The sequence below is a fragment of the Hoeflea sp. 108 genome (assembly GCF_000372965.1).
In the GTDB taxonomy this organism is placed as follows: domain Bacteria; phylum Pseudomonadota; class Alphaproteobacteria; order Rhizobiales; family Rhizobiaceae; genus Aminobacter.
The window spans coordinates 3,096,397-3,152,903 of record NZ_KB890024.1 but is presented as its reverse complement, the minus strand read 5'-3'; the positions used below and the strand labels follow the sequence as shown (position 1 = coordinate 3,152,903).

At 63.7% G+C, this 56,507-nt stretch carries 52 protein-coding genes (2 of these 52 only partly in view); 31 read left to right on the top strand and 21 right to left on the bottom strand.

Annotated elements, in window-relative coordinates; genetic code table 11:
• Nucleotides 1–1,314, top strand: the 3' portion of a protein-coding gene (locus tag B015_RS0115650; RefSeq protein ID WP_018428661.1) for an ABC transporter ATP-binding protein. It extends 807 nt beyond the left edge of the window; 1,314 of the gene's 2,121 nt are visible here — the last part of the coding sequence; its start codon lies off the left edge, out of view; its stop codon occupies nucleotides 1,312–1,314.
• Nucleotides 1,315–1,371: 57 nt separating this feature from the next.
• Here B015_RS0115650 and B015_RS0115645 read toward each other — a convergent pair whose 3' ends face one another.
• On the bottom strand, nucleotides 1,372–2,190 hold the full coding sequence (locus B015_RS0115645; RefSeq protein WP_018428660.1) for an arginase family protein: 819 nt from the start codon (nucleotides 2,188–2,190) through the stop codon (nucleotides 1,372–1,374).
• A gap of 495 nt (nucleotides 2,191–2,685) precedes the next feature.
• Nucleotides 2,686–3,462, bottom strand: coding sequence for a VOC family protein (locus B015_RS0115640; protein ID WP_026227331.1), 777 nt, complete (start codon nucleotides 3,460–3,462; stop codon nucleotides 2,686–2,688).
• A 268-nt stretch (nucleotides 3,463–3,730) separates the two neighbouring features.
• On the opposite strand from B015_RS0115640, the gene B015_RS0115635 reads away from it, so the two are divergent.
• The 8 genes from B015_RS0115635 (at nucleotide 3,731) to B015_RS30975 (ending at nucleotide 10,505) form a co-directional block, all read left to right on the top strand.
• Nucleotides 3,731–5,083: an NAD(P)-dependent oxidoreductase gene (locus B015_RS0115635; protein ID WP_018428658.1), complete on the top strand. Its 1,353-nt coding sequence runs from the start codon at nucleotides 3,731–3,733 to the stop codon at nucleotides 5,081–5,083.
• An 11-nt stretch (nucleotides 5,084–5,094) separates the two neighbouring features.
• Nucleotides 5,095–6,408 carry an NAD-dependent dihydropyrimidine dehydrogenase subunit PreA gene (gene preA, locus B015_RS0115630; protein ID WP_018428657.1) on the top strand — a complete coding sequence of 438 codons (1,314 nt, stop codon included), beginning with the start codon at nucleotides 5,095–5,097 and terminating at the stop codon, nucleotides 6,406–6,408.
• Between the two features lie 10 nt (nucleotides 6,409–6,418).
• The gene (locus B015_RS0115625; protein ID WP_018428656.1) at nucleotides 6,419–6,805 is read left to right on the top strand and encodes a nuclear transport factor 2 family protein; all 387 of its coding nucleotides are present in this window, start codon (nucleotides 6,419–6,421) and stop codon (nucleotides 6,803–6,805) included.
• 101 nt (nucleotides 6,806–6,906) lie between these two features.
• A complete protein-coding gene (locus B015_RS0115620) occupies nucleotides 6,907–7,305 on the top strand; it encodes an AprI/Inh family metalloprotease inhibitor (protein WP_210162988.1) in 399 nt (132 codons plus the stop codon).
• A gap of 91 nt (nucleotides 7,306–7,396) precedes the next feature.
• Nucleotides 7,397–7,921 carry an Rrf2 family transcriptional regulator gene (locus B015_RS0115615; RefSeq protein WP_018428654.1) on the top strand — a complete coding sequence of 175 codons (525 nt, stop codon included), beginning with the start codon at nucleotides 7,397–7,399 and terminating at the stop codon, nucleotides 7,919–7,921.
• A 4-nt stretch (nucleotides 7,922–7,925) separates the two neighbouring features.
• Nucleotides 7,926–8,384, top strand: coding sequence for a carboxymuconolactone decarboxylase family protein (locus B015_RS0115610; protein ID WP_018428653.1), 459 nt, complete (start codon nucleotides 7,926–7,928; stop codon nucleotides 8,382–8,384).
• A 69-nt stretch (nucleotides 8,385–8,453) separates the two neighbouring features.
• Nucleotides 8,454–8,831, top strand: coding sequence for a DoxX family protein (locus tag B015_RS0115605; RefSeq protein ID WP_040456797.1), 378 nt, complete (start codon nucleotides 8,454–8,456; stop codon nucleotides 8,829–8,831).
• A 1,077-nt stretch (nucleotides 8,832–9,908) separates the two neighbouring features.
• On the top strand, nucleotides 9,909–10,505 hold the full coding sequence (locus B015_RS30975; RefSeq protein ID WP_198292861.1) for an EF-hand domain-containing protein: 597 nt from the start codon (nucleotides 9,909–9,911) through the stop codon (nucleotides 10,503–10,505).
• Between the two features lie 35 nt (nucleotides 10,506–10,540).
• Here B015_RS30975 and B015_RS0115590 read toward each other — a convergent pair whose 3' ends face one another.
• A complete protein-coding gene (locus B015_RS0115590) occupies nucleotides 10,541–11,176 on the bottom strand; it encodes a TetR family transcriptional regulator C-terminal domain-containing protein (RefSeq protein ID WP_018428649.1) in 636 nt (211 codons plus the stop codon).
• Between the two features lie 238 nt (nucleotides 11,177–11,414).
• Here B015_RS0115590 and B015_RS0115585 point away from each other — a divergent pair, with 238 nt between their 5' ends.
• The 8 genes from B015_RS0115585 to B015_RS0115545 all read left to right on the top strand — a co-directional run bounded on the left by B015_RS0115585 (nucleotide 11,415) and on the right by B015_RS0115545 (nucleotide 20,656).
• Complete coding sequence (locus B015_RS0115585) at nucleotides 11,415–12,743, top strand: aspartate aminotransferase family protein (RefSeq protein ID WP_026227330.1); 1,329 nt, start codon at nucleotides 11,415–11,417, stop codon at nucleotides 12,741–12,743.
• A gap of 200 nt (nucleotides 12,744–12,943) precedes the next feature.
• A complete protein-coding gene (locus tag B015_RS0115580; RefSeq protein ID WP_018428647.1) occupies nucleotides 12,944–14,194 on the top strand; it encodes a Zn-dependent hydrolase in 1,251 nt (416 codons plus the stop codon).
• A gap of 149 nt (nucleotides 14,195–14,343) precedes the next feature.
• Nucleotides 14,344–15,795 carry a dihydropyrimidinase gene (gene hydA, locus B015_RS0115575; RefSeq protein WP_018428646.1) on the top strand — a complete coding sequence of 484 codons (1,452 nt, stop codon included), beginning with the start codon at nucleotides 14,344–14,346 and terminating at the stop codon, nucleotides 15,793–15,795.
• Nucleotides 15,796–16,039: 244 nt separating this feature from the next.
• Nucleotides 16,040–16,861 (top strand): ABC transporter ATP-binding protein, encoded by an 822-nt coding sequence (locus tag B015_RS0115570; protein WP_018428645.1) that lies wholly within the window; start codon nucleotides 16,040–16,042, stop codon nucleotides 16,859–16,861.
• Nucleotides 16,862–16,866: 5 nt separating this feature from the next.
• A complete protein-coding gene (locus tag B015_RS0115565) occupies nucleotides 16,867–17,745 on the top strand; it encodes an ABC transporter permease (protein WP_018428644.1) in 879 nt (292 codons plus the stop codon).
• Nucleotides 17,742–18,875, top strand: a complete 1,134-nt coding sequence (locus B015_RS0115560) for an ABC transporter permease (RefSeq protein ID WP_018428643.1) — start codon at nucleotides 17,742–17,744, stop codon at nucleotides 18,873–18,875. The genes B015_RS0115565 and B015_RS0115560 overlap by 4 nt, the downstream gene beginning before the upstream one ends.
• Before the next feature lie 50 nt (nucleotides 18,876–18,925).
• Nucleotides 18,926–19,897 carry an ABC transporter substrate-binding protein gene (locus B015_RS0115555; RefSeq protein ID WP_026227328.1) on the top strand — a complete coding sequence of 324 codons (972 nt, stop codon included), beginning with the start codon at nucleotides 18,926–18,928 and terminating at the stop codon, nucleotides 19,895–19,897.
• Nucleotides 19,898–20,341: 444 nt separating this feature from the next.
• Entirely contained in the window at nucleotides 20,342–20,656 is a 315-nt protein-coding gene (locus B015_RS0115545) for an EthD family reductase (RefSeq protein WP_018428640.1), read from the top strand.
• A gap of 134 nt (nucleotides 20,657–20,790) precedes the next feature.
• Here B015_RS0115545 and B015_RS30965 read toward each other — a convergent pair whose 3' ends face one another.
• The 7 genes from B015_RS30965 to B015_RS0115510 form a co-directional block, all read right to left on the bottom strand.
• Complete coding sequence (locus B015_RS30965) at nucleotides 20,791–21,084, bottom strand: hypothetical protein (protein WP_018428639.1); 294 nt, start codon at nucleotides 21,082–21,084, stop codon at nucleotides 20,791–20,793.
• A gap of 10 nt (nucleotides 21,085–21,094) precedes the next feature.
• Entirely contained in the window at nucleotides 21,095–22,783 is a 1,689-nt protein-coding gene (locus tag B015_RS0115535) for a glycosyltransferase family 39 protein (protein WP_018428638.1), read from the bottom strand.
• 7 nt (nucleotides 22,784–22,790) lie between these two features.
• Nucleotides 22,791–23,120 (bottom strand): lipid-A-disaccharide synthase N-terminal domain-containing protein, encoded by a 330-nt coding sequence (locus tag B015_RS0115530; protein ID WP_018428637.1) that lies wholly within the window; start codon nucleotides 23,118–23,120, stop codon nucleotides 22,791–22,793.
• A complete protein-coding gene (locus B015_RS0115525; RefSeq protein ID WP_018428636.1) occupies nucleotides 23,117–23,833 on the bottom strand; it encodes a glycosyltransferase family 2 protein in 717 nt (238 codons plus the stop codon). Before B015_RS0115525 ends, B015_RS0115530 begins: the two co-directional genes overlap by 4 nt.
• A 149-nt stretch (nucleotides 23,834–23,982) precedes the next feature.
• Nucleotides 23,983–25,632: a thiamine pyrophosphate-binding protein gene (locus tag B015_RS0115520; protein WP_018428635.1), complete on the bottom strand. Its 1,650-nt coding sequence runs from the start codon at nucleotides 25,630–25,632 to the stop codon at nucleotides 23,983–23,985.
• Entirely contained in the window at nucleotides 25,629–26,804 is a 1,176-nt protein-coding gene (locus tag B015_RS0115515) for a CaiB/BaiF CoA-transferase family protein (RefSeq protein WP_018428634.1), read from the bottom strand. Before B015_RS0115515 ends, B015_RS0115520 begins: the two co-directional genes overlap by 4 nt.
• 68 nt (nucleotides 26,805–26,872) lie before the next feature.
• On the bottom strand, nucleotides 26,873–27,826 hold the full coding sequence (locus tag B015_RS0115510; protein ID WP_018428633.1) for an alpha/beta hydrolase: 954 nt from the start codon (nucleotides 27,824–27,826) through the stop codon (nucleotides 26,873–26,875).
• Between the two features lie 195 nt (nucleotides 27,827–28,021).
• Here B015_RS0115510 and B015_RS0115505 point away from each other — a divergent pair, with 195 nt between their 5' ends.
• The gene (locus tag B015_RS0115505) at nucleotides 28,022–28,948 is read left to right on the top strand and encodes an ABC transporter ATP-binding protein (RefSeq protein ID WP_026227325.1); all 927 of its coding nucleotides are present in this window, start codon (nucleotides 28,022–28,024) and stop codon (nucleotides 28,946–28,948) included.
• Nucleotides 28,945–29,706, top strand: coding sequence for an ABC transporter permease (locus B015_RS0115500; protein WP_018428631.1), 762 nt, complete (start codon nucleotides 28,945–28,947; stop codon nucleotides 29,704–29,706). Before B015_RS0115505 ends, B015_RS0115500 begins: the two co-directional genes overlap by 4 nt.
• A gap of 24 nt (nucleotides 29,707–29,730) precedes the next feature.
• Here the strand turns inward: B015_RS0115500 and B015_RS30960 are convergent, their stop codons facing one another.
• Nucleotides 29,731–31,734 (bottom strand): EAL domain-containing protein, encoded by a 2,004-nt coding sequence (locus B015_RS30960; RefSeq protein WP_018428630.1) that lies wholly within the window; start codon nucleotides 31,732–31,734, stop codon nucleotides 29,731–29,733.
• Between the two features lie 310 nt (nucleotides 31,735–32,044).
• Between B015_RS30960 and B015_RS0115490 the strand changes: the two genes are divergently transcribed.
• On the top strand, nucleotides 32,045–33,082 hold the full coding sequence (locus B015_RS0115490; protein ID WP_085941095.1) for a methyltransferase: 1,038 nt from the start codon (nucleotides 32,045–32,047) through the stop codon (nucleotides 33,080–33,082).
• A gap of 26 nt (nucleotides 33,083–33,108) precedes the next feature.
• On the opposite strand, the gene B015_RS0115485 is transcribed toward B015_RS0115490, so the two are convergent.
• Complete coding sequence (locus B015_RS0115485; protein ID WP_018428627.1) at nucleotides 33,109–34,032, bottom strand: cation transporter; 924 nt, start codon at nucleotides 34,030–34,032, stop codon at nucleotides 33,109–33,111.
• 201 nt (nucleotides 34,033–34,233) lie between these two features.
• Here B015_RS0115485 and B015_RS32200 point away from each other — a divergent pair, with 201 nt between their 5' ends.
• The 5 genes from B015_RS32200 to B015_RS0115460 all read left to right on the top strand — a co-directional run bounded on the left by B015_RS32200 (nucleotide 34,234) and on the right by B015_RS0115460 (nucleotide 39,558).
• Nucleotides 34,234–34,929, top strand: coding sequence for a DUF2461 domain-containing protein (locus B015_RS32200; protein ID WP_018428626.1), 696 nt, complete (start codon nucleotides 34,234–34,236; stop codon nucleotides 34,927–34,929).
• A gap of 80 nt (nucleotides 34,930–35,009) precedes the next feature.
• Complete coding sequence (ettA, locus tag B015_RS0115475; protein ID WP_026227323.1) at nucleotides 35,010–36,659, top strand: energy-dependent translational throttle protein EttA; 1,650 nt, start codon at nucleotides 35,010–35,012, stop codon at nucleotides 36,657–36,659.
• A 69-nt stretch (nucleotides 36,660–36,728) separates the two neighbouring features.
• The gene (gene tam / locus B015_RS0115470; protein ID WP_018428624.1) at nucleotides 36,729–37,496 is read left to right on the top strand and encodes a trans-aconitate 2-methyltransferase; all 768 of its coding nucleotides are present in this window, start codon (nucleotides 36,729–36,731) and stop codon (nucleotides 37,494–37,496) included.
• A gap of 204 nt (nucleotides 37,497–37,700) precedes the next feature.
• A complete protein-coding gene (locus B015_RS0115465; protein ID WP_018428623.1) occupies nucleotides 37,701–38,822 on the top strand; it encodes a beta-ketoacyl-ACP synthase III in 1,122 nt (373 codons plus the stop codon).
• Between the two features lie 118 nt (nucleotides 38,823–38,940).
• On the top strand, nucleotides 38,941–39,558 hold the full coding sequence (locus B015_RS0115460; protein WP_018428622.1) for an MOSC domain-containing protein: 618 nt from the start codon (nucleotides 38,941–38,943) through the stop codon (nucleotides 39,556–39,558).
• 1 nt (nucleotide 39,559) lies between these two features.
• Here B015_RS0115460 and B015_RS30950 read toward each other — a convergent pair whose 3' ends face one another.
• From B015_RS30950 to tsaA, 4 genes are all read right to left on the bottom strand, one after another.
• Nucleotides 39,560–40,048, bottom strand: a complete 489-nt coding sequence (locus tag B015_RS30950) for a hypothetical protein (RefSeq protein ID WP_018428621.1) — start codon at nucleotides 40,046–40,048, stop codon at nucleotides 39,560–39,562.
• Nucleotides 40,049–40,075: 27 nt separating this feature from the next.
• Nucleotides 40,076–40,339: a hypothetical protein gene (locus tag B015_RS30945; RefSeq protein ID WP_018428620.1), complete on the bottom strand. Its 264-nt coding sequence runs from the start codon at nucleotides 40,337–40,339 to the stop codon at nucleotides 40,076–40,078.
• Nucleotides 40,340–40,416: 77 nt separating this feature from the next.
• On the bottom strand, nucleotides 40,417–40,731 hold the full coding sequence (locus B015_RS0115445; protein ID WP_018428619.1) for a DUF2293 domain-containing protein: 315 nt from the start codon (nucleotides 40,729–40,731) through the stop codon (nucleotides 40,417–40,419).
• Nucleotides 40,732–41,235 (bottom strand): tRNA (N6-threonylcarbamoyladenosine(37)-N6)-methyltransferase TrmO, encoded by a 504-nt coding sequence (gene tsaA / locus B015_RS0115440; RefSeq protein WP_157632881.1) that lies wholly within the window; start codon nucleotides 41,233–41,235, stop codon nucleotides 40,732–40,734.
• A 119-nt stretch (nucleotides 41,236–41,354) separates the two neighbouring features.
• On the opposite strand from tsaA, the gene B015_RS0115435 reads away from it, so the two are divergent.
• Nucleotides 41,355–42,356, top strand: coding sequence for a metalloregulator ArsR/SmtB family transcription factor (locus B015_RS0115435; protein ID WP_018428617.1), 1,002 nt, complete (start codon nucleotides 41,355–41,357; stop codon nucleotides 42,354–42,356).
• Nucleotides 42,356–43,270, top strand: coding sequence for a methylenetetrahydrofolate reductase [NAD(P)H] (gene metF / locus B015_RS0115430; RefSeq protein WP_018428616.1), 915 nt, complete (start codon nucleotides 42,356–42,358; stop codon nucleotides 43,268–43,270). Before B015_RS0115435 ends, metF begins: the two co-directional genes overlap by 1 nt.
• 459 nt (nucleotides 43,271–43,729) lie before the next feature.
• On the opposite strand, the gene B015_RS0115420 is transcribed toward metF, so the two are convergent.
• The gene (locus B015_RS0115420; RefSeq protein ID WP_018428615.1) at nucleotides 43,730–44,626 is read right to left on the bottom strand and encodes a DMT family transporter; all 897 of its coding nucleotides are present in this window, start codon (nucleotides 44,624–44,626) and stop codon (nucleotides 43,730–43,732) included.
• 173 nt (nucleotides 44,627–44,799) lie between these two features.
• Between B015_RS0115420 and B015_RS0115415 the strand changes: the two genes are divergently transcribed.
• Nucleotides 44,800–46,023: an alanine racemase gene (locus B015_RS0115415; protein ID WP_018428614.1), complete on the top strand. Its 1,224-nt coding sequence runs from the start codon at nucleotides 44,800–44,802 to the stop codon at nucleotides 46,021–46,023.
• 125 nt (nucleotides 46,024–46,148) lie between these two features.
• Nucleotides 46,149–47,018 carry an NAD-dependent epimerase/dehydratase family protein gene (locus B015_RS0115410; RefSeq protein ID WP_018428613.1) on the top strand — a complete coding sequence of 290 codons (870 nt, stop codon included), beginning with the start codon at nucleotides 46,149–46,151 and terminating at the stop codon, nucleotides 47,016–47,018.
• A gap of 121 nt (nucleotides 47,019–47,139) precedes the next feature.
• On the opposite strand, the gene B015_RS0115405 is transcribed toward B015_RS0115410, so the two are convergent.
• Nucleotides 47,140–48,360: a lytic murein transglycosylase gene (locus B015_RS0115405; protein WP_018428612.1), complete on the bottom strand. Its 1,221-nt coding sequence runs from the start codon at nucleotides 48,358–48,360 to the stop codon at nucleotides 47,140–47,142.
• Nucleotides 48,361–48,551: 191 nt separating this feature from the next.
• On the bottom strand, nucleotides 48,552–49,358 hold the full coding sequence (locus B015_RS0115400) for a GH25 family lysozyme (RefSeq protein ID WP_018428611.1): 807 nt from the start codon (nucleotides 49,356–49,358) through the stop codon (nucleotides 48,552–48,554).
• A gap of 232 nt (nucleotides 49,359–49,590) precedes the next feature.
• On the opposite strand from B015_RS0115400, the gene B015_RS0115395 reads away from it, so the two are divergent.
• Nucleotides 49,591–50,979, top strand: a complete 1,389-nt coding sequence (locus B015_RS0115395; protein ID WP_026227320.1) for a serine hydrolase — start codon at nucleotides 49,591–49,593, stop codon at nucleotides 50,977–50,979.
• 97 nt (nucleotides 50,980–51,076) lie between these two features.
• Here B015_RS0115395 and B015_RS0115390 read toward each other — a convergent pair whose 3' ends face one another.
• Nucleotides 51,077–52,471: an RtcB family protein gene (locus tag B015_RS0115390; protein WP_198292860.1), complete on the bottom strand. Its 1,395-nt coding sequence runs from the start codon at nucleotides 52,469–52,471 to the stop codon at nucleotides 51,077–51,079.
• A gap of 942 nt (nucleotides 52,472–53,413) precedes the next feature.
• Nucleotides 53,414–54,970 (bottom strand): RNA-binding protein, encoded by a 1,557-nt coding sequence (locus B015_RS0115385; protein WP_026227318.1) that lies wholly within the window; start codon nucleotides 54,968–54,970, stop codon nucleotides 53,414–53,416.
• Between the two features lie 207 nt (nucleotides 54,971–55,177).
• On the opposite strand from B015_RS0115385, the gene rtcR reads away from it, so the two are divergent.
• Nucleotides 55,178–56,507, top strand: the 5' portion of a protein-coding gene (rtcR, locus tag B015_RS0115380; RefSeq protein WP_018428607.1) for an RNA repair transcriptional activator RtcR. 281 nt of this gene lie beyond the right edge of the window; only the first 1,330 of its 1,611 coding nucleotides appear in the window; its start codon is at nucleotides 55,178–55,180; its stop codon lies off the right edge, out of view.

The following is a 56,507-nucleotide window of genomic DNA, read 5'->3' as shown; positions in this document are numbered from 1 at the left end:
GGCGCAGACAAGAATTCGCGGCCGCTGGTCGCCATCCCGGGCCAGCTGCCCTTGCCGCACCAGCGCCCGAAGGGCTGCAATTTCGGCCCGCGCTGCCACCATTTCGTCGAGGGGCTGTGCAACGCCGACGAGATCCCGATGATCCCGGTTGCCGGCCATGACGGCCATGTCAGCCGCTGCGTGCGCTTCAACGAGATCGATTGGGCAGCGCTGCCCCCCGGCGCCAAGAAGGCGCAGGAGCCGGTCGAGCCGGGCGCGCCCGTGCTCAAGATCGACGACCTCAAGAAATACTATCGCGTCGGCGGCAGCGAGGTGTTCGGCTCGAGCGAGGGCAGGGTGGTCAAGGCCAACGAGACCATCAGCTTCGAGGCCCGCGAATCCGAGACTGTCGCCATCGTCGGCGAATCCGGTTGCGGCAAGTCGACGCTCGCCAAGGTGCTGCTCGGTCTCGAGACCGCAAGCTCGGGCAAGGTGCTGCTCGGCAACAAGGAAATCCAGTCGATCGGCATCGAAGATCGCGACGTCGACACCGTCTCGTCGATCCAGATGGTGTTCCAGAACCCGTTCGACACGCTGAACCCCAGCCATTCGGTGGGGTCGCAGATCATCCGCACGCTGGAAAAATTCAAGGTCGGCCGCAATGCCGGCGAGCGCAAGCAGCGCATGCTGGAGCTGCTCGACCTCGTGAAGCTTCCGCGCGCTTTCGCCGAGCGCATGCCGCGACAGCTGTCGGGCGGGCAGAAGCAGCGTATCGGCGTCGCGCGCGCCTTCGCCGGCAATGCCCGTGTCGTGGTCGCCGACGAGCCTGTCTCGGCGCTCGACGTCTCCGTGCAGGCGGCGGTCACCGAGCTGTTGATGGACATCCAGCGGCGGTCCAAGACCACCATGCTGTTCATCAGCCACGACCTCAGCGTGGTGCGCTACATCGCCGACCGCGTCGTGGTCATGTATCTCGGCCATATCGTCGAGCAGGGCACGACCGACCAGATATTCTCGCCGCCCTACCACCCCTATACCGAGGCATTGCTGTCGGCGATCCCGATCGCCGACACGTCGGTGGTGAAAAAGCACATCGTGCTCGAAGGCGACATCCCCTCGGCGATGAACCCGCCATCGGGCTGCCCGTTCCAAACCCGCTGCCGCTACAAGAGCCAGGTGCCGGGCAATCTCTGCGAAACCCAGGTGCCGCCGGTGCGCGAACTCGGCAGCGGCCACCAGATCAAGTGTCACCTGCCACCCAGTGCCTTCGACGCCATGGAGCCGGTCATCAGCTTGGGCAAGGGCGGCGCGCCTGATGCGACATCGGAGAGGTGAGAGGCGGCGGTCCGGGCCATGACGTGACGTCGGACCAGCGCAGTGGCAGGTGCGGTGTCAACGCCTGGACAGGATCGGCGCCAGGGCATCGAGCAGCGGTTCGGGCGAGACGGGCTCGCCGCCGGCTGTCCAGGAATTCTGGAACTCGGCAATCTCGATGCCGATGAGTTCATGCTCGGCAATCACGTCGCAGCAATCCCTGAGGTCATCGAGCGACAATCCGCCGTCATGGACATAGTCGGTGGGCACGATGCCAGGGTTCAGGACGTCGCAATCAAGATGCACGTAGACCGGCCGACCGGAGATCGCCGCGCGCAGGCGCATGGCGAGATCGTACTTGGGCTTGATGTGCGGGATGCCGTGAGTGTCGATCAGGTCCTGCTCGAAGGGATCAATATCGCGCTGGCCCACGAGCACGATCTGGTCGAGCCCGAAGCCCGAGCCCAGGCCGGATTGCCAGAGCCCGGATGGAGCCGCCAGCGCCAGCCCGCCCAGATAGCCCGTCGCCGAGGCCTCGGGCGTGTTCAGGTCGGCGTGGGAATCGAACCAGACGATACAAGCCGACGGATGATGCCTTGCCACGGCGGGAAGCGTGGCCAGCGAAACGGCGCACCGGCTGGTCGCCGCAACGGAGTAGGCGCCGCTTGAAAACACCTCGTCGAGCCGCGCCTGCATCGCCTGCAGCGCAGGCATCGCCGCGTCCAGCTCTTCGCGCCAGCCCACATTCAAGGCGGGCTGCGGCTTGCCGATGACGACGGGCAAGACGCCCGTGCGCTTCGCCAGGGCATCGCCGATGGCCTTGGCTCCCGGCATGGCAAGATCGTTGTGATCGCCCGCGCGTCCCTGGAACACCGTATATGCCGCATGTGTTGCCAAGCGTAGATCCTCGCTGCCGCGCCCCGATGCGCTCTGGTGCCATCAATCTTCATTTTCGGCGCTTATGGCGAGCAGCCGCGACGGGCCGCGAAGCACCGAAAGTCGTCATCCCGGAACCAGGAGGGAAGCAGGTTGGCAGGGACCAATTGACTGGACCGTTATCGAGCACGGCCGGGTCCTTGCCTTGACGTCTCGCCTGGGATGACGTGCGCGCACTTGCCTTCTCCCCCTGTGGGAGAAGGTGGATCGGCGCGCAGCGCCGAGACGGATGAGGGGTGCTGGACGAAATGAGAGGGCGCAAAAGGAAGTGCAGGAATGGCGCACAACCTTAAAGGTGGCACTCCGTCCAGCGCCCCTCATCCGCCGGCTCTCCCGGCCCTCCGCTAAGGCTCCGGGCGTTCGTTGTTGGAAAAGCCAAATCGTTGGCTTTTCCTGGCCTTCGGCCACCACTCCTCACCCCACAAGGGGAGAAGGCAGCAGAGCGCACCTCCGTGCCTACCTCACCGGCGCCAGCAAGGCGAAGTGGGCACCTTGCGGGTCCTGGCATTGCACGATCCACTGGCCGCCGGGCACCTGCATCGGTCCCATCAGCGTCTTGCCGCCATTGTCGGTGACGCGCCGGGTGGCGGCGTCGATGGCGGCGACGTTGAAGTAGAACTGCCAGGCCGGCGCAGGCATCTGCTCGGGCTTGTTCATCATGCCGCCGATCATGCCTTCGCCGGCGTTGAACATCTGGTAGATGCCCATTTCACCCATGTCGAACTGCTCGTCCTTGCCCCAGCCGAACTCGGTCGAATAGAAGTCGAGGGCCTTTTGCCAGTCGGTGGTGAAGAGTTCGTGCCAGCCGACATGCCCCAACGTGTCCAGCGGCACCGCCGGCTGGTCGGGACCGTTTGGCCGCAGGAACATGAAAGCCGCGCCCTGCGGGTCGGCGACGACGGCAAAGCGCCCGACGCCGGGGATATCGTCAGGCGCCCTGAAGACGGCGCCGCCGGCCTTTGTCAACGACGCCACCGAGGCGTCGACATCGCCTGTGTTGATGTAGCCGATCCAGGCGGGTGGCATGCCCATCTTCCTGGCTTCGTCAGGCAGGTTCATCAGGCCGCCGACACCGCGGTCGCCGGCATGGACGACGATGTAGCGGGGCATGCCCGGCGTCTTGTCGAAGGGTTCGGCGCGCCAGCCGACGACTGAGGTGTAGAAGGCCTCAGCGGCGTCCAGGTCGGTCGTCATCAATTCGTACCAGAAGAAGGATTGCGGGGTATGCGGCATGATCCGGCTCCCTTGCATTTGCTGCCGTCTTTGGTCGGCGCATCGATCGCCGTGGTGCGGCAGGACCATCATAGGACGCCGACCCCGACGGAATTCCGACAGGATCGTGAAATTTACTGCGATGCAGCAACTATTGGGAACAAATCATGACAACAAAAGTCATGTTAATTTTAGGCGATTTCAATCACTTAGCTTGAAAATTGACCAATTGATAAAAAAATAGAAAGTGCTACGCTTCCTCAAAATCAATAAAAACTGGGGAACTGGAATGGCAGAAGGTCTTTTCAAGGAAGGCATAGTCGGCGGCCGCCTTGAGTCAGCTCAATACGCCGAGAATTTCTCCGACCTGCACCCGCCGCTCGACCATCACGAGGCGCTGGTCGAGTCCGATCGTTGCTATTTCTGCTACGACGCGCCGTGCATGCAGGCATGTCCGACATCGATCGACATTCCGATGTTCATCCGCCAGATTTCGACCGGCAATCCGATGGGGTCGGCCAAGACGATCTTCGACCAGAACATCCTCGGCGGCATGTGCGCCCGCGTCTGCCCGACCGAGACACTGTGCGAAGAGGTCTGCGTCCGCGAGGTCGCCGAAGGCAAGCCGGTGCAGATCGGCCGCCTGCAGCGCTACGCCACCGACGTGGCGATGGAGGAGGGCAAGCAGTTCTACAAGCGCGCCGCTGCGACCGGCAAGAAGATAGCCGTCGTCGGCGCCGGCCCCGCAGGTGTTGCCGCGGCCCACAGGCTCGCCCGCCATGGCCATGAGGTCACCATCCTCGAGGCCCGGCCCAAGGCCGGCGGCCTCAATGAATATGGCATCGCTGCCTACAAGAGCACCGACGACTTCGCCCAGGCGGAGGTCGATTACGTGACCGCCATCGGCGGCATCACGACCGAGAACGGCAAGGCGCTCGGGCGCGACTACCATCTCGCCGACCTCACCGCGTCTTACGACGCCGTGTTCCTCGGCCTCGGCCTCGCCGGCGTCAACGCGCTGCGCGCCGAAGGCGAGGACGCCGATGGCGTTGCCAATGCCGTCGACTTCATCTCGACCCTGCGCCAGGCAAGCGACCTTGCGAGCTTGCCGGTCGGACGCCGTGTCGTCGTTATCGGCGGCGGCATGACGGCGGTCGACGCCGCCGTGCAGTCCAAGCTGCTCGGCGCCGAGGAGGTGACGATCTGCTATCGCCGCGGCCAGGAGCACATGAACGCTTCGGTCTTCGAACAGGATCTGGCGGCGGCCAACGGCGTCGTCATCCGTCACTGGCTGCAGCCCAGGAAGGTGGTCTCCGAAGGCGGCAAGGTCGTCGCCATCGAGCTCGAATACACCGCCATGAAGGGCGACAAGCTGTCGGGCACCGGTGAGACGGTGCGGCTTGTGGCCGATCAGGTGTTCAAGGCCATCGGACAGAGCTTCGAGGCCTCGACGCTCAATGGCAGCGGGCCCTCGGTTGCCATGGAAGGCGGCCGCATCAAGGTCGACGGGGAGGGACGCACGTCGCTGGCCAAGGTCTGGGCCGGCGGCGACTGCATTTTCGGCGGCGACGACCTGACGGTTTCGGCGGTGGCGCAAGGCCGCGACGCGGCTGAATCCATCAACCGCGCCTTGATGAGCTAAGGGAGGCTGAGATGGCAGACATTCGCAATAATTTCGTCGGCATCAAGTCGCCCAACCCGTTCTGGCTGGCGTCTGCGCCGCCGACCGACAAGGCCTACAACGTCGTCCGCGCCTTCAAGGCAGGCTGGGGCGGCGTGGTGTGGAAGACGCTTGGCGAGGAAGGCCCGCCCGTCGTCAACGTCAACGGTCCGCGCTATGGCGCGATCTGGGGCGCCGACCGGCGCCTGCTCGGCCTCAACAACATCGAGCTGATCACCGACCGCGACCTTCAGACCAATCTGCGCGAGATCAAGCAGACCAAGATGGAGTGGCCCGACCGGGCCATCGTCGTGTCGCTGATGGTGCCTTGCGTCGAGGAGGCCTGGAAGGCGATCCTGCCTGTGGTCGAGGAGACCGGCGCCGACGGCATCGAGCTCAATTTCGGCTGCCCGCACGGCATGTCGGAACGCGGCATGGGTGCGGCCGTCGGTCAGGTGCCCGAATATATCGAGATGGTGGTGCGCTGGTGCAAGGCAAACACCCGCATGCCCGTCATCACCAAGCTCACGCCCAACATCACCGACGTGCGCAAGCCGGCGCGGGCAGCACTTGCCGGCGGCACCGACGCGGTGTCGCTGATCAACACCATCAACTCGATCACAGGCGTCGATCTCGACAGCTTTGCGCCGCAGCCGACCATCGACGGCAAGGGCTCGCATGGCGGCTATTGCGGCCCGGCGGTCAAGCCGATCGCCATGAACATGGTGGCCGAGATCGCGCGCGATCCTGAAACCGCCGGCCTGCCGATCTCCGGCATCGGCGGCATCACCACCTGGCGCGATGCGGCCGAATTCATGGCGCTGGGCGCCGGCAACGTTCAGGTCTGCACGGCGGCCATGACCTATGGCTTCAAGATTGTGCAGGAGATGATCGCCGGTCTCGAAAACTGGATGGACGAGAAGGGCCACAAGTCGCTCGACGACATCGTCGGCCGCGCCACGCCCAATGTCACCGACTGGCAGTATCTCAACCTCAACTATGTCGCCAAGGCGCATATCGACCAGGACGCCTGCATCAAGTGCGGCCGCTGCCACATCGCCTGCGAGGACACCTCGCACCAGGCGATCACCAGCATGCTCGACGGCGCCAGGCATTTCGAGGTGATCGAAGAAGAGTGCGTCGGCTGCAATCTGTGCGTCAATGTCTGCCCGGTCGAGGGCTGCATCACCATGGAGCCGCTGGCCGTTGGCGCCATGGACAAGCGCACCGGCAAGCCTGTGTCGCCCAACTACGCCAACTGGACGACCCATCCCAACAACCCGATGGCCAAGGTGGCCGCGGAATAGGGAGCGAGCCATGGGCGACAGGAGCGAGATCGTTGAACTCGCTCTTGCCTGGGCGGGTGCGATCGTCTCCAACGACGCTGTCGCCATTGGCGGCTTCATGGCCGACGATTGGATCATCGTCGGCCCCGACGGCGCGACCGCGAAGGCGGATTTTCTCGCGCAGGTGGCCTCCGGCGACCTCACTCACGACATGATGCGCAGCGTCGGCGAGCCCAGGGTGGCGATCCATGGCACGATGGCGGTCTGCACGGCGCGGGTGATCAACAGCGGCCACTTTCGCGGCCGGCGGTTCTCTGCCGACGAATGGACCACCGACGTCTTCGTCCGTCACGATATGGGCTGGACCTGCGTTCTCAGCCACGTGACGCCGGCGCAAGGTGCGCCCGATCCCGGCTGATCGTCTCGAGGGCCGATCCCGGCCAGCCCGACAATCTCGACAAAGGCGCACGCATGCCGATATCGTCCGGCTGTGAGGCGGGAGGGCCTGGAATGCGTCTGATGGGGGCGGGAATTCTGGTCGCGGCAGGCCTGCTGACCGGCGCGGCTCTGGCCGACGATCTCAAGTCACTGGACCTCGATACGCTCGACAAGGCCGAGGTCGAGGACTTTCTCGGCAAATGGGAAATCCGCGACGAGAGCGGCGACAAGCGCTGCGACGTCGTGCTCAAGCGCGACATGACCATCGGCGGCATGCAGATCGAGGTCGATCCGGCCTGCGCCAAGGTTTTCCCTGTCATGGACGACATCGCCGCCTGGCGCCTCAAAGAGGGCTGGGCGATCGATCTTGTCGATGCCGTCAGGCAGATGCGCCTGCGCTTCGAAGTGCCAGACGTTACCTATGTCGCCATGCAGGACATCGACGGCATCTTCACCATCGAACAGCTGCCGAAGGACTGAGCATCCGGTCGTTCTTTCAAGATTTTCACATGGGCCTATTGCGGATAAAATTTATCCACGATATGAATTATCCACGATTAAGGAGGTGGCGATGAAGCTTGGTGACGGCGTGGAGGCGGCGATCCATTGCGCGGCGATGCTGGCTGGCGTCGACGGCGACGGCACCCTGCCGGGCAATGCCATGGCGGAGGCTTTCGGCCTGTCGCCGAGCTATCTGCTCAAGCATCTCAAGGCGCTGACGGCGGCGAAGGTGCTGGAGTCGGTGCCGGGCCCCAATGGCGGCTACCGGCTGGCCCGGTCGGCCGACAGGATCACGCTGCTCGACATCGTGTTGGCGATCGAGGGCAGGGAACCGGCATTTCGCTGCGGCGAGATCAGGCAGAAGGGCAACTACGCACTCGAGCCTGCGGCCTATGTAAAACCCTGCGGCATCAATGTCGCCATGCTCAAGGCCGAGCGCGCCTATCGCACAGCACTCGGCGAGACGCGGCTCTCCGATATCGTCGCCGACTTCACCGCCAACACCGACCAGCGCATCGTCGCCGCCAGCTGCGCCTTCGTCGCGTCGAACCAGCGGCCGCAGAATACCCGACCCAAGACACAAGCAAGAGGATGATACCATGAAGCAGAGGCTCAATTTCTTCGCCGCCGCGCCTGAACTGATGAAGCAGGTGGTGGCGCTGAACACGGCAATCAACGAATGCGGGCTGGAACACGGCCTGCTTCACCTGATCAAGCTCAGGGCGTCGCAGATCAACGGCTGCTCCTATTGCGTCGACATGCACAACCGCGAGGCCAAGCAGGATGGCGAGACTGAACAGCGCCTGTGGCTGGTCGCTGCCTGGAAGGAATCGCCGCTGTTCAGCGACCGCGAGCGCATGGCCTTTGCCTGGACCGAGACGGTGACCAACATCGCCGACGCCGGCGTGCCGGCCGAGCTTTATGCGGAAGCGCTCAAGCATTTCTCGGCCGAAGAGCTGGTCAAGCTCACGCTGGCGGTCGGCATGATCAACACCTGGAACCGGCTGTGCGTGGCTTTCCACGCCCTGCACCCCGTCGCGGCCGCCAAGGCCGCCTGACCTCAGCAATTCGCCCAACATCAGAGTCATTTTCAGCGGTCGCCGATGGCGGCCGCACAAGGAGCTGTCATGTTCGAAAGTGATATTTTGGCGCTGGCTGTCGTCGGCCGCCTCCTGCTCGGCGGCGCCTTCGTCTTTGCCGGCCTGCGCAACATCGCCAACTCAAGGCTTCTGTCGGGAATGATGACGGCGCGCGGTGTGCCGCAGGCTCGATTAGTGCTGTGGGCCGGCATCGTGCTGCAGATCGTTGCCGGACTGATGCTGGCGGCCGGCTTTCATGCGGTCTATGCGGCGTCGGCCCTGATCGTCTTCCTGATCGCCGGAACGCTGATGTTCAACAATTTCTGGGATCACCAGGGGGCGGATCGCGCCCAGCGAATCAACGGCGTGGTCAGCAATGTTGCGCTGGCGGGCAGTTTTCTCCTGGTGATCGCAGCGGGAAACTAAAAATCGAGGAGATGAGAAACTATAGCTCGGCGGGCTGGCAGCCTCGCTATGTTTCGAATACCAATCTCTTATGGTGGGACTGACCTTCAAGCATCTGAACCTTGACTGGAACGCGGACCCAAATGCTCCCTGCGTCGAGCTATCTGTCGAAGGCGACACGGTCCGAATAGAATTTTTGCTGAACCATTGGGCCTATGATGCCCGCGCCGGAGAAATTGGCGTCCTGGCCTTTGGAAGCTGCAGTCGTTGGCGCTGGGACAGCACGAACGATCACGCATGGTTCGCGGGAGAGGGATTGTTCAGCGGGGCCGCGCCCGAATGGGGCGAATTCTATGAGGTGAGTGGCGATGCCAGGCCAGTCAGGGCCGGCGATTGGGAAACAATCTCGCCGGACGCGCCGAACTCGCGCCAGTTCCTGTTTTACTTTCGGGATGACACGCTCGAGATTGTGGCTGGCAACTGGGCATTCGAAAGATATGGCGGAACGCGGTCATCCAATTCCCCTCAACTCAGAATGCCAGGACCTCTCGGTCGAGCCTTGAATTGGTTCTCCCGAAGGTGACGGACGAAGCGACATCTCGAATCAACGGTGACGTCAGCAACGTGGCGCTGGTGGGCTTCCGCCGGTGATCGCAGCGGGTGGCTGGTGCAGTCGGCGGCGAAGATGTTGATTCAGCCTTGCCTGCCAAGTTGCTCTGATCAAAGAACTTTCTTCTGCTTCCGTGGACGGTGTTCGCACAGCGGTCGTGTCTTCAAACGAGATGAAATCAGTCTGTCCGGACACGAAAACGCCTGCATCGGGACGCCTCTGGTGTTTCAATGAATGCTGCGGCCTGTCCTGATCGGCGGGCCGCCAAGCCGACGGCGAAGATGAGATGCGCCATGACCCGAGCCCCCAAGAAAAGCGAAACGCTGGAAATCCGGATTCCTCATGAGACCAAGCAGGCTCTGATGGCCCGCAGCCGGGCCGAGGGGAAGCCGGCCAGCGAGGTCGTGCGCAGTTTCATCGACGCCTATCTGGCCGAAGCGGCATGTCCAACCCAGCCCGCATCGGGCCCGACAGCATGGGAAAGAAACATGACCAGACTTCGCCTCTACGCACGGCCCTCGATGGCCCTTTTCGCCACGCTCGTCGCGGTCGGCGGCGTCGGCCTCGCCGTGTCGCCGGCAACCGCGCTGCCCGACCTGCAGGCCGCGTTCAAGCAGCTGGACGCCGACGGCAATGGCGCGCTCAGCCCCGACGAGTTCGGCGGCAAGCTGATCAGCAAGTTCGCGCGCGGCGCAACCGCCGCAGCCGAGCCTCCGGCCGAGCCGAAGCCCGACAAGGCCGAGCCCGGCCTGATGTTCGTCATGCGCGTTGCCCCCGAAGCGGGCAGCAAGCCGGTGGCTCTGTCGGTGCGCGTGCCCGCAGGCGAGGGGCCGAAACAGGATCGCGCCGGCGAATTCGGGAAGATGGACCTCGACGGCGACGGCCGGCTGAATTTCAGCGAGTTCGAAGCGCATCACCGCGCTCTTGTCGACAGGGCCTTTGCCGCGGTCGATGCCGACAAGGATGGTTTCCTGTCGGCCCGGGAAGTCGGCGGCGACGGCGATCGTCCCGCCGTGATCGCTGCCTTCGATCGCGATGCCGACGGCAGGCTCTCGCGCGACGAATTCATGGCGCCAAGGCCGTAGCGGGCAGAAAGCAGGGGGCTGGCCGCCCGGCGCGGTCAGTCGCCCTTGGGTCTGAGGCCCTCGAGGAACAGCTGTTCGAGAAATCGGGCTGCATCCTCGAAGCGGCCGTCGCCGCCGCGGTTCGGGCCAAGCACGGCGCGGACCTGGACGTCGAAGTCGGCATAGTGCTGGGTCGTCGCCCAGATGGCGAAGATCAGGTGCCAGGGGTCGGTCCTGGCAATCTTGCCCGCCCGCATCCACCCCTTGATGACCTCGACCTTTTCGTCGACCAGTTCCTTCAGTTCGCCTTCGAGCATCGGCATGATGCGCGGCGCACCCTGCAGGATCTCGTTGGCGAAGAGGCGGCTTTCGCGCGGATAGTCGCGCGCCATTTCGAGCTTGCGCCTGATGTAGCTCCTGAGCTCGGTCATCGGGTCGCCGATGTTGTCGAACTCCTTCAGCGGCGCCAGCCAGGTTTCCAGCAGCCGGTGCATCAGCGTTTCGTGGATGTCTTCCTTGCGGCGGAAATAATAGAGCAGATTGGGTTTCGACATGCCCGCCGCCTCGGCGATCTGGTCGATGGTCGAGCCGCGGAAGCCGTTGGCCGAGAACACCTCGAGTGCCGCTTCGAGAATGACTTCTCGCTTCTCCTGCTGGATGCGGGTGCGGCCGCGGGGTGTCGAGCCTTCCATGGTCACCACATTTCGTGTTGGGGGAGGAAAACCGGAGCGATCTGGACCAATCCGCTGGACCAGTTCTTGCCGACCTGTGGAGCGCGCCCCGGACGCTTCATTTCCGATAGTAATCCCTTGACCGCCGATGCGGCGGTGCTAACGTTTGTCCAATCGGTCAAAAAATTGCGTAGCACGAAAGCGCGCCAAAGACCAAGCGTTGGCCAAACCTAACAGGGGAAGAAAGGGAGCTTGGTCCATGTCCGACAGGCTGAAAGTCACGCCTAACGATCTCAGTGCATTCTGGATGCCGTTCACCTCGAACCGGCAGTTCAAGCAGGCGCCACGCATGATGGTCGCCGCCAAGGACATGCACTACACGTCCAGCGACGGACGCAAAATCCTCGACGGCACCGCAGGCCTGTGGTGCGTCAATGCCGGCCACTGCCGGCCCAAGATCACCGAAGCGATCCAGAAGCAGGCCGCAGAGCTCGACTATGCGCCGGCCTTCCAGATGGGGCATCCGATCGTCTTCGAACTGGCCAACCGCCTCGTCGACATCGCGCCCGAAGGCATGGACCATGTGTTCTTCACCAATTCCGGTTCGGAATCGGTCGACACCGCGCTGAAGATGGCGATCGCCTACCAGCGCGTGAAGGGCGAGGGCGCGCGCACCCGCCTCATCGGCCGCGAGCGCGGCTATCACGGCGTCAATTTCGGCGGCATCTCGGTCGGCGGCATCGTCACCAACCGCAAGATGTTCGGCACGCTTCTGGGCGGCGTCGACCACATGCCGCATACCCACCTGCCGGCCAAGAACGCCTTCACCAAGGGCGAGCCGGAATATGGCGTCGAGCTGGCCGACGAGCTGGAGCGCATCGTCACCCTGCATGACGCCTCGACCATCGCTGCCGTCATCGTCGAGCCGGTCGCCGGCTCCACCGGCGTGCTGATCCCGCCGAAGGGCTATCTGCAGCGCCTGCGCGACATCTGCACCAAGCACGGCATCCTGTTGATCTTCGACGAGGTCATCACTGGTTTCGGCCGTCTCGGCACGCCGTTTGCGGCCGACTATTTCGGCGTCGTCCCCGACATCATCACCACTGCCAAGGGCGTGTCGAACGGCGTGATCCCGATGGGCGCGGTGTTCGTGAAGAAGGAAATCCACGACGCCTTCATGACTGGCCCGGAGCATCTCATCGAGTTCTTCCACGGCTACACCTATTCGGGCAACCCGATCGCCTCGGCCGCGGCACTTGCGACCCTCGACACCTACAAGGAAGAGGGGCTTCTCACCCGCGGCGCCGAACTTGCACCCTACTGGGAAGAGGCGCTGCATTCGCTGAAGGGCGAGCCGCATGTCATCGACATCCGCAACATCGGCCTGATCGGGGCGATCGAGCTTCAGCCGATTGCCGGCGCTCCGACCAAGCGTGCCTTCTCGGCCTTTGTGAAGGCGTTCGAGCGCGGCGCGCTGATCCGCACCACCGGCGACATCATCGCGCTGTCGCCGCCGCTCATCATCACCAAGGGCCAGATCAACGAGCTGATCGATCATGTCCGCGAAGTGCTAAGGATGATCGACTGATTTTTGCCCGCGCGCCCCTGGTGGGCGCGCGGCGCATGGAGCCCGGACCCTGATGGCGCCGTCATCAGGGTCTTGCTCCGACAAGGACAGGAGTTCCGCTCCTTGCGGGCGGGGCTTCGGGCGAAAGCCTGACAACGGAAAGCCAGCGCCGGGAACCGCTGGGATTTCCGGGCAGAACAAGAGAATGAGAGGACGTCACCATGGCCGCCCCAGGCGAAAATCTGCGAATCAATTCAGACCGTTTGTGGGATTCGCTGATGGAAATGGCGAAGATCGGCCCCGGCATCGCCGGCGGCAACAATCGCCAGACGCTGACCGATGAGGACGGCGAGGGCCGTCATCTTTTCAAGAAGTGGTGCGACGAAGCCGGGCTCGACATGGGCGTCGACGAGATGGGCACCATGTTTGCCCGCCGCGAGGGCACCGATCCCGAGGCGTTGCCAGTCTATGTCGGCAGCCATCTCGACACGCAGCCGACGGGCGGCAAGTTCGATGGCGTGCTGGGCGTGCTCGGTGGCCTCGAAGTGATCCGCAGCCTCAACGACCTGGGCATCAAGACCAGGCATCCGATCGTGGTGACCAACTGGACCAACGAGGAAGGCACCCGCTTTGCGCCGGCCATGCTGGCGTCGGGCGTGTTTGCCGGCGTGCTCGGCCAGGACTGGGCCTATGAGCGCAAGGACGCGCATGGCAAGCTGTTCGGCGACGAGCTGGCGCGCATCGGCTGGAAGGGCACCGAGAAGGTCGGAGCCCGCAAGATGAAGGCCTTCTTCGAGCTGCATATCGAGCAGGGGCCGATCCTCGAGGACGAGGACATCGAGATCGGCGTGGTCACCCACGGCCAGGGCCTGAAGTGGCTGCAGGTGACGCTGACCGGCCGCGAGAGCCACACCGGCTCGACGCCGATGCCCAAGCGCCGTAACGCCGGCCTCGGCATGGCCAGGGTGACCGAACTGGTGCACGAGATCGCCATGGACTACCAGCCCGATGCCGTTGGCGCTGTCGGCCACATGGAGGTCTATCCGAACTCGCGCAATATCATCGCCGGCCGCACCGTCTTCACCATCGATATCCGCTCGCCGGAGAAGGAGGTGCTGGACACGATGGATGCGCGCATCCGCGAGGGCATCGCCACCATCTGCGAGGCGCTGGATATCTCCTACGAGATCGAGCAGGTCGGCCATTTCGATCCGGTCGCCTTCGACAAGGATTGCGTCAAGGCCGTGCGTGATGCCGCCGAACGGCTCGGCTACAGCCACCGCGACATCGTCTCGGGCGCCGGCCACGATGCCTGCTGGATCAACCGCGTGGCGCCGACGGCAATGGTGTTTTGTCCATGCGTCGACGGCTTGAGCCACAACGAAGCCGAGGAGATCTATCCGGAATGGGCCGCCGCCGGCTGCGACGTGCTGTTCCATGCCGTGGTCGAGACGGCGGAGATCGTCGAGTGAGTTTTTCGACCGACATTGCCGCGCCGGCAGCCTTTTCCCTTGTTGGGGAAGGGCTTTCTGCGCTTTGCCTGCGCGGAGTGGCTGTCCTTACATGATCTGAACCATGCCGAAGCGCTCACAAGAAGCGCGGCAGAAATTGGGGAACTGAAATGAGCAAAGTCATCAGAAATGGCACCATCGTCACGGCCGACCGGACGTGGAAGGCCGACGTGCTGATCCAGCATGGCAAGATCGTCGCCATCGGCGAGAATCTGCACGCCGACCACGAGTTCGACGCTACCGGCTGCTACATCATGCCCGGTGGCATCGACCCGCATACCCATCTCGAAATGCCGTTCATGGGCACATATTCGGCCGACGACTTCGAGAGCGGCACGCGTGCGGCGCTGTCCGGCGGCACCACGATGGTGGTCGATTTCTGCCTGCCGTCGCCGGGGCAGTCGCTGCTCGAAGCGCTGCAGATGTGGGACAACAAGACCTCCAAGGCCTGTTCCGACTACTCTTTCCACATGGCGATCACCTGGTGGGGCGAACAGGTGTTCAACGAGATGGCCCAGGTCGTCGACAAGGGCATCACCTCGTTCAAGCACTTCATGGCCTACAAGGGCGCCCTGATGGTCGACGACGACGAGATGTATTCGTCGTTCAAGCGCTGCGCCGAGCTCGGCGCGCTGCCATTGGTCCATGCCGAGAATGGCGATGTGGTGGCTCAGCTGTCGGCCAAGCTTCTGGCCGAAGGCAACAACGGGCCCGAGGCGCATGCCTATTCGCGGCCGCCCGAGGTCGAGGGCGAGGCGACGAACCGCGCCATCATGATCGCCGACATGGTGGGCAGCCCGCTCTATGTCGTTCACACCTCCTGCGAGCAGGCGCATGAGGCGATCCGCCGGGCCCGGCAGAAGGGCATGCGCGTCTATGGCGAGCCGCTGATCCAGCACCTGGTGCTCGACGAGACCGAATATTTCAACAAGGATTGGGATCACGCCGCACGCAGGGTGATGAGCCCGCCCTTCCGCAACAAGCTGCACCAGGATTCCCTGTGGGCCGGCTTGCAGGCGGGCTCGCTGCAGGTGGTGGCGACCGACCATTGCTCGTTCACGACCGCGCAGAAGCGCACCGGCGTCGGCAATTTCACCAAGATCCCCAACGGCACCGGCGGCCTCGAAGATCGCATGCCGGTTCTGTGGACCAAGGGCGTCAACACCGGCCGCCTGACGATGAACGAGTTCGTCGCGGTGACCTCGACCAACATCGCCAAGATCCTCAACATGTATCCGAAGAAAGGCGCCATCGTCGAAGGCGCAGATGCCGACATCATTGTCTGGGATCCCAAGCGCAAGAAGACGATCGCGGCCAAGACCCAGCAATCGGTCATCGATTACAACGTCTTCGAGGGCATCGAGGTGACGGGCCTGCCGCGCTTCGTCTTCACCCGTGGCGAACTGGCGATCCAGGAGCACGAGGTCAGGGCCAATCCCGGCCATGGCGAGTTCGTCGCCCGCGAGCCGCATGCCGCCGTCAACCGGGCGCTGTCGCAGTGGAAAGAGATCACTGCGCCGCGCAAAGTCGAACGCACAGGCATCCCGGCGACGGGCGTGTGATCAGGATGCGGCGGCTGGTCGAGACGGCCGCCGACGCATCGTTGCTGGCCCCGTCCGGAACGGCGGGGTGCAGTCCATGAATTCGCGCTGGCGATTTTCAGGTACCGTGAAGGGATGGCGGCCGCGCAGCGCGGCAGCAGGACGCGCCGGGCATTGTGTGCCGGCGACAGGAAAAACATCCCGATCAAGTGGACGCTTCCCTCATCTTCGGAGAGGATGGCACTATGTGGGGTAAAGTCGGGCAATGCTCATGACAGTCAATCAAGCCACGGCGACAAGCGTCGAACAGAACGCCGTCGTCGAAGCCAGAAAACTGGGGCTGACCTTTCAGACCAATGACGGCCCGGTGAGGGCGCTTTCGAATGTCGACCTGACCATCAACAAGGGCGAGTTCGTCTCGTTTATCGGCCCCTCTGGCTGTGGCAAGACGACCTTCCTGCGTGTCATCGCCGATCTCGAAAAGCCGACCGAGGGCACCATCTCGATCAACGGCATGTCGCCCGAGCAGGCGCGCGAGGCGCGGGCCTATGGCTATGTCTTCCAGGCGGCGGCACTGCTGCCGTGGCGGACCATCGAGCGCAATGTGGGGCTGCCGCTCGAGATCATCGGCCTGCCCAAGACCGAGCAGCAGGAGCGCATCAAGCGCACCATGGACCTCGTCAATCTCTCGGGCTTCGAGAAGAAGTATCCCTGGCAGCTGTCCGGCGGCATGCAGCAGCGCGCCTCGATCGCGCGCGCGCTCGCTTTCGACGCCGACCTTTTGCTGATGGACGAGCCGTTCGGCGCGCTCGACGAGATCGTGCGCGACCATCTCAACGAGCAGCTTTTGCAGCTGTGGCGGCGGACCAACAAGACGATCTGCTTCGTCACCCACTCGATCCCGGAGGCGGTGTATCTGTCGACGCGCATCGTGGTGATGTCGCCGCGTCCAGGCCGTGTCACCGACGTGATCGAATCGACGCTGCCGCGCGAGCGGCCGCTCGACATCCGCGAGACGCCGGAGTTCCTGGCGATAGCGGCGCGTGTGCGCGATGGCCTCAGGGCCGGCCATTCCTACGAGGATTGAGCCGCATGGACCGGATCAGGGACAAGATCATCCCGGTGCTGACAATCCTCGCCGCTCTCGTAGCCGTGTGGTATGTCGCAGCCGTGCTGATGAACACGCCGTTCCAGCGCGACCTCGACCGGCGCGCCGGCGAGACGCCCACGACGATGGAGTTCATCGGCAAGACGCTGTCGCAGCCCAAGCCGACTCTGCCCGCACCGCACCAGGTGGCGCAGAACTTCTTCGAAAACACCTTCCTCAGGAAGGTCACCAGCAACCGCAGTCTCGTCTACCATGCGTGGGTAACGCTGTCGTCGACGCTGCTGGGCTTCGCCTTCGGCACCGCGCTCGGCATCCTGATCGCCGTCGGCATCGTTCATGTGCTGGCGCTCGACCGCAGCCTGATGCCGTGGATCATCGCCTCGCAGACCATCCCGATCCTTGCTGTGGCGCCGATGATCATCGTGGTGCTGGCGGCGATCGGCATCACCGGGCTGATCCCCAAGGCGCTGATCTCGACCTATCTGTCATTCTTCCCCGTGGCTGTCGGCATGGTGAAGGGCCTGCGATCGCCCGAGGTCATGCATCTCGACCTGATGCACACTTACAATGCGAGCGCCTCGCAGACCTTCTGGAAGCTGCGCGTGCCGGCGTCGGTGCCGTTCCTGTTTGCCTCGATGAAGGTGGCAGTGGCGGCGAGCCTCGTCGGCGCCATCGTCGGCGAATTGCCGACGGGTGCAGTGGCCGGCATTGGCGCCAAGCTGCTCGCCGGCGCCTATTACAGCCAGACCATCGACATCTGGTCGGCGCTGGTCGCAGGTTCGGTGGTGGCGGCGATGCTGGTGGTGCTTGTCGGCATGGTCGGCAAGCTGGTCGAACGTTCCATGGGCGGGAGGCCGGCATGAGTTTTTCCAGACTGTCCTGGCAGGTCGGGCTGGCCTTGGTGCTGTGCGCTGTCGCCATGACCACGATGCCCATGCTTGCGCCCGAGGCGGCAGCACCGATGTCCAACGGCATGTCGACGCTTGTCATCGGGCTGGTTGCGTTGAGTGCCGTGGCTTCCTTCGCCATGTTCTCGGGCGCTGCCAGTGCTGCCGTGCTTTTCGTCGGAGCGCATGGGGCTGCCTGGCTGCTGATTGCGGGTATTGCCGGCAATGAAGGCATGGCGCGTTTGCCATATTTCCTGCTGCTGGCGGCCGCATGGCTGCTCGCCTGGCGCTGCGTCGCCATCCTGTCGGCGCTGAAGCCAAGAGCGTCGCAGGCAAAGACCTTCCTCAGGCTGCTGATCCCGGCGATCTTCGGCGCATGGATCCTGATCATCTGGGAGGCGGTGACGCGCGGCGCGGGCATTCCGTTCATCCTGCTGCCGCCGCCAAGCTCGGTCGCGGCACGCATCGCAAGCTCGCTGCCCATCCTGGTGGCCGACGTGCGGCAGACGATCTTCAAGGCCGTGCTGTTCGGCTACATCGTCGGCTGCGGCGCCGGCTTCGTGGTCGCTATCCTCGCCGACCGGGTGGCGTTCCTGCGCCGGGGCCTGCTGCCGATCGGCAACATGGTGTCGGCGCTGCCGATCATCGGCGTGGCGCCCATCATGGTGATGTGGTTCGGCTTCGACTGGCAGTCGAAGGCGGCCGTGGTCATCATCATGACCTTCTTCCCGATGCTGGTGAACACCGTTGCCGGCCTCGCCGCCTCCGGTCACATGGAGCGCGACCTGATGCGGACCTATGCGTCGAGCTACTGGCAGACGCTGTTCAAGCTCAGGCTGCCGGCAGCGGCACCCTTCATCTTCAACGCGCTGAAGATCAACTCGACGCTGGCGCTGATCGGCGCCATCGTGGCCGAATTCTTCGGCACGCCTGTCGTCGGCATGGGCTTCCGCATCTCGACGGAGATCGGCCGCATGAATGTCGACATGGTCTGGGCGGAGATCGCTGTTGCGGCTCTGGCCGGTTCCGTCTTCTATGGCGTGGTCGCACTCGCGGAGAGGGCCACCACATTCTGGCATCCGTCCGTCCGTGGTGGACGGGCGTGACCTGAGCTCCTGGGCGGGGCCGCGGTCCAACTACAGAGGGAAAAGAAGAAATGAGAGGACTTGTAGTTTCGTTGATGGCCGGGGCGATGTCGCTTGCCGCGGCGCAGGCGATGGCAGCCGACAAGGTGACGCTGCAGCTGAAATGGGTGACACAGTCGCAGTTCGGCGGCTACTACGTCGCCAAGGACAAGGGTTTCTACAAGGAGGAAGGCCTCGACGTCGACATCAAGCCGGGTGGCCCCGACATCGCGCCTGAGCAGGTTATCGCCGGCGGCGGCGCCGACGTCATCGTCGACTGGATGGGCGGCGCGCTGGCTGCCCGCGACAAGGGCGTGATGCTGGTCAACATCGCCCAGCCCTACAAGAAGGCCGGCATGGAGCTGGTCTGCCCGAAGGACGGGCCGATCAAGTCCGAAGCCGACTTCAAGGGCCACACGCTGGGCGTCTGGTTCTTCGGCAACGAATATCCGTTCTATGCCTGGATGAACAAGCTCGGCATTCCGACCGAAGGCGGCAAGGACGGCGTGACCGTGCTGAAGCAGAGCTTCGACGTGCAGCCGCTGATCCAGAAGCAGGCCGACTGCATCTCGGTCATGACCTACAACGAGTACTGGCAGCTGATCGACGCCGGCTACAAGCCGGAAGACCTGACGGTCTTCAACTATACGGCGATGGGCGTCGACCTGCTCGAGGATGGCCTCTACGTGATGGAGGACAAGCTCAAGGATCCGGCCTTCGAAGACAAGATGGTGCGTTTCGTGCGCGCCTCGATGAAGGGCTGGAAATACGCCGTCGACAATCCTGACGAGGCCGCCGGCATCGTCGTCGAAAATGGCGGCCAGGACGAGAACCACCAGAAGCGCATGATGGGCGAGGTGGCCAAGCTGATCGACAATGCCGACGGCAAGCTGATCGAGGCGGCCTACGACCGCACCGCCAAGGCGCTGCTCGACCAGAAGATCATCACCAAGGAGCCTTCGGGCGCCTGGACGGCTGCGATCACCGACAAGGCGATCAAGTAATTGGCCGATCAAGCAGCCTTTGCTGCGTGACAATTTGAAAGGGGCGGGCAACCGCCCCTTTTTCTTTGCGCATCACACGGTGGCTGGAGCGCCGCCGGCATGCCCGGCGGCGGCAGCGCGCTGCCCGCCGATGGCGCCTATGACCATGATGCCTTGCGCCTCGAGATGGCCGCGCGCGGCGCATGGGCCAATATCAAGCCGAATGCCCGGTAGCAAACGCCGCCGCCGTCTGGCGCCTTCCTCTATTGCTACCGGAGCCTCGTCGAGCGCTTCTTCAGCAAACTCACGTACTTCCATGTCGTCGTCACCGGCCTCCAAAGCACTGCGAAAGCTACCTTGCTCTCGTCAGGCTGGCTTCAGCCGAAATCTGGATGCGCTTTACGTACCGGTGAGCTAGAAAGGCCCCTCGAACGCTCGGAGAGACGTTCAGGCAGGAGCCAGACCATGATCAAGATGAGCGTCTACTATCCGGCCAATGGCGGCTCGAAGTTCGATCACGACTACTACCGCACCCGCCATATGCCACTGATCCAGGAACGGCTCGGCGATGCCTGCCTGCGCTACGAGATCGACAAGGGCCTTGCGGGTCGCGAACCTGGAAGCGCGCCGGAGTTCGTCGCGGCGTGCCATGTCTACTCGCCGAATCTGGCGACATTCCAGGAGGCGTTGGGTCCTCACCGCGCGGAGATCGCCGCGGACGTCGCCAACTATACGGACATCGCCCCCATCGTGCAGATCAGCGAAGTCGTTGAAGGGTAGGGTTTCGGCGCGTCAGGCGTTGCGTTGAACGTTCCGGCATCGGCGAGGCGGGCGACCGCCGCTTTTTGTCGGATTGAAGATCTTTTGTGGAATTGAAAAAAAAGCGGCGACCCTCAAGGCTTGCCCCTGTCGGCTCAGCCGATCTCGCGCTTCAACCGATCTGCAAGGTTCCATGCGTTCGACCGCAATGTGTCGAGGCGCTTGTTCTCAGTTTCAAGCGGCTGTCCGCTCTTGTGAAGTACAAGATCGTCCAGCGATCCCATGCCGCCAAAGAGGTCCAGAAACCGCGTCAGGCTATATGCATCCGAACGGGCCGCTGTGTCCGCCGCCTGGCTGACCCTGCCTGACCAGAAATCTTCGCCATTCTGTTCGAGCAGGCTCTCCAACTTGCGCATTGCCTCGAGGAGAGCCTGAACATCCGGGGCCATGCCCGCGGCCTTACCGGGCCAGGGTGTAGAAGGTCAGCGCGCGGGGCTCGCCCTTGGAATAGTTCATGCCCTCGATGCTGCCGATCTCCTTGAGCGCGTCCGCGCCACCGGGGACGGCGGCAAGGAAGTGCTGGCTCTCGGCGGCTCCGACCACGGCAATGCCGCAGGCGGGATCGGCTGTCAGTGCTGCGGCGGCGCCGGCGCCGTCGGTCAGCAAGGTCCTGGTTCCCGCAAGGAAGACGAGGCTGGGCTCGCCATATCCGGCTGAAATCAGCGTCGAGGTCGGGCACGGCTTCAACTGTTCGAAGCGCTGGGCGATCTCCGGGCTGAGCCACACCGGCTTGAGCGGCGGCAGCACCTTGGTGGTGAGCACGCCGAAAGCTGCGGCGGCCGCGGCGGCCGCAAAGGCTATGCGCTTGACCGGATCCATGTTGTCGGGCGCGCCGATGCCGTAGCGGGCGGCAATGAGGACCAGCAGGGCGGCCAGCAGTCCCCACCAGGAGACGTAGCCGAGGAAATAGGGCGTGATGCCGAAGGCGATGGCGGCAAGGCCGATGCTGATGCCGAACATGCCGAAGGCGCAAACCTTGCGCAGCCACTGCTGCCAGCGAGCGAGCTCGACGGTGGCGGCAGACGCGTCGGTGAGCGTCCATGCCATCAGCAGGATCATCGCCGGATAGGCCGGCAGGGCATAATGCGGCAGCTTGGTCGGGATCGCCTCGATGGCGATCCAGTAGGGCAGGTACCAGGCAAGGCAGAACAGCAGCCGCGGGTCCTCACGGAAACTGCGCAGCGCCTTGAGCCCGCCTTCGAGCGCCACCAGCGCGAAGGGCCACATGAACACCGAATAGGTGAGGAAATAATAGCCGGGCGGGAAACCATGCGATTCCTGGCCGGAGCCGACCTTCGAGAGCAGATCCTTGCCGACGGATTCCTGCCAGAACTCGGAGCCGGTCTTGATCGTGATCAGCACCAGCCAGGGGGCCGCGACCAGCAAGGTCAGCAACAGGCCCGTGAAGGGGCGCAGCTTGCGCAGCCAGCCGCGATCGCGGTCGAAGATGACAAGCGCTGCGATGGTGAGCAGGCTGAGGAAGGGGATGACCGGACCCTTGATGAGCAGCGCCAGCCCCTGGGCGAACCAGAACAGCCAGTTGGCGCGGCCCTGGGGCCTGCCGGCCTTGTGGCCGAGATAGATGGCGGCAAGCGATCCCTGGGCCAGAAGTGCTGTGGCGAGCAGGGTCGCATCGGTCTTGGCGATGCGTGCCTCGAAACCGAGCATCAAGATGCCCATGAGGCCGAGGCCGGCGATGAGGCCGGCTGATGGACCGAACATGCGGCTGCCGATGACGGTCAGCGCCAGCACCGAGAAGGTGGCCGCCAGGACCGAGATCAGCCGGTAGACCCAGATCGGCGCTTCGCTGCCCTGGCCGCTGACGAGGACGGCGGCCGACTGCAGCCAGTAGATGCCGGCGGGCTTCTTGTAGCGCGGCACGTCCTGGAAGCGGATGTCGACATAGTCGCCGGTCTCGACCATCTGCTTGGTCGCCTGGACGAAGCGCGACTCGTCGCGGTCGGTCGGCGGAAGCGTCGAAATGCCGGGAATGAAGGCGAACAGGCAGAGTGCCGCCAGCATCAGATAAGTGAGCGGGGCCAATGCCTTGCGCGGTGTTTCCGAGAGATTGATTCCGGCAGCCGACATCAGCTGATCACTCGGTCTCGGACATGGCGGCGCGGCGCTCGTTGGCGATGAGCCAGAGATTGCGGATGTAGATGAAGAGGCCGAGGCCCTGGCCGGCGATGAACACCGGATCCTGGCGCTGGATGGCATAGATCAGCAGCAGGGCGCCGCCGCCGAGCGAGAAGAACCAGAAGGCGACAGGCACGACCGAGCGCTTGGCGCGCTCCGAAGCCAGCCATTGCACGACGAAGCGCATGGTGAACATGCCCTGGGCGACGAAGCCGAGCAGAATCCAGCCGTCGAACTGCGCGATGAAGACGTCGTGCAACCAGGTGCCGAGTTCGGAAATGAGGTTCATTGGCCCAGCTCCTGGACTGAAGGCACGACCTTGCGTCGGCGGCGCAGCCACCAGACGCCGGTGAGGTCGAGGATGCCGCGCAGGCCGCGGTCGAGAATGCCGTAGTTGGACTTGCCGTGGATGCGCGAGCGGTCGACGACGTCGACATGGACCACGCCGCGGCCTTCGCGGATCACGAGTGCCGGCAAATAGCGGTGCCAGCCGTCGAAATAGGGCAGCTGGCGGAACAGGCTGGTGTGCACCGCCTTGAGGCCGCAGCCGGAATCGCGGGTGCCGTCGCGCAGGATGCGCTCGCGCAGGCCGTTGGCGAAGCGCGACGACATCTGCTTGAGTTTGGTGTCGGTGCGCTTGAGGCGCTGGCCGGCGGCAATGCCGATGGCCGGGCCGGCGGCGACAAGCGCGTCGGCGAGTTTCGGCAGATAGGCGGGATCGTTCTGGCCGTCGCCGTCCATGGTGACGACGATGTCGCCTTTGGCGGCGAAGACGCCCGAGCGAACCGCGGCGCTCTGGCCGGCCGAGCGGTCGTGCCTGACATGGCGGAGGCGGCCGGCGCTGCGCGCGAGCTCGGCCAGCACATCGGCGGTGCGATCGGTGGAACCGTCGTCGACGACGATCACCTCATAGTCGCGCCCGGCCATGGCGGCGTGAACCTCGCCGACCAGGATCGGCAGGTTCTCAGCCTCGTTCTTGCACGGAATGACGATTGAAATCATCAGCTTGCCTGGGGAGAGTTGCGTCTACATTGCGAAATGCGCGGCCTCAATAGCATCAAAGCCGCGCATTTGCCACGACGCTTGCACTTTCCCTCGGGGCAAGCCTTGGCTTGTCCCTGGGCAAGCCTCAGCTTGTCCCCGTGCAAGGCTCAGCGCTTGTCCCTGATGTCGCTCAGCGTGCGCATCGGCGTGATCGCCTCCGGGTCGAGCTTGATCTCGATGATCGCAGGCTTGCCGCTGGCGCGGGCCCGTTCGAAGGCGGCGGCGAACTCGTCTGTCTCGTTCACCGTCTCGCCATGGCCACCATAGGCTCGGGCGAGTGCTGCGAAATCCGGGTTCTTGAGATCGGTCGCCTCGACGCGGCCCGGATACTCACGCTCCTGGTGCATGCGGATGGTGCCGTAGATGCCGTTGTTGACGACGATCACGATGATCGGCAGGCCATATTGCACGGCGGTGGCGAACTCCTGGCCGTTCATCATGAAGCAGCCGTCGCCGGCGAAGGCCACGACGACGCGATCCGGGAACAGGGCCTTGGCGGCGACTGCAGCCGGCGTGCCGTAGCCCATCGAACCCGACGTCGGCGCGCCCTGCGTGGCGTAGCGGCGGAAGCGGTGGAAGCGGTGTACCCAGGTGGCGTAGTTGCCAGCGCCATTGGTGAGGATCGCATCCTCGGGCAGCACCTTTTCCAGCCAGTTCATGATCGGGCCCATCTGGACCGGGCCCGGGCCGGTCAGCGGCGGCGTCGACCATTCGAGATAGGCCGCGTGCAGCGCCTTGGTGTTTTCGGCCCATGCCGGCGTAGCAGTCGGCTTGCGCTTGGCAAAGGCCTCGACGAAGGCAGCCGGCGACGCGTTGATGGCAATCGTCGGACGGTAGACGCGGCCAAGCTCATCGGCGTCGGCATGGATATGCACGAGCTTCTGGTCCGGGTAGGGGCTCTTGATCAGCGTGTAATCCGACGACGGCATTTCGCCGAAGCGGCCACCGACCAGAAGCACCACGTCGGCATCCTTGATCGCCTTGGCGATTTTCGGGTTGACGCCGATGCCGACGTCGCCGGCGTAGTTGTCGTGCAGGTGGTCGAACAGCATCTGGCGGCGGAACGAAACGCCGACCGGCAGCGACCAGGCTTCCGAAATCTTCTTCATGCTTTCGACCGCCTCGGCGCTCCAGCGCGTGCCGCCAAGGATGACGAAGGGGTTTTTGGCGCCGTTGAGCAGGGCCTCGAGCTTTGCCAGCTCCTCGTCGCCGGGACGGGTCTCGACCTGCATGGCCGGCAGGGCGGCGGGGGCCTCGACGACGCTGGTCAGCATGTCCTCGGGCAGCGAGACGACGACGGGGCCGGGACGGCCTGACGTGGCGACGGAGAAGGCGCGGGTCAGCAATTCGGGAATGCGGGCGGCGTCGTCGATCTCGACCACCCATTTGGCGATGTCGCCGAAGAAGCGGCGATAGTTGACCTCCTGGAAGGCCTCGCGCTCCTTGGCGTGGCTCGCCACCTGGCCGATGAACAGGATCATCGGGATCGAGTCCTGCATGGCGATGTGCACGCCGGCCGACGCGTTGGTGGCGCCGGGTCCGCGGGTGACGAAGCAGATGCCGGGCTTGCCGGTGAGACGGCCGTGGCAGTCCGCCATCATCGCAGCGCCACCCTCCTGACGGCAGACGATGCTGCGGATCTTGGAATCATGCAGCGCGTCGAGCACGGCCAGGTAGGATTCGCCCGGCACGCAATACATGCGGTCGACGCCATTGGCTTCGAGTGCGTCGACGATCAGTTGTCCGCCGGTCTTCATTTTTCGTTCTTCTCCAGTTCGGCAAGGATTTCCGCGGTGTGTTCCCCGAGCCGCGGTGATGGTTTCTGATAGGCGAGAGGCGTTTCCGACATGACCATGGGCGCGCGCACCGAAGGCAGGGCGTTGCCGTGGCCGTCGTCGAGATCCATGCGCATGCCGCGGGCAATGGCCTGCGGGTCGGCGAAGGCCTGGCCGATAGTGTTGATCGGGCTGGCCGGCACGCCGGCCTTTTCCAGCAAGGCAAGCAGCGCCTCGCGCTCGAAGCCGGCGAGGGCCGCAACCATCTTTTCGCGCAATGCGACGCGGTTGGCGACGCGGGCCGAGTTGGTGGCAAACAGCGGGTCGGCGGCGATGTTTTCGAGGCCGACGATGGCGCAGAATTTCTGGAACTGGCCGTCATTGCCGACGGCGAGGATGAAATGCCCGTCCTTGACCGGCAGAACCTCGTAGGGCGCGATGTTGGGGTGGGCATTGCCCATCTGCACCGGAGAATTGCCCGACACCAGGTAGTTGAGGTTCTGGTTGGCGAGCACCGACATCTGGGTGTCGAACAGCGCCATGTCGACATGCTGGCCTTCGCCGGTTGCCTCGGCGTGGCGAAGGGCGGCCTGGATGGCAATGACCGAATAGAGGCCGGTGAAGATGTCGGTGACGGCGACGCCGACCTTCTGCGGCTCGCCGCCGGCGGGGCCGGTGATCGACATCAGGCCCGACATGCCCTGGACGATGAAGTCGTAGCCCGCGCGCGGCGCATAAGGGCCGGACTGGCCGAAGCCGGTGATCGAGCAATAGACCAGCTTGGGGTTGATCTTTTTCAGGCTCTCATAATCGAGGCCGTATTTCTTGAGGCCGCCGAGCTTGAAGTTCTCGATCAGCACGTCGGCGTCCGCGACCAGCCTGCGCACGATCTCAGAGCCTTCGGGGGTCGAGAAGTCGAGCGCGATCGAGCGCTTGCCGCGATTGCAGGAGTGGTAATAGGCGGCCGAGAGGTTCTCGCCGTCATGGCCGGTGACGAAGGGCGGCCCCCATTTGCGGGTGTCGTCGCCGCCGTCGGGATTTTCCACCTTGATGACATCGGCGCCGAGATCGGCGAGCAGCTGACCTGCCCAAGGGCCGGCGAGGATGCGGGCGAGTTCGATGACACGGACGCCACGAAGGGGCGGATTGCTCATGAGGCACCAGAAACCATTGCAGTCGCGCCACGCTCTATCAGGAGTCCCCGGTCGCCGCCACCACGATGCTATGGACCAGTTGTCGCCGTCCGTTTGAGGGATAGAGCATCGAGCCAGCGGGCCAGATCGGCCATGATCATGTCCCGGTTCACCTCGTTGAGGCTTTCGTGGCGGGTCTCGGCATAAATCCTTGAAACGAGATTCGAAAAGCCCATCCGGCGCATGCGCGCAGCCAGTGCTTCGACCGCCTTGCCGCCATCGGTGGCCGGGTCGCGCTGGCCGCCGGCGAGATTGAAGGGCAGGTCCTTGCGGACGCCGGCGAAATTGCGGTCGTCGGCGCCGGCGAAGACCAGTTCGAAGACATCGATCCACATCGACACCGACGCATCCCAGCCGCAGAGCGGATCGGCGACATAGGTGTCGACTTCGGCCGGGTCGCGCGACAGCCAGTCGAAGTCGGTGCGGCGGTCGGCGATCTTTTTTGCCCAGTCGCCGAAGGTGAGCTTCGGCAGGATGCGGGAAGGCACGTCCGAGCCTAGCCGGAAACGTTCGAAGGCAAGGATCGCCTGGGCGAGTCGTCCCAGGATGCCGGCGGAGAAGTTGGCGTTCCAGATGGCGGCGGCAGCTACGCGGTCTGAATGGCGGAGCACGAAGTTGAGCGCGATCAGCCCGCCCATGGAATGGCCGAAGATGATGACGGGCAGGCCGGGATGGTCGGCGGCGATGCGGTCGTGGACGGCGAGAACGTCTCCCAGGACCTTGTCGACGCCATCCTTGCCGGCGAAGCGGCCGGTGGGGGCATCGGGTGCACGGGTCGAGCCATGGCCGCGATGGTCGTGGGCGTAGACATGGTAGCCATGGCCGGCGAGGAAATCGGCGAAGCGGGCATAACGCGCCGCATGCTCGGCCAGTCCATGGTTGATCTGGATGGCGGCGCGGGCCGGAACAGGGCTATGGCGGATATACAGATTGAGCTCGGCGCCGGTGGGCGAAGCGAGCGGGGTCACGATGTCGAAAGGCATTTTTTCTCCCCCTCAGGCAGGGACTGTTGGGGGACGCGGGTGCGGCCGTCAAGGCCGAGCGGGAGGCGCTTCACAGCAACTATGTCAGGAGGTGTCGGCGCCGGCCTTGTAGGCCAGGAGACAGCCCATATATTCCGCTAACCTTCCAGGGGCCGCTTGCCCCCGACACCTTTCCATTTCGCTGAAGTGATCGCCATGCAGCCGATTATCTCCGTTTCCAATCTGTCGAAGACCTATGCTTCAGGGTTTTCGGCGCTGAAGAACATCAATCTCGACATCCGGCGCGGCGAAATCTTCGCCCTGCTCGGACCCAATGGCGCCGGCAAGACGACGCTGATCAGCATCATCTGCGGCATCGTCAATCCATCCGAGGGGCGGGTGCTGGCCGACGGCCACGACATCATCAAGGACTATCGCGCGGCGCGCTCGCGCATTGGGCTTGTGCCGCAGGAACTGACCACCGACGCCTTCGAGACAGTGTGGGCGACCGTCAGCTTCAGCCGCGGCCTGTTCGGCAAGCCGGCCAATCCCGCCCATATCGAGAAGATCCTGAAGGACCTCTCTTTGTGGGAGAAGAAGGACAACAAGATCATGACGCTGTCGGGCGGCATGAAGCGGCGCGTGATGATCGCCAAGGCGCTGTCGCACGAACCGCAGATCCTGTTCCTCGACGAGCCGACCGCAGGCGTCGACGTCGAGCTTCGCCGCGATATGTGGGAGGTGGTGCGCCTGCTGCGCGAGACCGGCGTCACCATCATCCTGACCACCCACTATATCGAGGAAGCCGAGCAGATGGCCGACCGTGTCGGCGTGATCTCCAAGGGCGAGATCGTGCTGGTGGAGGAGAAGGCCGAGTTGATGCGCAAGCTCGGGCGCAAGCAGCTGACGCTGCAGTTGCAGGCACAGCTCGAAGCGTTGCCGGAGGCGCTGTCCAGCCACGGGCTGGAGCTGGCCGATGGTGGCCACGAGCTTGTCTATACCTATGACACACAGGGCGAGCGCACCGGGATCACGGCGCTGCTCAAGGATCTCAACGACGCCGGTATCCGCTTCAAGGACCTGCAGACCAAGCAGAGTTCGCTCGAAGAGATCTTCGTCAATCTGGTGAGGGAACGGCGATGAATTTTCACGCGATCCGCGCAATCTATCTGTTCGAGATGGCCCGCACCTGGCGCACGCTGCTGCAGAGCATCGTTTCGCCGGTCATCTCGACGTCGCTCTATTTCGTCGTCTTCGGCGCTGCCATCGGCTCGCGCATCAGCGAGATCAACGGCATCAGCTACGGCGCCTTCATCGTGCCGGGACTGATCATGCTGTCGCTCTTGACGCAGAGCATCTCGAACGCCTCGTTCGGCATCTATTTCCCGAAATTCGTCGGCACGATCTACGAATTGCTGTCGGCGCCGGTGTCCTACATCGAGATCGTCATCTCCTATGTCGGGGCGGCGGCGTCGAAATCGATCCTGCTCGGCCTCATCATCCTGGCGACCGCCTCCCTGTTCGTGCCGCTGCACATCGAACATCCACTGGCGATGATCCTGTTTCTGGTGCTGACTGCCGTCACCTTCAGCCTGTTTGGCTTCATCATCGGCATCTGGGCCGGCAATTTCGAACAGCTGCAGCTGGTGCCGCTGCTGATCGTGACGCCGCTGACCTTCCTGGGCGGCAGCTTCTACTCCATCGATATGCTGCCGCCGTTCTGGCGCACGGTGTCGCTGTTCAATCCGGTGGTCTATCTGGTGAGCGGCTTCCGCTGGAGCTTCTTCGGCGTGTCCGACGTCAATGTCGGCATCAGCCTGGGCATGACGCTGGTGTTCCTCGCCGCATGCCTGGTCACCGTCTGGTGGATCTTCAGGACCGGCTGGCGGATCAAGGCCTAGCACCCTGACCGGCCTGGCCTCCGGTCAGGCCGATTTCAGCACCGCGAGCGGCAGTTTCTGCATCGGCTTCCTGATGCGGAAATCGGCGGCACGGGCAGGGCGGCCGATGTGGAAGCCCTGCACCTGGTCGATGCCGAACTCTCGCATCAGTTCCATCTGCTCTTCGGTCTCGACGCCTTCCACCAGGATCTTGTGGCCGCGGTTGCGCACCAGGCCGATGATGTCCTGAAGCATGGCCCGGCCACGCGGGTCGGTGCAGTCGTGGAGGAACGAGCGGTCGATCTTGACCGTGTCGAAATCGATCAGGCGCAGCCATGACAGGCCGGCGAAGCCGGTGCCGAAGTCGTCGAGCCAGATCCTGATGCCGAGCAGCTTCAGGTCGCTGATGCAGCGGAGGATGTCCGAGTGCATCTCCATTTCGAGGCCTTCGGTGATCTCGAAGGCCAGCCTGCGGCCGTCGACGCCGGTTTCCCCAAGGATGGCGGCAATCGAGGTGGCAAAACCCGGCGTCTTGAGCTGCATGGGCGAAACGTTGACGCTGACGACGTCGACATGGCCGCCGGCGAGAAGCTCCTGGCAGGCGGTGTGCACGGCCCAGCGACCGAGCTCGATGATGGCACCCGTGCGCTCGGCCACCGGAATGAACAGGCTGGGCGGCACGGAGGTGCCGTCGAGCATCCTCAGGCGCATCAGCGTCTCGACGGCTTCGACACGGCCGGTGACGACATTCTGGATGGGCTGGTAGACCAGCGAGACGAGTTTCTGCTCGATGGCGATCTTCAACAGGGCAGCGATGTTTTCGCTCTCGTCGCTGCTCTGGGGGTCGTTCGGATCGAACAGCCAGGCGCAATTGCGGCCACTGGCCTTGGCCAGGTAGAGCGCGCGGTCGGCCTCGTGGATGATCTTTTCGAGCTTGGCGCCGGTCTGGTTGCGGGTGAAGGCGGCGCCGACGCTGACGGTGACGATGGACATGCCGTCGCGCCGGTAGTTGTGCTTGAGCGCCAGGTCCTCGACCGTGCTGCGGATGATTTCGGCAAGCTCGGCCACCTGCTCGCGGTCCGACAGGCGGGCGAGCGCGATGAATTCCTCGCCGCCGTAGCGGCCGATCGAGCCGTTGAATTGCGCGATGGTCGTGCCGAGCGCGTCGGCGATCAGGGTCAGGCAGCGGTCGCCTTCCTGATGGCCGTAGGAATCGTTGTACTTCTTGAAGAAGTCGACATCGATGAGGATGGCGGCAAAACCGGCGCCGAAACGCTGCCAGTCGTTCCAGTAGTCCCTCAGGCGCTCGTCGACGGCGCGGCGGTTCTCCAGCCCGGTCAGCGGATCGGTCCGCGACAGCCGCAGCAGCGCATGGCCGCGCTCGGTCGCCTCCTTCTGCTGGGTCTTGGCCTCAAGCGCGTTCAGGAAGACGTTGTAGCGCTCGCGGTTCAGCTTCCAGTTCACGAAGGAGGTGAAGGCGAAGCAGGAGATGTAGAAGGTGCCGAAGGCCAGTTGGTAGGGCGCGTTTTCGGGAATGAGATAGAGGGCGACGAAGAAGATGCAGAGGATGATGCCCGACGAAATCACCGAAAGCCGGAAGTGGAAGCTGAAGAACAGGTTCGCTCCCATCATGAAGATGGCGCCGAAGATCATGTAGTATGACATGGTCTGGGCGAGATCGGTCATGACGGCGGGCAACAGCCAGCCGGCATAGCCTGTAATCAGGGCGGTGGCGCAGGTGAGGTCGAGCCATTTGGTGTCGACCTCTCTGCGGATCTGGACTTCCAGAAGCAGCAGGACGCTGACGCCGATCGCGAACCGCGCGATGATCGTATAGGCGGCGACGTCGGGGATCAGCAGGACGTCGGTAACGGAAAACAGCAGATAGGTGATAACAGCGATCCACAGGCCCTGGCGCGTGTCCTTGCGGCGCGCGGCGGCCCCGGCCTGGCGGTACATGGCGCGCAACTCGGCATCCGACAGCTGGCGCGGCCCCTCGATGCCTGCGTCTGCCAGGTCTGCCAAAGTATGTGGCGTGCCTTGATCCATCGTCTCCTTTTCCGCGCTCAATGGGCCGTCCAGACGCATCTGTTGCGACGATGGACGTAGTTGCTCACCACTGACACGCAGCATTCCCCCAGTCCAAGAATACAACAATAACGTGCGGCTCTTACGGAATGCTACGCGCCGTCCACGAATTTTTAGTAAAATTGAATGAATGTTCCTAGGGGTGGCTGAAAGAAATATAAGCCGCCCCTCATAAAAGTTTTGGCTGCCACGAGATGAGAATTTTTGCCACTGGATAATGTCTCAAATCTCGATCATAAAATTAACGTCTCGTTAAGACTTGGGGTATCGCGTGAAACGTGTTGCATTTGACGGCGCTAGTCTCATCACTCCCGCGGCAATCGAAGCAGAGCTCGCTTCGACTTCAAAGAAATTCAAAGGTGAGAGCCTTCCAGTCGCCAAGGCGCATCTGGGGTTGCTTCTGAGCCTTGCCCAGCAGCGGTTTGAAAAAGGCAACGCTCCGGCCCGAATCATCCACGAACTGGCAGGGCAGTTGCACCAGGCGCGCGAGCGCTTTCCCGTCGATGTCTGGCAGGCGCTGATCCCGATCGCGCAGGAACATCCCGTCGCCGAATACTTCCTGCAGGACCCGTTCACCCGCTGGTCGTTCGAGAAGCCGCGCGGCTATTCCGGCGACGCCCAGCTGCTCGACTTCATCTATGGCCACAAGAGCGTCGATGCCGACGTGACGGGTTCGACGGAACTCGGGCGGGCGCTCTACGACTATACCAAGGATGCGTCGTCGTCGGTCGCGGTGCGCGAACGCCGCGACCTGCTGACCAAATATGTCGACGAGATCGCTGCGGCGCACGGCGCCGACACCGAGATCCTGACGGTTGCCGCCGGGCACCTGCGCGAGGCGGACCGTTCCACGGCGCTCAGGGAAGGGCGCATCAAGCGCTGGGTGGCGCTCGACCAGGACCCGATGAGCGTCGGCTCGATCACGCGCGATTTCACCGGCACCTGCGTCGAGACTGTCGATGGTTCGGTGCGCGGTATCCTGACCGATGCCTACAAGCTCGGCCATTTCGACTTTGCCTATTCGGCCGGCCTATACGACTACCTGTCGGAAAAGGTGGCGGTGAAGCTGACGCGCAAATGCCTGAAGATGCTGAAGCCGAACGGCACGCTTTTGTTTGCCAATTTCGCCCAGGACATCGTCGTCGACGGCTACATGGAGACCTTCATGAACTGGGCGCTGCTGCTGCGCTCGGAGGCCGACATGTGGAGCATCATCAACCACAGCGTCGATCGCAACGCGGTCGATGCCAGCGTGTTCTTCGGCGCCAATCGCAACATCGTCTACGGCGTCATCAAGAAGCGCGGCTAGCCTGGCCGGCGGCAACCCCTGCCGGCCTACTCGGCCCATTCCTTGTCGGCGGTAAAGGCGATGGTCAGCCAGCGGTCGGGACCTTCGTCGCCGATGGCATCGCCGATCTCGTCGCGCAGCCTGTCCCAGTCCTCGATTGCTTTCGGCGGCAGGCCCGGCGGCACGATGAAATAAAGCTCGACCTGCGACAGGCGTCCGATCCTGGCGACATAGGCCCGGTAGGCAAGAAAGCCGTGCCGTGCGACGGTGGTGCGCGCAACATCGTCGACATGGGCCTTGAGGTCGGCGGGCGTGATCAGCAGGATATCGGCGAGGGCCTGGCGCACGGTGCCCAGCGGCATCGGAATGATGACCAGGCAGACCAGCGCCAGCACGGCCGGGTCGACATAAGGCGCAATCCAGGCAAGGCCGGTGCCTTCGACAAGCCAGCCGCCGATGAAGGCGACAAGCAGTGCTGCGGTGATGCCGCCCGACATCATCCAGGCGGTTGCATCGAGCGCGACGAAGTCGGACTGGATGGTGCGGTTGGCGCGGCGACCGACATAAGCCATGACCAGGCAGGTGGCGAGGGTGACGACTGCATAGACGATGGCGTAGTCGAATTCGAGCTGGTGTCCGCCCGACAGCAGGCTGCTGATGGCGTTGATCAACGCGTAGACCGAAACGCTCATCAGGACGATGCCGTTCATGCCGAGCACGATCGGCTCCAGATGCCAGAAGCCGACCGAAAAGCGCTTGCGCAGCCGGCCTTTGCCGCTTTCGGTGGCGTAGCTGGTGATGAGGCGCGCGACCACCAGAGCCAGGATGGTCATCGAGGCATCGGCAAGCGAGTAGGCGCCGTCGAAGGCGATCGAGAAAGATCCCGTGAGGATACCGAAGACGATGCCGAACAGGGCGACCACGAAGGTGACGGCGATGGAGAGCTTGAGGACTTGCGCTTCGGTGAGCATGGGGCTCCTTGGCGGAATGGGAGGCGTCGGGGGCTTTCGGGAACGACCCGTGTCGAGGGGCGGGATGATAGCTGCCGGTTTGGCGCAGACAAGGTTCTTGCCGGTCCTGTACCGTGACGTCAGCGTCTGGCAACAGCCTCGCTGAGGTGCCTTGGCGCTGGCGAAGGCGGTGATAGTCTCGCCGTCGTCGAGCAGTGGAGCATGGTTGTGGCTGGTGACGGATTTGACGGTTTCCCGCCCGAGACGCTGCAGTTTCTGCGCGGGATCGAGGACAACAACAGCAAGTCCTGGTTCGATGCCAACCGCGATCTCTATGAGGCGGGCTACGTGGCGCCGGCCAGGCGCTTCGTTGAAACTGTCGGCCGGCGGCTTGTGACGATTTCGCCGACAGTGCGCTTCGATGCCAGGATCAACGGCTCGATTGCCCGCATCAACCGGGACGTCCGGTTCTCCAAGGACAAGCGGCCCTACAAGAACCATCTCGATATCTGGTTCTGGCATGGCGACAAGAAAGGCTGGGATTGCCCCGGCTTCTACATGCGCATCGCCCCGAGCACGATCTTTCTCGGGACCGGCATGCACAGTTTTGAAAAGCCTGTCCTGGACGGGTTCAGGCGGGCGGTGACCATGGATGCTTCCGGAACGCGCCTGATGGCGACGATCAATTCAATCGATGGCGCCTACCAGATCGGCGGCGAGACGCGCAAAAGCGTGCCTCGCGGCTTCGACCCCGATCATCCGCGTGCAAGGCTGCTCAAGTTCGAGGGGCTTTATGCCGGAATCGAGCTGCCGGCCAAGGCCGCCGAGGCGTCCGATTTCGCCGGGCAGGCGCTGTCGCATTTCGCCGCGACATGGCCGGTCGGACGCTGGCTGCTGGAGGAGGTGGCGCATTCCTGAGCCAAATGGCGATTGCCGTTTGGGGTGGGATGGCCTACATAGCGCGCAAATCTCCGTTCACTGAAGCAGGATACGCGCGCGTGGCACGCCAGTTCATCTATCACATGTCGGGACTGACCAAGTCCTACGGCACCAAGAAGGTGCTGGATAATCTCAATCTGTCGTTCTACCCGGACGCCAAGATCGGCATCCTCGGCCCCAACGGTGCCGGTAAGTCGACCGTGCTCAAGATCATGGCCGGCCTCGACAAGGAATGGTCGGGCGAGGCCTGGCTGGCCGAAGGCGCCACTGTCGGTTACCTGGCGCAGGAGCCGCATCTCGATCCGGCCAAGACCGTGTTCGAGAACGTCATGGACGGCGTTGCCAAGAAGACGGCCATCATCGAGCGCTACAACGAGCTGATGATGAACTACTCGGACGAGACCGCCGACGAGGGCGCGCGTCTGCAGGACGAAATGGACCGCCTCAACCTCTGGGACCTGGAACAGCAGGTCGAGATGGCCATGGACGCGCTGCAGTGCCCGCCCGGCGATTCCGAAGTGACCCAGCTGTCGGGTGGTGAGCGCCGCCGCATCGCGCTGTGCCGCCTGCTGCTCGAGCAGCCTGACCTTCTGCTGCTCGACGAACCGACCAACCATCTCGACGCCGAGACGACGGCGTGGCTGGAAAAGCACCTGCGCGACTATCCGGGCTCGGTGCTAATCATCACCCACGATCGCTACTTCCTCGACAACGTCACCGGCTGGATCCTCGAGCTCGACCGTGGTCGCGGCATCCCCTACGAGGGCAACTACACCAAGTATCTCGACGCCAAGGCCAAGCGCCTGATCCAGGAAGGCCGCGAAGACGACTCGCGCCAGAAGGCGATCTGGCGCGAGCGCGAGTGGATTGCGTCGTCGCCCAAGGCGCGCCAGACCAAGTCGAAGGCCCGTATCAAGGCCTATGAGGAACTGGTCGAGCAGTCGCAGAACCGCAAGCCGACCGACACGCAGATCGTCATCCCGGCCGGCGAACGCCTCGGCAATGTGGTGATCGAGGTCGACAGCGTGAACAAGGGTTACGGCGACGAGCTGCTGATCGAAAACCTGAACTTCAAGCTGCCGCCCGGCGGCATCGTCGGTGTCATCGGCCCGAACGGCGCCGGCAAGACCACGCTGTTCAAGATGATCACCGGCCAGGAAACGCCCGACAGCGGCTCGATCCGCATCGGCGAGACCGTCAAGCTCGGTTATGTCGATCAGAGCCGCGACGCGCTCGACCCGACCAAGACCGTCTGGGAAGAGATCTCCGGCGGCGCCGAAGTCATCAAGCTCGGCAAGCACGAAGTGAACAGCCGCGCCTATTGCTCGTCGTTCAACTTCCGTGGCGGCGACCAGCAGCAGAAGGTCGGCAACCTGTCGGGTGGTCAGCGCAACCGCGTCCACCTCGCCAAGATGCTGAAGAATGGCGGCAACGTCCTGCTGCTCGACGAACCGACCAACGATCTCGACACCGAAACGCTGGGAGCGCTCGAAGACGCTCTGGAAGCCTATGCCGGCTGCGCCGTCATCATCTCCCACGATCGTATGTTCCTCGACCGCATGGCCACGCACATGCTCGCCTATGAAGGCGACGCTCATGTCGAGTGGTTCGAAGGCAACTTCGAAGAGTACGAGAAGGACAAGATCCGTCGCCTTGGCGCGGAGGCTGCCGCCCCGCACCGGATGAGCCACAAGCGCCTGACGCGCTAAGGTTTTTGAAAACGCCCCGCCCAAAGCGGGGCGTTTTTGTTTTCAGGCATAGCTTCGGGAGTTTCCGACATGAAAGACTGGTCCGCCACGCAATATCTCAAATTCGAGGACGAGCGGACGAGGCCGTCGCGCGATCTCCTGGCCCAGATACCGCTGGGCCGGCCGAGGCATGTAGTCGACATCGGCTGCGGTCCCGGCAATTCGACCGAGCTGCTGGTCGAGCGCTGGCCGGACGCGAAGGTGTCGGGTTTGGACACGTCGCCCGATATGATCGAACAGGCGAGGCTGCGGCTTCCCGGCGTCGATTTCCAGCTCGCCAATGCGCGGGACTGGACGCCGGAAGAACCGGTCGACGTGATCTTCGCCAATGCGGTGTTTCAGTGGCTGCCGGATCATCAGGCTATTCTGGCCCGGCTGATGGGGCTGCTTGCGCCGGGCGGCTACCTTGCGGTGCAGATGCCCGACAATATCGGTGAGCCGTCGCATGTGGCGATGCGCGAGACCGCGGCCTCCGTGCCGTTTGCGGCGAAGATCGCAGGTGCCGCGCGCGGAAAATTGCCGTCGGTCGCTTCTTATTATGACCTGCTTGTGCCGCTGTCGGCGCGGGTCGACATCTGGCACACGGTCTACAACCACCCGCTGGCGGACGCTGCCGCGATCGTCGAATGGGTCAAGGGCACGGGCCTCAAGCCTTTCGTCGATCCGCTGGAGGCAGACGAGCGCGAGGCCTATCTCACGGCGTATGCGGCGCGCATCGCCGCTGCCTATCCGCCTGCTGCCGACGGCAAGGTCCTGTTGCGCTTTCCCAGGCTGTTCATGGTGGCGCAGAGAGGATAAGGCAGCATAGCAAGCTAACTGTCACACAAGGCGTATTCGAACGCCGGCATGTGACGTAAACTGCGCGGTGGCGAGTCCGGTGAATACGGGGACAGGACACGCCGGGAACCTTGCGGTTCCTTCTTGTTTGTTGGGGCGGGGTCCTTCGAAGGCAGATGGCCTCTCGGGGCCGTGCCCATGAGTTCATGCGGCGGACGGATTTTCATGCATCGCGTTATCATCAGTGGCATTGGCGTCGAAATTCCCGAGGCTACGATCAGCAATGACGAGCTGGTCGCGAGCTTCAACGCATGGGCCGACGGCGAGAATGCCAGGCGCGAAGCTGCCGGGCAGGAGCCGATCAAGAAATCGGACAGCGATTTCATCGTCTATGCCTCAGGCGTCAAGCAACGCCATGTGCACACGCTTGACGGCATCCTCGATCCTGAAAGGATGAGCCCGCGCATTCCGGCGCGCGCCGACGACGCGCTGTCGGTCGAGGCCGAGTTCGGCGTCGCCTCGGCCCGCAAGGCGCTCGACCATGCCGGGTTGACCGGCGCCGACATCGACATGGTGATCTGTGCTGCCTCGCACCAGCAGCGGCCCTATCCGGCAATCGCCATCGAGATCCAGAAGGAACTCGGCATAGAGGGTGCTGCCTTCGACATGAGCCTCGGCTGCTCGTCGGCGGCGGCTGCGTTGCATGTGGCCTTCAATCTCGTCCGTTCCGGCGGGCAGAAGCGCGTGCTGATCGTCACGCCGGAGATCATCACCGGCCACCTCAATTTCCGCGACCGGCAGACGCATTTCATTTTCGGCGATGCGTCGGTGGCGATGGTCATCGAGGCAATCGGGCCGAAGGAGACGCGGCCGGGGCGTTTCGAGATGCTGGACACGCGCAACTGGACGCAGTTCTCCAACAACATCCGCACCAATTTCGGCTTCCTGCTGCGCACCGGACAGGAAAACACCTCCGTCGTCGAGATGGAGGGCAACATGATCAAGCAGGTGGGCAACAAGGTGTTCAAGGAGGTGACGCATGCCGCGCACCGCTTCATCACCGCTTTCCTCGCCGACCACGGCATGACGCCGTCCGACATCAGGCGCTACTGGCTGCATCAGGCCAATGCACGCATGAACGCGATGATCCTGAAGCTGGCGCTCGGTCACGAGGCCGACCACGACACCGCACCGATGGTGCTGGAGCGACTGGGCAACACGGCGGCCGCCGGCGCGATCATCGCGCTCAAGGAGAACCACGAGGATCTGAAGCCGGGCGACCATGGGCTGATCTGCGCCTTCGGCGCCGGCTATTCCATCGGTGGCGCGCTGGTCAGGATGATGTGAGGCCGCTGTGCCGGGCCGTGCGATCCATCATTTCGGATGATCGCTGCGATCAGGCTTGTTGGCTGGATTTTCCGGCGGCTACGGATCAAAGCAGCAGTCTGAAACCGAGAGGCTAGAGATGCTCGACCCGACGATGCACAGGGAAGGCGAACCCGAGATTTTGCCGGGCAGAAAGCTCGCGGCGCGGGTTGCCGGCGTGTACACCGCGCCAGCGGACCATTTCGTCACGCAAGCGGTGGCGACGCTGCCGCTGAGCTTCGAGGGTATCGCTGGCGATTTCCATGCCGGACATACACGCCGTTCGGGCGGGCGCGAGCCGTGGTATCCGCGCGGCACCGAGATGCGCAACGAACGCCAGCTGTCCATCGTGGCGCCGGACGAGATGGCGATCGTGGCCGAACGCATGGGCCTGAACGAGATCAAGCCGGAATGGATCGGCGCCAATCTGCTGCTCGACGGCGTGCCGATGCTGTCGATGCTGCCTTCGGGCACGATGTTGTTCTTCAAGGGAGGCGTGACCATCAAGATCGACGGCCAGAACGCGCCATGCCGCGTGGCCGGGCGCTCTATTGCCGAGCATGCACGCATGGCTGATGGCGACGCCGGCTCGCTGCTGTTTCCGAAAGTGTCGCGCCGCCTGCGCGGGCTGGTCGCCTGGGTGGAAAAGCCAGGCGTGATCGCTGCCGGCGAAGAGGTTTCGGTGCGCGTGCCGGAGCAGTGGATCTACAGGGCGTAAATCAAGCCCGATGCGCCGGCAGGACGCGGTTTGCGAGGTCAGTGCCTTCACGCAGCCGGCCGTTCTCGACGTGCAGGAACGTTTGTCGCTCGCTATTGTTGTCGAAGATCGTCCATGCCGGCTGGCCATTTGCCGTCATGAACGAAACGACATGGCGATCGCCTGACAGCTCCAGGGACAGTTCAGGCAGCCGTCCGAACATGGCGATGTTTTCCACTCTCCGCCCTTCCAGCTGGCCAAGGACCGGTGGCCATTCGTCTTCCGGGCTCCAACTGCCGGCAAGGATCGACCGTTCGTCCTCGATCCGCCAACTCCATTCGAGCATGACGCTGTATTGGCCACGCGGATGTGCGGGCGACCCGTCGCGCCTGGTCGAGCCGCGCAGCTCGCCGATTTCGAGAAAGAGCGTCGAGCCATGGCCGCGCCAGACTGCACCGAGCGGGAGCGCCAGCAGTCCGGTCCTGTACTTCTCAAACAGCGGGTCGGTCATCCTTGCAATCGTCCAATTGCCAATGGCTCAGCGGGGCAGGGTGCTGCTGGTGGTGACCGAGGTCGGGTTCGGCTTCCTGATGGTCGTCACCTTGTAGGCCTTTCCCGCCTTGTCGTAGGTCGTCCAGTCGCCGACCTGCACGCCCGCGGCGAAGTGGCCGGAACGCAGCCTGGTGCCGTCCTTGCGGAACCACTCCCAATAGCCCTCAGCCTTGCCGGCGCTCGTCTGCCCGACGATCCACAGGCTGCCGTCCTTGTGATGGTGGCGATAGGGCTCGGTACCTGCCGTCATGCGCCTGCTCCTCTCAAGCCGCAACAGGGGCGGAGCAAAGCAGAGATGGCGCCGGCGGGCAACCGTCCGGCGGCGGCCTAGACGTCCTCGTCGTCGGGATCGAGCAGGCGGGTGGCGCGCCAGCGGGTGAGTGTGGCATTGACCTGGTCGATGACGAAGAAGCGGGCGGAATCGCGGTCGTAGCCTTCCGACAAAAGCTTTTCGTAATCGGTGTGGGCGTGGCGGACATGGGCGACGGTCGCCAGCCACACGGCAATCGACGGCGGCAGCGTCTTCATGTGCACGGCAAGCGCGTCGGCGCGGATCACCTCGGTGTCGGCGTAGGGCGCGAGCGGCAGGAGTGCTGTCAGCGCCTTGGCCACGGCGCGCTGGCGGCCGGTGGGGGCTGGCATTCAGGTGTCCTTGCTCGGGCGCGTGGCGTCAGCAATGGCGTCGACCGAGGCGAAATAGGGCTTCAGGTCGATGACAGGCGTGCCGTCGAGCGCGTCGATGGCGTCGAGTTCGATGACCCCTTGCTCGACGTCGAGCGCGACGATGCGGGCGACATGCAGACCTATTGGGTTGGGCCGGGCCGGCGAGCGCAGGGCGAAAACACCTTTTGCGTCAGAGGCATGGCGCGGTTTCTGGACAATCAGATTCCGCGGCGCCTGTTCGAACCAGCTGAGAATGACGACATGGCTGAAGCCGGCGAGCCCGGCGAGGCCGGCACGGTAGGGCGTGTCGACCGTCACGGTTGCCGTGCCGCCGCGCTCGCGGGCGGCATTCATGTTCTTGGGGCAGTCGTCGCGCAGCTTCCAGGGCGAGGCGATGCGGCCGATATAGGCGAGGCGGGCGTCGTCGGCATCAGTTGCCGGATCGCCCTGAAGCGCCACCTCGCCGTCGCGCTGTTCGAACATCTGCATGAGCACCTCCCACGGCCGCGCCATTTTCTTGCCCGCATGCGACATTGGGCGTTGCAATCGCTCGATACGTCACATAAAGATATGTTTATGTCTTTTGGCGAGAACCAAAGCCGATGCATGTGACGCTCGACACCATGGTAGATACCTTGAAGGCGGCAGCCGAATCCAGCCGCCTTCGCATCCTGACGCTGCTTTCGCACGGCGACCTGACGGTCTCCGACATCACGGAGATTCTCAGCCAGTCGCAGCCGCGCGTGTCGCGTCATCTCAAGCTGCTGCTGGAAGCCGGCCTGATCGACCGTTACCAGGAGGGCTCCTGGGCGTTCTTCCGCCTGTCCGACGCCGACCAGGCGCGCGGCTTCGTGCAAGGCCTCGTGGCCGGCATCGACAAGGGCGACGGGCAGGTGAGGCGCGACCTCGAGCGGCTCGATGACGTCAAGCGCAAACGGCAGGAGAGGGCGGCGCATTATTTCAGCGCCAATGCGGCAAGCTGGGACGAGATCCGCTCGCTGCATGCCTCCGACCGTGCCGTCGAGGCCGCTCTCGTCAAGCTGGTCGGCAAGCGGCCGTTCCAGTCGATGCTCGACCTTGGCACCGGCACCGGCCGGCTGCTCGAGATCTTTGCCCCGCTCTATCGCCGCGGCATTGGCATCGACATGTCGCGCGAGATGCTGGCGGTCGCGCGCGCCAATCTCGACAAGGCCGGCATCGCCAACGCCCAGGTTCGCCAGGGCGACATCTTCTCGCCGCCGGTGGAGCGCGACGCCTTCGACCTCGTCACCATCCATCAGGTGCTGCATTATCTCGACGATCCGGCCCGCGCCATCCAGGAGGCTGCGCGCCTGCTGCGCCCGTCGGGCCGGCTGGTGATCGTCGACTTCGCCCCGCATGGGCTCGACTTCCTGCGCTCCGAGCATGCGCATGCGCGTCTCGGCTTCTCCGATCGGCAGATCGAGGACTGGCTGTCCGAGGCCGGCCTGGAGCTCGAGGAGACCCAGGAATTCGAACCGCGCGGCTCGTCCAAGGCGAGCCTGACCGTGAAACTCTGGCTGGCGCGCGACAGGCGCCTGCTGATCGCCGACCCCAATCCTGAACTTGCGAGGGAAACCGCCTGATGAACCAATTTCCGCTCTCCAGGCGCTCCGACATCGGCAACAAGATCCGTGTTTCCTTCGAGTTCTTCCCTCCCAAGAACGATGACATGGAAGCGCGCCTCTGGGACACCGTGACCCGGCTTGAGCCGCTGCGGCCACAATTCGTGTCGGTGACCTATGGCGCCGGCGGCTCGACGCGCGAGCGCACGGCCCGCACGGTCAGGCGCATCCTTGAAGAGTCGACGCTGACGCCGGCGGCGCACATGACCTGTGTCGACGCCTCGCGCGAGGAGGTCGATCAGGTCATCGCAGAATTCGCCGCCATGGGTGTGAAGCGCTTCGTGGCGCTGCGCGGCGACCCCAAGGAGGGCGTTGGCGCCGCCTATCAGCCTTATCCCGGCGGCTATGCCAACGGCGCCGAGTTGGTGGGAGCGCTGAAGGCGCAGGGCGACTTCGACATCTCCGTGTCGGCCTATCCCGAGAAGCACCCCGAGAGTCCCGACTTCGTCACCGATTTCGACATGCTGAAGCGTAAGGTCGACAATGGCGCGACGCGTGCCATCACCCAGTTCTTCTTCGACAACGACCTCTACGAGCGCTACGTCGAGCGCGCCCGCAAGGCAGGCATCTACATTCCGATCGTGCCGGGCGTGCTGCCGATCCACAGCTTCACGCAGGTGGCCAACTTTTCCGCCCGCTGTGGCGCGCATGTGCCGAGCTGGCTGGCGGAGCGTTTCGAGGGGCTGGACAGAGACCCGCAGACGCATGCGCTGGTGGCTTCGGCCGTGGCGGTGGAGCAGGTGCTCGATCTGGTCGAGCGCGGCGTCAACGACTTCCACTTCTACACGATGAATCGCGCCGACCTCGTGGTGGCCGTGTGCCACATGATCGGCATCCGTCCGCAACCGGCACTGCAGGGATCGGCCGCGGCCTGATCGGTCGGAAAACGTCTGGAATCAAAAAGGCCGGGAGGGTGATCCCGGCCTTTTCGAAAGCTTCCACCTTGGAGGTGCTTTGGTCTTCCGCCGTCAAGCGGCCTATGGAAGAACTCCGACAATAAGCGCGCCGATGAAGGCAAAGGCAGCGCAAATCATGACTGCATTGATTGACCTAGTCAGTCCCATGCATAGCCTCCTCTTTGCAAGCCACAGGCCGGAATCTAGGGGCATTTCGGTCACACGCAAGGAAAAAATGTGCTGCATTGCGACAGAATTATGAGAAATACGACACGTTTTTTGCTCTTAGCCGTTGGATTTACTTGGTAAATGCACCGGCAAGGGTTGTGGAGAAATTGTGGCTAATCGATTAGCCACGACAGCGCCCAGGCCTCCCATTCAGCCTGCGACGGGGCACTGCAGCAATGCCGGGCAAGGCTCGCCATTTCGAATCCGCCGTCAGGCGCCGGCCGGCTGGCGGCGCTTGAACAGCCGCCCGTCGATGGTGACCAGTCCCAGCGCGATGAGCACCATGCCGCCCAGTTCGAACGGTTCGAGACGCTCGCCCAGGAAGCTCACCGACAGCAGCATGGCGCTTGCCGGCACGATGAGCGTCACCAGCGAGGTGTTGGTGGCGCCGGCCGAGGCCACCAGCTTGAAGAACAGGATATAGGCGAAAGCCGTGGCGACCAGCGCCAGCGCCAGCGTGGCCAGCCAGGCATTGCTGCTGGCTGCAAACAGGCCCGATGTGCCGTAGAGCGCCAGCACGAGCGGAACCATGATGATGGACGAGGCCGTCAGCTGGCCGGTGGCGATGATGGCGGGCGGAACGCCCCTCAGCCTGCGCGCCACCATCAAAGCGAGCGCATAAGAAAGCGAGGCGCCGACAAGGGCGAATTTGGCCCATACGGGGCCGCCGAGCCCGGCGACCATGCCCGGACCGACCATGATGGCGGTGCCGGCGATGCCCAATCCGATGCCGGCCAGCTTGTTCCAGTTCAGTTTCTCGTCGCTGGTGGCGATGTTGGCGATGATGAGGGTCCAGAATGGCGTGGTGGCGTTGAGCACCGAGGCAAGACCGGCGCCGATCTCGGTCTGGCCGAGGCAGATCAGCGAAAACGGGATGACGTTGTTGAGCACCGCCAGAAAGAACAGCGTGCCCATATGGGGCAAAGCGAGGCGGAAGGAAGGGCCGCGCAGCAGCAGGAACAGGTGAAGGGCAGCGCCCGCGATCAGCACCCGGAACATCACCAGCTTGAGCGGTACGATCTCGGCGACCGCGATGTGCACGCAGAAGAACGACCCGCCCCAGATGAGGCCCAGAAGCAGCAGCCTTGCCCAGTCACGTGCGCTCATTGCCGATCCCTTCTTCGCTTCGTCACATTCAATCGCTAAGCGCGATTCACCGATAGAGCCACCCGATTCAAAGAGCCTGACGCAACATTCCTGCCAAAGTCCGCCCGGAAATCTGCTCAGGTTGCATCGCAGTCCGCTTGGGTTAGATTTCAGCCGGCACACGAGGAGCTTCCATGCAGCGATTCGAGAATGCACGCGAGGCAGCCCTCGCTCTCCGCCCCGATGCCCCGGTTTATTGCTTCCGGCCGGAAGTGCTCAAGGCGGACGCGCGCGCCTTCATGGACATGTTTCCCGGCAAGACCGCCTATGCGGTCAAGACCAATGGCGAGCTGATCGTGCTGAAGGCCCTGGTGGAAGCCGGCGTGACGATGTTCGACGTGGCCTCGCCAGGCGAGTTCGCGGCGGTCCGCGAGGTCTCCAAGGAGGCCGAGATGATCTACATGCATCCGGTCAAGGCGCAGTCGGACATCAGGCTGGCGCTGGAGACCTACGGCATCCGCGTCATCGCCGTCGACCACGAGGACGAGATCAACAAGCTCAACCGCGTAGTGCGGGCGCTCGATATCGACCCAGGCGCCATCACCGTGTTCGTGCGCGTGCAGACCAAGGGCTCGGCGGCCTACGAGCTGTCGAAGAAGTTCGGGGCAGGGCCGGCCAATGCCGTCGAGCTGGCCGAACGGCTCAACCGCAACGGCTACAAGGTCGGCCTGTGCTTCCATGTCGGCAGCCAGATCGAGGATCCCGATACCTACGAGCGGGCGCTGGCCTCGGTCGACTGGGTCCGCAACCGCGTGTCGTTCGATCTGGCGGGGCTCGATGTCGGCGGCGGCTTCCCGGCCGAATATGGCCACGACCCCAACTCGAAGAAGCCGGCGATGCCCTCGATCGGCCAGATCATGTCGCGCTTTCGCGGCGACCTGAAGGAGTACAATTTCGACGAGATGCCGCTGGTGGCCGAGCCGGGGCGGGTGATCGTGGCGCGCTGCCTGTCGCTGATCGTGCGCGTGCTGTTGCGCAAGGGCAGGCGGCTCTACATCAATGACGGCATCTGGGCATCGCTGTCGGACTCATGGACCGGCAAGATCACCCTGCCGGCGCGCTTCATCCCCGATCCGGCGATCCGCACGCGCAACGGCGACGTCGGCAACATCGTTCCTTTCAAGGTGTGCGGGGCGACCTGCGATTCCGTCGACATTCTGTCCAGGCCGTTCTGGCTGCCCGAGACCATCGACACCGGCGACTGGATCGAGATCGGCCATATCGGGGCCTACTCGCTGTCGCTCAGGACCCGTTTCAACGGCTTTTATCCCGATACCTTCGTCGAGGTGACGACGCCATTCGACGAGGGCGACGCGCCGCAGGGCTTTGCCAGCCTGGAGACGATGGCGGCGGAGTGAGAGGGACAGCGAATAGGGAATAGTGAGCAGGGAAATGGGAGTAGCGGCTTGAATGGCCGTGGGGACGTTCCAATTTACGCACCTCACTACTCACTACTCACTACTCACTTCTCAAGGCCCTCCCCATGCGCGTTTTCCTTCTCGGCGGCACCGGTTTCATCGGGCGCCATGTCCTGCAGCGTCTCATCGAAGGCGGCCATGAGGTGATCGGCCTCGCTCGCTCCGAAGCGTCGGCTGAACGTCTCGTGGCGGCAGGCGCTGTGCCGCTGCTCGGGGACCTGCGGACACCGCGTGCATGGGTCGGCAAGCTTCCGCCCGTCGATGCCGTGATCCATGCGGCGGCCGATTTCGGCGACGACATGGGGCCGGTCGAGACGGCGCTGCTCGATGCGCTTTTGCCGGTGCTGGGCGCCATGCCAAAGCGGCCGCGCTTCGTCTATACCGGCGGCTGCTGGCTGTTCGGGGCGACGGGAGAGCGTGTGGCCACCGAAGACAGCGCTTTCGATCCGCTGCCGGCCTTCGGCTGGATGATCGACAACATGTGCCGCGTGCTGGAGGCGCCGGGCGTCGAAGGCGTCGTCATTCATCCGGCGATGGTCTACTCCGGCGAAGGCGGCGTGTTTTCGTCGTTCATGGACGCCCTGGGCGAAGGCCAGGCCGTCGACGTCATCGGCTCGCTCGATGTTGTCTGGCCGCTCGTCCATGCCGGCGACCTTGCCGATCTCTATCTGCTGGCCATGGAGCAGGCGCGGCCCGGTTCCGTCTACAACGGCTCGGCCATATCAGGCCTGACCCAGGGCGCGATCATATCAGGCGTGGCGGATTACCTGGGCGTGGAACGCCTGGAGATGCGTGTCGTCAGCGTCGACGAGGCTGCGGAGCGGCTCGGCGAATGGGCGCGCGGCTATGCCATCAGCCAACAGCTGAGCGGTGACAAGGCGCGCGCCGAGCTTGGCTGGAAGCCACGGCACGAGAGCGCTACGGCGTTGTTTTGAGAATGGCGAAGGGTGAATAGTGAGGTAGGGAATAGTGGGAAGTGGGAGTTTTCAACGGCAAGACGTCGTAATCCTTCCCTATTCCCTATTCCCTATTCCCTATTCCCTATTCCCTATTCCCTCAGAGATCCGCCAGCAGCTCGTCCGTCGGCCAGCCGTCGACCGGCAGCTTGAGGCGCATCTGTTCCTGGCGGATGGCTTCGCGGGTGTTGGTGCCGAGAATGCCGTCGATGCCGCCGACGTCATAACCCTTGTCGTGGAGCTTCTGCTGCAGGGCCTTCATGGCGTCGCCGGTGAGGCCTGCGTCCGGGTTGCCACGGTCGAAGGCGGGCTGGCCGGCGAGGCGGGCAGCGAGGTGGGCCGCCGTCAGCGTGTAGGTCGCCGACTGGTTCCATTCGAGATAGACGTCGTAGTTCTCGTAGGTGAGGAAGGCCGGGCCCTTGCGGCCCATCGGCAGCACCACGCCGGCCTTCAGGCCGTTGTCCTGCAGGGCCGATCCGTCGCGGTTGGTAATGCCCATCTTGGCCCAGTCGGCCAGCGGCAGCTTGTTGGTGCGGCCCGTCAGCGCCCAGTCCATCTCGGCGGGCACGCGGATTTCCTGAACCCAGGGCTCGCCGCGCTTCCAGCCGCGGGATTCGATCTTGCGGGCGGTGGTCAGGATGACGTCGGCCGGGCTGTTGCGCAGGTCGACGACACCGTCGCCGTCGCCGTCGACGCCGCGCGCCAGATAATCCGACGGCAGGATCTGGGTCTGGCCGATCTCGCCGGCCCAGGCGCCCTTGACGTCGGCGGGCAGGACGTTGCGGTCGATCAGGGTCATCAGCGGCACGATCTGCGGCCGGAACAGGTCGGGACGGCGACAGTCATGGGCAAGCGTGACGAGCGCGTTGAGCGAATTGAAATTGCCCTGGACGGCGCCGAAATCGGTCTCGAGCGCCCAGAAGGCGGCAACCACCGGGCCGGGCACGCCGTAGTCTTGTTCGCCCTTGGCGAAGTAGGTGCCGTATTTCTGGAGGTTCGCAGCACCATGCTTCAGCCGGTAGTCGCTGATCATGCGCTCTGAGAACTGGGTGAAGGTCTGCGAGAACACGCCCTGGGCGCGGTCGCGGTCGAGCACCTTCTGGTCAAGCGTCGCATTGGCGAGCGCCGACAATCCCTTTTCGCCGACGCCCGCAGTGCGGGCCTCGTTGGCAAGGTTCTGCTTCCAGGTGGCGAAGTCGTCGCCGCATTCCAGGGCTGCAGCGGTCGCGCCCTGGGGGACGGCGGCGGTGTCCTGGGCCGCCGCGGGCAGGGCGGCAGTGGCAAAAAGGATGGCGATCAGCGCCTTGCTCGGCAGTCTCATTGGGCAGGTCTCCTGCTTGGCCCGTCACGTCGAGCTTCGTGCCTTCGCAAAATGGCGAAATCAGGCTGACGGCCAAGTCATTGTCTTTGCCGGCCTTCTATAGAACCGGCGCGAGGGCCGCACCCCCTCTTCTTGTCGCATCTGCCATGCGAAATGTGCAGCCCGGCGGTGCAGACCGGGCGTCTGGAGTGCTACTTCGTGTTGGCGGCCAGCCACTTCTTCCAGTGGGTTTCGGTGCCGTTGAACACGTTGATGTCGGCATTGCCCCTGATGCCCGGCACGACGCCGGTTCCGGTGTACTGCCAGAAGGTGAAGGGATGGCTGCCATATCTCGATGACGGATGGCCAGCCACCGAGCGCAGCCAGTAGGGATAGCCTGTGAACGTCGACAGGTTGTTGTCCTCGAAGAAGTCGATCGAGGTGTAGATGACCGGCTTCTTGCCATAGTGCTTTTCGACGATGTCGAGGAAGATCTTCATCTCGCTGCGCACGGTGGCGGCTGCCGGCCTCAGCTTGCAGCTCGGCGACTGCGGGTTCCATTCCATGTCGAGGATGGGCGGCAGCGACGAACGCTCGTTGGGCACGTTCTGGATGAACCAGCGCGCCTGTTCGGCGGCAGGGCGGCAGAAATAGTAGAAATGATAGGCGCCGCGCGGCACGCCGGCCGACTTGGTGGCGCGCCAGTGCTCGTCGAAATAGTCGTCGACGCGGTCGCCGCCCTCGGTCGCCTTGATGAAGGCAAAGGAGATGCCGCTGTCCTTGGCCTGCGGCCAGTCGATCGAGGTCTGGTATTTTGATACGTCGGTGCCGTGGACGGCATAGGTCCAGGGCGCGCCGCTCTCCCACTGATGCGGGTCGCTGTCCTCGAAGCGCGGGTTCCTGACCGACACGTTGGACGCCGTGACCGTCGAGTTGCCGACGGGGGCGAGCGACAGCGTGTCCGCCGTCGAGCAGGCGCTGAGGAAGGCAAGCAGCAAGAGGGCCGAAGCGCGGCGCATCACGTCTCCCAGGGACCGGCACGGCCGATCGGAACGAGCATCTAAGGAGCCGACCTTGCGGTCAGGCAGATTTGTGATGGATCGCGGCTATATCCCACGCGGCCGCATATCCCCTCCCTGTCTTCGCCGATCATGGTTGATAAAGGGTTGATCGTGCTCGACAGCCTTCCCGATTTGCGTGAGGAATGACGGCAATTCCATGGCGAAAGCATGGTTCCCGGCGGAGGAAGCAATGCGCATTGTTGGCAAGATTATCAAATGGTTTGCGGCCCTTGTTGTCCTTGCGGTCGCCGCCTTGGCCGGCTGGCTCTATTTCGCGCCGCCGGCGCTGATCCGTGTCGGTTCGGGTTATGCCGCCAAGATCGTCTGTTCCAACGTCTTTGTTGCAGGGCGCGATGCCGGCCAGGTGCTGGCCGACGACGTGCAGGCGCCGGGCCATCCGCTGCTTCGGCTGATGTCGGTGAGTGTCGACAAGGAGGCGGGCACTGTGCGGGCAGGGCTGTTCGGCGTCTTCGGCCGGGGGCTTGCGGTTGCCCATGAAGGTGCCGGCTGCACGACCGTCCCCGACGGCGACCTTGCGGCTGCCAGGCTGGGTGCCGTGCCGGCAGCCCCTGCCGCCAACAAGGACGCGCTTTGGCCCGAAGGCGACAAGGTTGAGCCTTCGCAAGCGCCCGGGATCAACGCCATCCTCGACGATGCGGCGCTGGCCGGACCGGGCGTGCGAGCCGTCGTCGTGGTCCAGAACGGGCGCATCGTCGGCGAACGCTACGCCGAGGGGTTCAGCGCTGAGACACCGCTGCTCGGCTGGTCGATGACCAAGACGGTGACTGCGGCGATCATCGGCACGCTGGTCGGCGACGGCAGGATGGCGGTCGACAAGATCGGATTGCGCGATGCCTGGAAAGGCGACGGCCGTGCGGCGATCAGCCTCGCCGACCTGATGGCGATGTCGAGCGGACTGGAATTCAACGAGGACTATGGCGACGTCACCGACGTCACCCGCATGCTTTATCTCGAACCCGACATGGCCGGGTTTGCCGGAGGCAAGCCACTGGCGGGTGAGGTCGGCAAGGTGTTTTCCTATTCGAGCGGCACGACGGTGCTTTTGTCGCGCCTGTGGCAGGATGCGGTGGCCGATCCGGCCAAGGCGCTGGCCTGGCCGCGCGAGCGGCTGTTCGGGCCGCTCGGCATGTCGAGCGCTATCCTCGAGGCCGATGCGCGCGGCACATTTGCCGGCTCGTCCTACATGTATGCGACCGCCCATGACTGGGCCCGTTTCGGCCAGTTCCTTCTGCAGGACGGTGTCTGGAACGGCACGCGCATCCTGCCCGAGGGTTATGTCCGGTGGATGCGCGAAAAGGCGCCGGCCGCCACGCATGGCGAGTATGGCCGCGGGCAGCTGTGGCTGCAGGGACCGGAAGGCGGAACCCCGGTGGGCCAGAATCCCGACACCGGCTTCGACCTGCCTGCCGATACCTTCTGGATGCAGGGCCATGACGGGCAGACGGTGGCGATTGCACCGTCGGCCAATCTGGTGGTGGTCAGGCTGGGCCTGACGCCGTCAAAGCTGCACTACAAGCCGCAGGCGATGCTTGCGGCATTGATCGGCGCCATGCGCTGAGGTCTTGGCAACGGCCGATGCGAGGTTTTGGCATCAGATGACCGTCGAATGCGGATTGGCGAGTTCCGCATTCGACGTCGTATCCAGGGCGTCTGGATTATTCCTGGCGCGCCTGCCGCTTCTTGCGCCAGGGCGCGTCGGCCTGCCAGTCGCCGGCCATGATGCAGCCATATGGCAACACCTCGTCGACGACTTCCGCCAGGCCGTAGCGCTCGATCTGGCGTCGCACGGCGCTGGCGTTCTTGTAGGCGCTTGGCAACTCCGAGATATCGGTTCTTCCGGTGAAGAAGCGGGCGTCTATGCCCTTCGTCTCCGCGGCAAAGATTTCGGCGTCGCTTCGCCCGGCCTGCTGCCGCTTGTGCTGGGTGCGCGAGTAGTTTCGCCCCGCGCCGTGCGGCGAGAAGCCGAGCCCGTTGTCGGCATTCTTGCCGCGCACGATCAGCACTGGCTCTGCCATGTTGAGCGGGATCAGCGTCAGGTCGGTGGCATCGTGCGCCCAGCCGTCAAAGGCCGGTGTCGCGCCCTTGCCGTGGTAGAACAGGCCGTCCGAACGGCGGAAGACAAAGTTGTGTTCGTTCCAGAACCGGTCGGACACCCGCGCCGACAGCTTTTCGGCCGCCATGTCGTGGATGACCAGATGGTTGCCCTTGGTCCATTCGCGAATGGCCTGCAAAGCCTCCCAGTAGAGATCGCCCTCTGCCGTGTCGGCCGGAATCCACGCGTTCTGCGGCAAGGTTTCCGGCGACTTTTCCTGGCGCACCGCTTCGGCGATCTTCATGCCCTTGGTGTAAAGACGGGCGCCTGGCGCACGCGAGCCGTGATGCGTCACCAGCGCGGTCTCGCCGGTCGATTTGATCGTGCCGACAAAGGCGAAATGGTTGCCGTCGCCCTGCGTCCCGAAATGTTCGATCGCCGCACTCGTCGCGTCGCTCAACAGCCTGTTGGCTGCGAAGCGCTCGAGGATCGCTGCATCCGGACGCAGTTGCTGGCCACGCGGACGTCCGCCCGGTCCGAAATGCGTGATCGCGTGCACAGCGTCGAGCAATGCCGCCGGAGCCACGCCGGGAAACACCGAGATGGCCATGGAGCAGCAGATGTCGGCCGAGTGCATGCCCGGATGTATGGCCTCAGACACGGCAATGCCGCCGACCGGAATGGTGCCCAGCGGTCCCGCCGGGCAGGCATCGGGCATGATCGCGCCGGTGCGCACCACAGGGGTGCGCATCAGCGCCTGCATGCTGGCGGCGACAGCGTCGATGTTTGCCTGCTCATCGGGCGTTTCAGCCTCGATGTTGAGGTGGAACGGGATCGCGCCGGACGCGTGCAAAGGCACAGTCGGCGGCGGCGCGAAGCCGAGCGCGATCTGGAGGGCGTCGGCATGCGATCCCCCCTTGTCCAGCAGTTCGTTGGCTGCAGCGAGGGCGGGCGCGAACCATTTGCCCTGGCGCATGCCGGCGTCGATCAAATCCTGTCCGCTCAGTACTTCTTTCATGTCAGTTGCTTTCAAACTGGCCGCGGCTGCGGCCGAATTGCATTGGGACGACACGCGGATGTTCAGGAAAGCAAGGCTTTCAACGTTCAGCCTTCCGTCACCCGCACGATGCGCCGCCTCCATTGCGGCCTCACTTCATTCGCTCATTTGCCAACACAGCAGACGACAATCATTTGCCGGACTTCCGCCTGTCCGGTGAAGGACAGACGGGGTGGGATCGAACCACCCAGCACCAGATGTAGTCCCGCAGGCATTCGACCTGCCGTGTCTCGACCGGCGACAAGACGGCAGGACGAAATCTGAGCTACTTTCGTTCCCAGGCAACTTGCCTGGAGATCGAAGGGGTGGCTTGAACACCCGACCTCCCCAGTCTTTCGACGTGGGCGCTCTATCCTGTAGTCCGGCCTGCATTCGCCAATTCGGTTCGGACGCGGCGACAAAATAGGATGAAACTCCGGGGTCCCGCTCGTGCCAGAGAGCGCATGCAATTGGTGAGGAGTCGAACCTCACGGATTTCCCGATCTAGATGCTGTAGTTCCATCCGGCATTCGCCGCGTCCGTGTTTTCAAGATGTGACGACAAAAAGTCTTGAAACGTTCTCTTCTGCTCTACCGCTGAGCTACGGTCCCATGGTGTCGGGATCGGCGGGGATCGAACCCGCGACACGAAGTGTGGATGTAGTTTCAAAAGCATTCGTCACGCCATCTGTTTTCTTCCTTTTCCGTTGCCGTTCGTTGCCGGATGCGCTGGCCATGACGACAAGAGTGATGAAACTTCACCTTTCGGTGACACCTGCTCTATCCGCTGAGCTACGGGTCCATGGTGGAGGACCCGGCGGGATTCGAACCCGCGACCCGGAGGTTTCTGACCTGTAGTTCCATCGGCATTCGTCATGCCCCCGCGTTTCCGTGCTCCCGGCGACAGGTGCCGCCGGGAGCGTGATCAAAGTTCGGTGGCGTCGATCGTTTGGACCCAATGGTCCGGATCGCCATTCGCCGACATTGCGCCGATCACCGCAAAGACCTGGTCGGAGAAGCCCCCGATGTTGAGTACATCCGGTCCTCCCCAAGCCTGGGTCGTGGTGTTCGGCTGGATGTCGATGCAGACCAGCCTGGCCTCAGGATTGTCCTGCTTCAGCCTGCGCCAGTTCTGCATCGTTGCCGTGCCGTGATGCGTTCGTGCCCGATCGTCCAGCCAGGATTCGTTGTCCGATATGAACACCATCAGGTCGACCTTGGCCCGCTGCTTCACCAGCCTGGCAAGCGGCGCCGAACAGTTTGTCCCCCCACCACCTATCGCCGCGAGCTTCTGTGCGTTGGTCATTACCGTATCGCGAGCGTTGAGATGGATGTCCACCACATCGCCCTCGAAGGGCAGGACCCTGGCGTTCGGGTTGCGCCGCAGCAGTGCGGCGGCCACCAGGGCAGCCACATCGATGCAGCGCACCGCCGTCGTCGAGCCCTTGCGGTATCCGGTCACGGGAGACCCCATGGAACCGGAGACATCAGGGCAGACGACGACATTCCCCTCGATGGCTGGAACATTGGCGATCGCCAGTTCCATGGCATCCTGCAAGGCATCCCGGATCACCGGCGGCACGCCGGGGACGAGATTGTTGACCGCCACCATCAACTGGTAGGGGAACACCCGCGACCGACTTACCTCACCCTTGTCGCTCAGGCGCCTGGCCAGCTTTTCCGCGAACCCTTCCACCTCGAACACGCCGTTGCGCGCAAAGGTGTTGAGGTTCTGCCGCAGCATCTGCCAGCCGGCCGTTTCCGCGATCTGTACCCAGTGCTCCCTGGTCAGCGGCACCGAAGTCAGCATCTGGAACGGAACAGCCGGCAAGGGCTGCGAGGGGTTACGCTTGAACGCCTCGAAAGCCTTCGCCACGTCAGGCAATGCGTCGACATCGTGCGGCTTGCCGATGAGGTAGCCATAAAGAGCCTCACGCGATGCCGAGACCGGCTTCGGGTGAACCATCTTGATGACGTCTGCCAATGACGGGTCGTTGCCGACGGCCGCACGCATGATTTCGACGTCGGCGGCCTGCTCCAGCCATTTCTGCACCAGCCGCTTGGGACGCGTGCCCAGGGACTTGCGCCCCGTCGCTCCTGAGCGCATGACCTGCACGAAGTTGCGCAGCATCTTGCCGTTCCTGACGATGCGACCGAAGGCGCGCTCGAACTCGTTGCCCTGCATCTGTGACAGGACGGCGAGAAGCAGAGCGGGCATGTCCTTCATGTAGCCGCGTTCGAAAGCATGCACCGCAGTCTTGGCCAGAAAGTCCGGCTCGACCTGCCAGGCAAGCTTGAGAACCTCGTCCAGCTGCTCCCGCGCATCGGCATAGAAGGTCGCGTTGAACGTTCCCGTCGATGCCAGCTGTGCCAGCGCCTGGTGCGGCGTCAGGCCGTAAGCCTGGGCGCCCTCATGGTTCCTGGCGTCGGCGCGCGGGAGCAGCTTTCCCGCTATCGTCGCAAACACGGATTTGTTTGCCATCTCTTTCATCCCTCTGTTCACGCAAACTACATTTCAAGTCGCGTGCCAGTTTGCCAAAGAGGCGAGGAACCACCTGACGATTTTTGCTAACTTATTGAAAATAAACAAAACAAAGTTTTGAAGTGACGAATGTCGATCGAAGTGGTTGTAGGAGGTCGTGGCATTCTGATATCCATTTGGATACAGGATTAGACAAATGGATAAGATATGCGGCGTCGTGTAGCCATCGGAATTCTCGGAACCACGCTTGATGTCGGTGGCCGCGAGGATCGCTGGCAGCGCTGGCGCCCCACCGTGGCGCTGTGCCAGCAGCCGGGGCTGTTCATCGACCGGCTGGAGCTGGTCCACGATGCCCATTCGGCCGGCCTGGCGAAGCAGGTCATTGCCGATATCGGGCAGGTGTCGCCGGCGACCGAAGTCCGCCAGCATGTGATCGCCATGAAGGATCCCTGGGACTTCAGCGAGGTCTATACCGGCCTGCGCGAATTCGCTCATGCCTATCCGTTCGATCCAGAGCGCGAAGACTATCTCGTCAACATCACCACCGGCACGCATGTGGCGCAGATATGCTGGTTCCTCTTGACCGAAGCACGGTTCATTCCGGGGCGGCTGCTGCAGTTGTCGCCGCCGAGGCGGGGAGAGCCGAGGGCCGATTCCTCCGGTGACCATTCGATCATCGATCTCGACCTCTCGCGCTACGATGTGATTGCGACGCGTTTCCAGGCGGAACGAAACGAGGCGACTTCATTTCTGAAATCCGGCATCGCCACCCGCAATGCCGCCTTCAACCAGATGATCGAACGGATCGAGAAGGTGACGATCCGTTCGCGTGCGCCGGTGCTGCTGACGGGGCCGACGGGAGCGGGCAAGTCGCAGCTGGCGAGGCGAATCTACGAGCTGAAGCAGGCGCAGCGGCAGGTGTCGGGCGCCTTCATCGAGGTCAATTGCGCGACCCTGCGCGGCGATCAGGCGATGTCGACGTTGTTCGGCCATGTGAAGGGCGCCTTCACAGGCGCGCACAACGAGCGCGCCGGCCTGATGAAGTCGGCCGACAAAGGCGTTTTGTTTCTCGACGAGATCGGCGAACTTGGGCTGGATGAGCAGGCGATGTGCCTGCGCGCCATCGAGGAAAAGCGTTTCCTGGCGGTTGGCGCCGACAAGGACACGACATCCGATTTCCAGCTGCTGGCGGGAACCAACCGGGATCTTTCGATCGGCGTCCGTGAAGGGCGGTTCCGCGAGGATCTTTTCGCCCGTCTCAATCTCTGGACGTTCCAGTTGCCTGGGCTTGCCGATCGCAAGGAGGACATCGAACCCAATCTGGACTTCGAACTGCGCCGGTTCAGTGAGCGCGAGGGCCAAAATGTGACCTTCAACAAGGAGGCCCGCGCGCTTTATCTGGCCTTCGCCATGGCGCCTGAGGCTTCCTGGAGGGCGAATTTCCGCGACCTGTCGGCTTCGGTCACCCGCATGGCGACGCTGGCGCCGCAAGGGCGGATCAATGAAGAAACCGTGCGCGACGAGATTGCCGGCCTCA

Bases quoted from the DNA above. Each gene is read 5' to 3' on its own strand.
- B015_RS0115640 (WP_026227331.1), bottom strand. From the start codon at position 3,462: ATGCCGCATACCCCGCAATCCTTCTTCTGGTACGAATTGATGACGACC.
- B015_RS0115635 (WP_018428658.1), top strand. From the start codon at position 3,731: ATGGCAGAAGGTCTTTTCAAGGAAGGCATAGTCGGCGGCCGCCTTGAG.
- preA (WP_018428657.1), top strand. From the start codon at position 5,095: ATGGCAGACATTCGCAATAATTTCGTCGGCATCAAGTCGCCCAACCCG.
- B015_RS0115625 (WP_018428656.1), top strand. From the start codon at position 6,419: ATGGGCGACAGGAGCGAGATCGTTGAACTCGCTCTTGCCTGGGCGGGT.
- B015_RS0115620 (WP_210162988.1), top strand. From the start codon at position 6,907: ATGGGGGCGGGAATTCTGGTCGCGGCAGGCCTGCTGACCGGCGCGGCT.
- B015_RS0115615 (WP_018428654.1), top strand. From the start codon at position 7,397: ATGAAGCTTGGTGACGGCGTGGAGGCGGCGATCCATTGCGCGGCGATG.
- B015_RS0115610 (WP_018428653.1), top strand. From the start codon at position 7,926: ATGAAGCAGAGGCTCAATTTCTTCGCCGCCGCGCCTGAACTGATGAAG.
- B015_RS0115605 (WP_040456797.1), top strand. From the start codon at position 8,454: ATGTTCGAAAGTGATATTTTGGCGCTGGCTGTCGTCGGCCGCCTCCTG.
- B015_RS30975 (WP_198292861.1), top strand. From the start codon at position 9,909: ATGACCAGACTTCGCCTCTACGCACGGCCCTCGATGGCCCTTTTCGCC.
- B015_RS0115590 (WP_018428649.1), bottom strand. From the start codon at position 11,176: ATGGAAGGCTCGACACCCCGCGGCCGCACCCGCATCCAGCAGGAGAAG.
- B015_RS0115585 (WP_026227330.1), top strand. From the start codon at position 11,415: ATGTCCGACAGGCTGAAAGTCACGCCTAACGATCTCAGTGCATTCTGG.
- B015_RS0115580 (WP_018428647.1), top strand. From the start codon at position 12,944: ATGGCCGCCCCAGGCGAAAATCTGCGAATCAATTCAGACCGTTTGTGG.
- hydA (WP_018428646.1), top strand. From the start codon at position 14,344: ATGAGCAAAGTCATCAGAAATGGCACCATCGTCACGGCCGACCGGACG.
- B015_RS0115570 (WP_018428645.1), top strand. From the start codon at position 16,040: ATGCTCATGACAGTCAATCAAGCCACGGCGACAAGCGTCGAACAGAAC.
- B015_RS0115565 (WP_018428644.1), top strand. From the start codon at position 16,867: ATGGACCGGATCAGGGACAAGATCATCCCGGTGCTGACAATCCTCGCC.
- B015_RS0115560 (WP_018428643.1), top strand. From the start codon at position 17,742: ATGAGTTTTTCCAGACTGTCCTGGCAGGTCGGGCTGGCCTTGGTGCTG.
- B015_RS0115555 (WP_026227328.1), top strand. From the start codon at position 18,926: ATGAGAGGACTTGTAGTTTCGTTGATGGCCGGGGCGATGTCGCTTGCC.
- B015_RS0115545 (WP_018428640.1), top strand. From the start codon at position 20,342: ATGATCAAGATGAGCGTCTACTATCCGGCCAATGGCGGCTCGAAGTTC.
- B015_RS30965 (WP_018428639.1), bottom strand. From the start codon at position 21,084: ATGGCCCCGGATGTTCAGGCTCTCCTCGAGGCAATGCGCAAGTTGGAG.
- B015_RS0115535 (WP_018428638.1), bottom strand. From the start codon at position 22,783: ATGTCGGCTGCCGGAATCAATCTCTCGGAAACACCGCGCAAGGCATTG.
- B015_RS0115530 (WP_018428637.1), bottom strand. From the start codon at position 23,120: ATGAACCTCATTTCCGAACTCGGCACCTGGTTGCACGACGTCTTCATC.
- B015_RS0115525 (WP_018428636.1), bottom strand. From the start codon at position 23,833: ATGATTTCAATCGTCATTCCGTGCAAGAACGAGGCTGAGAACCTGCCG.
- B015_RS0115520 (WP_018428635.1), bottom strand. From the start codon at position 25,632: ATGAAGACCGGCGGACAACTGATCGTCGACGCACTCGAAGCCAATGGC.
- B015_RS0115515 (WP_018428634.1), bottom strand. From the start codon at position 26,804: ATGAGCAATCCGCCCCTTCGTGGCGTCCGTGTCATCGAACTCGCCCGC.
- B015_RS0115510 (WP_018428633.1), bottom strand. From the start codon at position 27,826: ATGCCTTTCGACATCGTGACCCCGCTCGCTTCGCCCACCGGCGCCGAG.
- B015_RS0115505 (WP_026227325.1), top strand. From the start codon at position 28,022: ATGCAGCCGATTATCTCCGTTTCCAATCTGTCGAAGACCTATGCTTCA.
- B015_RS0115500 (WP_018428631.1), top strand. From the start codon at position 28,945: ATGAATTTTCACGCGATCCGCGCAATCTATCTGTTCGAGATGGCCCGC.
- B015_RS30960 (WP_018428630.1), bottom strand. From the start codon at position 31,734: ATGGATCAAGGCACGCCACATACTTTGGCAGACCTGGCAGACGCAGGC.
- B015_RS0115485 (WP_018428627.1), bottom strand. From the start codon at position 34,032: ATGCTCACCGAAGCGCAAGTCCTCAAGCTCTCCATCGCCGTCACCTTC.
- B015_RS32200 (WP_018428626.1), top strand. From the start codon at position 34,234: ATGGTTGTGGCTGGTGACGGATTTGACGGTTTCCCGCCCGAGACGCTG.
- tam (WP_018428624.1), top strand. From the start codon at position 36,729: ATGAAAGACTGGTCCGCCACGCAATATCTCAAATTCGAGGACGAGCGG.
- B015_RS0115465 (WP_018428623.1), top strand. From the start codon at position 37,701: ATGCATCGCGTTATCATCAGTGGCATTGGCGTCGAAATTCCCGAGGCT.
- B015_RS0115460 (WP_018428622.1), top strand. From the start codon at position 38,941: ATGCTCGACCCGACGATGCACAGGGAAGGCGAACCCGAGATTTTGCCG.
- B015_RS30950 (WP_018428621.1), bottom strand. From the start codon at position 40,048: ATGACCGACCCGCTGTTTGAGAAGTACAGGACCGGACTGCTGGCGCTC.
- B015_RS30945 (WP_018428620.1), bottom strand. From the start codon at position 40,339: ATGACGGCAGGTACCGAGCCCTATCGCCACCATCACAAGGACGGCAGC.
- B015_RS0115445 (WP_018428619.1), bottom strand. From the start codon at position 40,731: ATGCCAGCCCCCACCGGCCGCCAGCGCGCCGTGGCCAAGGCGCTGACA.
- tsaA (WP_157632881.1), bottom strand. From the start codon at position 41,235: ATGTTCGAACAGCGCGACGGCGAGGTGGCGCTTCAGGGCGATCCGGCA.
- B015_RS0115435 (WP_018428617.1), top strand. From the start codon at position 41,355: ATGCATGTGACGCTCGACACCATGGTAGATACCTTGAAGGCGGCAGCC.
- metF (WP_018428616.1), top strand. From the start codon at position 42,356: ATGAACCAATTTCCGCTCTCCAGGCGCTCCGACATCGGCAACAAGATC.
- B015_RS0115420 (WP_018428615.1), bottom strand. From the start codon at position 44,626: ATGAGCGCACGTGACTGGGCAAGGCTGCTGCTTCTGGGCCTCATCTGG.
- B015_RS0115415 (WP_018428614.1), top strand. From the start codon at position 44,800: ATGCAGCGATTCGAGAATGCACGCGAGGCAGCCCTCGCTCTCCGCCCC.
- B015_RS0115410 (WP_018428613.1), top strand. From the start codon at position 46,149: ATGCGCGTTTTCCTTCTCGGCGGCACCGGTTTCATCGGGCGCCATGTC.
- B015_RS0115405 (WP_018428612.1), bottom strand. From the start codon at position 48,360: ATGAGACTGCCGAGCAAGGCGCTGATCGCCATCCTTTTTGCCACTGCC.
- B015_RS0115400 (WP_018428611.1), bottom strand. From the start codon at position 49,358: ATGCGCCGCGCTTCGGCCCTCTTGCTGCTTGCCTTCCTCAGCGCCTGC.
- B015_RS0115395 (WP_026227320.1), top strand. From the start codon at position 49,591: ATGCGCATTGTTGGCAAGATTATCAAATGGTTTGCGGCCCTTGTTGTC.
- B015_RS0115390 (WP_198292860.1), bottom strand. From the start codon at position 52,471: ATGAAAGAAGTACTGAGCGGACAGGATTTGATCGACGCCGGCATGCGC.
- B015_RS0115385 (WP_026227318.1), bottom strand. From the start codon at position 54,970: ATGGCAAACAAATCCGTGTTTGCGACGATAGCGGGAAAGCTGCTCCCG.